The sequence below is a fragment of the Pseudomonas sp. FG-3G genome (assembly GCF_901007645.1).
Classification (GTDB): domain Bacteria; phylum Pseudomonadota; class Gammaproteobacteria; order Pseudomonadales; family Pseudomonadaceae; genus Aquipseudomonas; species Aquipseudomonas rhizophila.
In genome coordinates, this window is sequence record NZ_CAAKGZ010000011.1 from 1 (window position 1) to 48,440 (window position 48,440).

Sequence of the window (48,440 nt, forward strand, 5' to 3'; positions counted from 1 at the left end):
AGGCGACCAGGTCGTCGCCGAAAGCAGCCCGCGCCACCACCGCAGCTACGTCTACGAACCGGGCACCTTCCGCCCACTGGCCCTGCTCGACGGCAAAGGCCCGAACGCCTGCCCGTTCTACTACCACCTCGACCACCTGGGCACACCCCAGGAACTGACCAACTACGGCGGCACCATCGTCTGGTCGGCACGCTACAGCGGCTACGGCAAAACCACCGAACTGGTCCACGGCGGCGGCGAACAGCTGGAACAACCGCTGCGTTTCCAGGGCCAATACTTCGACCCCGAAAGCGGCCTGCACTACAACCGGCACCGCTACTACAATCCGGAAACCGGCCGCTACCTGACACCTGACCCGAGCAAGCTGGCGGGTGGCCTCAACGGGTATCGCTACACCCTGAACCCGACGGGGTGGGTGGATCCGTTGGGGTTGGCCTGTCGGTGCCCTGGCGATATCGAAGCTGATGGACCGTTCAGCGAGATTGTGCCGGGGGGAGGTTTGGCTGCGCATGAGGCTCGAGGCGGACATTTGATGAAAAAGCACATAGGTCGTTCTGAAGCTCAGTTAAGAGAGCGCCTTGATTCAGAGCCTTATGTGCCTACCGCATCGACATTCCCTGATAGAGCAACGGCTGAGTTATCGGTCTCCAGCGTGTTAAAAACAAAAAAAACAGAAATTGATGAGTTTTTGAAAAAACCTGAAAAGAAATTATTGTTGCAGCAATCTTTTCCTGCTCCAGTTGGAGTCGGTGTTATACGGAAAAGTGGAGAGCTGGAACCTCTATCTGTTGTGGTGTTGGTGCTTAAAAAATCCAAAGAATCACCTATTGGATATAATTTGCTTACGGGATATGTTGAAAAAAATGAAAAATAATTATCCGGAACTCTTTCAATTCTTTGGCTGTTACTTTCATCAAGACTGGATGTGCGAATCATCCGAGCCTGATGACGTAGTGAATTTGTTTGTATCGGAGTCGGTGCCGCAAACTATTGAGGCGGTAAAAAAAGAAATTCTGACATTGTTAATTATGAATTTTGGAGAGGAGGAGCTTCGAGAGTTTCTTATGGATGAAATGCCGTGCAATTATTGTTATTGGCTGGACTGGGAATCCGCTGAAGCTTGGCTGAACCACATTCTTGAAATTCTTAGCAGTAATAATGTCGATCTTGACGAATGCTAGTTTGTCGTCGCAGCAGTGCTTGGCTTAGCGGCTGTCATAAAGCATGACGTGTTAACTGTAGCACCAAGTTCAATAGTTTCAGAATGAAACATCAAGCTATAAATGAAGCTAACACACCACTGAACCGCTTTTGTGGCGAGGGAGCTTGCTCCCGCTGGGCTGCGAAGCGGCCCTAAAACAGCCTACTCGATCAACCAGGCACACCGAGGTGTGTGCAGAAGGGGGCTGCTGCGCAGCCCAGCGGGAGCAAGCTCCCTCGCCACAGGGGTTATCGCCAGGCGTTCAGGCCAATGCGGGACTCACTCACACCGACAACCCCAACCCCACCACAACCTCCCGCTCAGCCAAACCATCAACCAAGTACACGCTCCCCCCCAAAATCTCCTTGGCATGATGCTTGGCCTGCGAAGCCAGTTCCGCCAACTGGCTGGCATCCAGTTCCCCACAGGCTTCAGCCCGCAAATGCACCACCCCAATCGACAGCGACAGCAAGGCAAATTCCTGTCGAACGCCCTGCCGATTCAGCGCGGTGAAGCAGCCGGCTTCCAGATGCTCGGGGCGGTAGAAGCGGCGGCAGTGGGTCTGGAAGTCGCTCAGTAGTTGATTCAGGCGTTTGCGCCAGTCTTCCGGACCGAGGACCAGCAGGAAGTCGTCGCCGCCGATGTGACCGACGAAGTCGCGGCTGGGATCGATGCGTTCGTTCAGGCATTGGGCCAGGCACAGCAGGACTTCATCGCCGCGGCCGTAGCCGTAGATGTCGTTGAAGGGTTTGAAGCTGTCGATGTCCACGTAGCAGATCACTGATTCCTGTCGTTGTTGCAGCAGGCGTGTCAGGCATTGTTGGATCGGCACGTTACCCGGCAGCAGGGTCAGCGGGTTGGCGTAGCGGGCCTGTTGGATTTTCAGTTCGGTGATGAGCTTGAGCACGTCGATCACCCGGCCCAAGCCCAGGTAACTGCCGTTGAGGGTGATGATGAAGTCTTCTTCGATGCGTTGTCGGGCGCGGCTGGTGATGAGGCGGCTAACCTGTTGCAACGATTGGTTCAGTTCCACCGCCAGGAAGTCATCGCTCATCAGGCGGCTGATGGGTTTGCGGGCGAACAGGTCGGTGGCGAAGGGTTTGAGCAAGGCATCCGAAAGGGAGTGACGATGGACGATGCCGCAGGGCTGGTCCTGATCGTCCAGTACCGCCAGGGAGTTGAGGTTGGCCTGGCGTCGAAACGCCTCCAGCACGGTGGCCGTCGGCGTGTCGTGGGCCACCGCCGGTTGTTCGTTGAGCAGCGCCCCGAGGTCGTTGACTTCGTCGGTCAATGCCACCGCGCCGCCGGCGTCCTGCCGGGGCATCAGCGCCCTGGCGTCACGGGAGGGCTGCTCCTGTGGGCGAGCGAGCAGATAACCCTGAACCAGGTCGACGCCCATCTCTATCAATACCGCCAGTTCTTCCGGCAGTTCGATTCCCTCGGCAATCACCTGGGCGCGGGAAGCCCGGGCGATTTTCAGGATCGAGCCGACAAATTCGCGCTTGAGGGCGTCCTGGTGAATACCGTCGATGAAGTGCCGGTCGATCTTCACATAATCGGGGCGCAATTCGGACCACAGCCGCAGGCTCGAATACCCGGCGCCCAGATCGTCCAGGGCGATGGAGAAACCCATGGCCCGATAATGATGCAGGGCGGTTTGCAGGAGTTGAAAGTCATCGATCGGCGTTTGTTCGGTCAGTTCGATCACCACCTGGCTGGGCGGGATGCCGAAATCTTGCAACAGTTGCAAGGTGCGTCCGGTCTGGTGGGCGGCTTCGAGCAGGGATTCGGGCGAGACGTTGAGGAACAGCTTGCCCGGCAGTTTCTGCTCATTGAAACGTTGGCAGGCGCTGCGTCGGCAGGCCAGTTCCAGCTCACTGAGGCGTCCGGCCTGGCGGGCCACGGAAAGCAGGGCGATGGGCGAGTGCAGCGGGCTGTTGGACGGGCCCCGGGTCAGGGCTTCATAACCGACGATGCGCCGTTCGGAAAGGCAAATGATGGGTTGGAACAGGCTGTGTAAACCGCTTTGAGCCAGGATCGAACTCAAGGCACTCAGCTGTTCTGTCGTGGTCATGGCAATCTCTGGCGATAAAAAAAGGACTGGGCGCCACCCGTTCAAGGGGGCGCCCGGTCCTGTATTTCACGACAGAATGATGTCAGTTTGATGACGCTCCGGGGAGCGTCAGCATTAAATGGCCATCATGTCAGTGCTTGGCAATCGCCGTGTTGAGTTTCAGGTAATCGATGAGGATACGACCGGTCTCGCTCAGGTAGGCATCGTCTTCCGGTTTGGTTTTTTCCGGCTCGGCGATCAGGTCTTCATCCTCTTTCTTCAGTTCCTTGAGCGGCTCTTCACCCTTGGCCTTGCGTCGCAGGTTTTCCATGGTCAGTTGCTTGGCTTCGATGTCGGCATGCTGTGCGCGACGCTCGGCTTCGTTGAGGGTGACGGTTTTCTCCAGCATCAACTTCTGCGCCAAAGCCAGCTTGTCGCGAATGAAGACAAACTCCGCGTCCTGGGACGTGCGAGCGTCATGATCGGACTTGAGTTGCGCCAGGAATGGCTTGAACGGATCCACCGCCGGCTTGATCGCAGGCCGGATGGTGTCCCACGGCATGGCCTCGGGCAGGGCGCTTTCACCGATTTCCTTGGTGTCGATGATCGACGGGTAATCGATGTCCGGCAGTACACCCTGGTGCTGGGTGCTCTGGCCGGAAACCCGGTAGAACTTGGCCAGGGTCAGCTTCAGTTCGCCATGGTTGAGCGGCTGGATGGTCTGCACGGTGCCTTTGCCGAAGGTCTGGCCGCCGATGATCAGTGCCCGGTGATAGTCCTGCATGGCGCCGGCGAAAATCTCCGATGCCGATGCCGACAGACGGTTGACCAGCAAGGCCATTGGGCCTTTGTAGAACGCCCCCGGATTTTCATCCTCGAGCACATCCACGCGGCCATCGGCGTTACGCACGAGCACGGTCGGGCCCTTGTCGATGAACAGGCTGGTCAGTTCCGTAGCTTCCTGAAGGGAGCCGCCGCCGTTGTTGCGCAAGTCGATGACGACACCGTCGACTTTTTCCTTCTGCAACTCGGTCAGCAGCTTCTTCACATCGCGCGTGGTGCTCTTGTAGTTCGGATCACCGGCGCGGAAGGCCTTGAAGTCCAGATAGAAAGCCGGGATCTCGATCACACCGAGCTTGTAGTCCTTGCCGTCCTGTTTCAGTTTGAGGACGGATTTTTTTGCAGCCTGCTCTTCCAGCTTCACCGCTTCACGGGTGATGGCCACGACTTTGCTGGTCTGGTCGTTCGGCGCATTGCTGGCCGGGATGACTTCCAGGCGCACCACCGAGCCTTTCGGGCCGCGGATCAGCTTGACCACTTCGTCCAGGCGCCAGCCGACCACGTCGACCATTTCCTTGTTGCCCTGGGCGACACCAATGATCTTGTCCGCCGGGCCGACCTGTTTAGTCTTGTCGGCAGGTCCTGCCGGCACCAGGCGCACGATCTTCACTTGATCGTTGTCGCTCTGCAGCACCGCGCCGATGCCTTCCAGGGACAGGCTCATGTTGATGTCGAAGTTTTCCGCATTATCGGGCGACAGATAATTGGTGTGCGGGTCGTAGGACATGGCGAAGGTATTGATGTACGCCTGGAAGATATCTTCGGCGCGAGTCTGGTCCAGACGGGCCAGTTGGTTCTTGTAGCGTTTGGTCAGGGTTTCCTGGATCTGCTTGGAGTCCTTGCCGGCGATCTTCATGCGCAACACTTCGTCCTTGACGCGTTTGCGCCACAGGTCGTCAAGTTCAGCGGTGCTTCTGAGCCAGGCGGCGTCCTTGCGATCCACCTGCAAGGTTTCCTTGGTATTGAAGTCGATCTTGTCGACGCCTTTGTTCAACTCGGCAAGGGTGTAATCCAGACGCGCCTTCACGCGATCCAGGTAGCGCTTGTAGATGATGAACCCGGCGTTCAGGTCGCCGCTCTTGAGGAAATCGTCGAACTGGGTTTTCCACTTGTCGAATTCAGCGATGTCGCTGGCCAGGAAATAGCTGCGCGAGGGATCAAGCAGCTTCAGGTAGCTGTCGTAGATGATGACCGAGCGCGCGTCATCGAGCGGCGGCTTGCTGTAATGATGGCGCTTGAGCAATTCAACGACGTTGAGGCTGGCAATCACCTCGTCGCGATCGGGCTGAAGCTTGTCCCAGCTATTGGCTGCGAACGTATCGCTCGACAGCGGCAACAGACCGAGGCCAATGACAAGCGCGAGGGTGGTGCTGGGGAACAGGTGCTTCATGCTGATTCGACGCAGGGACAATTGATAACGCATATTAGGCCGTCTTTGAAGTCGCCGGTTCCATGTGGCCCGGGCGCATAATGCAAGAAAGCCCGGCGTTACAGCAGCGGGCCCAGTCGAGACTCACTATGGAGGCACCGTGAAAGCATTGCAAGGCGTTGAAGGCCAAGTGGTATGGGCAGATGAGCCAAGTCCGACGTGTGATGTAGGGCAAGTCCGCATCCGTGTGGCGGCCGCCGGTCTGAATCGAGCCGATTTGTTACAAAAGGCCGGACATTATCCGCCGCCGCCCGGTGCCAGCCAGGTGCTGGGCCTGGAGTGCTCCGGGGTGATCAGCGAGGTCGGAGCGGGCTCCTCGTGGCAGATTGGCGATCGCGTTTGCGCCCTGCTGGCCGGCGGCGGGATGGCCGAAGAGGTGGTGGTCGATGGCCGGCATGTCCTGCCGGTGCCCGAAGGGTTATCCCTGGCTGAGGCGGCCGCGCTGCCTGAGGTTTACAGCACCGCGTGGCTCAATCTGTTTCAGCTGGCTGCACTCAAGCCGGGGGAAAAAGTGCTGCTGCACGCCGGGGCCAGCGGTGTCGGTTCGGCCGCGATCCAGTTGTGCAAGGCCTTTGGCAACCCGTGCTGGGTCAGCGTCGGTTCGGCTGATCGTCTGAGTTATTGCGAGGCGCTGGGGGCCCAGGGCGGTGTGATACGCACCGATGGCCTCGAGAGCCTGAACGACTTCGCCCCCTTCGATGTGATCCTCGATCCGGTGGGCGCGAACTACGCTGCGTTGAACGTGAAACTTTTGTCAGTTGACGGCCGTTGGGTGTTGATCGGCCTGATGGGCGGGCGCTCGACCGAACTCGATCTGGCGCAGGTACTGGGCAAGCGTATCCAATTGCTCGGCTCGACCTTGCGCAGTCGTGATGATCAGTTCAAGGCCGACCTGATCAGTGAGCTGGGGCACCAGGTGTGGCCGCTGTTCACCGACAAACGCCTGAGCCCGCAACTGGCCAGGACCTTTGCGATCAAGGATGCCGAAGCGGCGTTTGCGGAGCTGGCGACCAATAAGGTGTCTGGGAAGTTGGTGTTGGTGATCGATGAGAGCCTGAGCTGACTCCCGGAGCCGGGTGCGGACCAGTGGGAGCGAGCCTGCTCGCGATGGCGGTGTGTGGCATTCAGCGTGGACACCGCCAGCCCAGTCCCGGTAGGCGCTTTGTCGCTTGCACCTGCATTGTCCGATAAACGGCCTCTGCTTACCCCTGCAAACTGTCATTCCTGACAGTAGACGCAACGCCCCATCCGCCCGTTAATAACCCCACGGTTGTAGGCCACGCCCCCTCTGCGGCGAGCACCCGACGCAAGGGTATTTCCATGAAAAAGTCTGCTGACCCTGCCGCATCAGGCAATGACAACTTATTGCGCCTTGATCCGCTGCACATCCCCAACATGGCCCCTGCGTTCGAAGACTACGCCGGCGGCATCGGGGTCGGGCTGGTCGAGGATGGGTTGAAATGCTACGTCGATATCTGGTTCCCCAACGGTGACGGTGACGCGATTGCCTTCTACTGGAACAACGCACAAACCCCGGTCTGGAACCACACCATCGATGATAATCCCCCTGATCGGCTGCCGATTCAGCTCAACAGGGGACTTGTCCGGGAAGGCGATGTCGACCCGGTGTTCTACAGCGTGACCCGTCCCTCGCAAACTCCCGTGGACTCGCCACGGCAGAAGTTTCTGGTCAAGCTTAATCGCCCCGGCGGCTATGACGATCAACCGTCAATCCCCGGCCATTCCGGGCTGCGCTATGAGGTGCCCCAGGAGATTATCGACAACGGTGTCGGCCCCAGCGAAGCCGACGCCGGGGTGGACATCACCATCTTTCACTATGAACACATGCGCAAGAACGACCGTATTCGCCTGGCCTGGGGGCGAGCGACGGTGGAGCACCTTGTCCAGCCGGACGAGGTGGACACGGATATCACCATTCATGTCGACAGAGCGACGATCGAGGCTGGTCGTGAGGGGCAGGTCACCATCGCTTATCAGGTGGTGGATGTCTGCAACAACTACCCTGATGAACGCGCGCCCTGGTCTGCCGATACCACCGTGGTGGTCGATCTGAACGGTAATCGCCTCGATGCACCGCAGGTGCTGGTCAATGGTATCCCCACCCAGACGATCGACCTCGAACAACTGGCGGGCGCCGATGTCATTTGCCGGGTGTACACCCACCCAACCGACTATCTGGTGGGCGATACCTTGCGCCTGACCTGGGTCGGCACGCCTGCACAGGGTGATTCCCAGGTCATCGTCGGGCCGCTCGACAAAACCGTCGAGTACGTGCCGTTTCCATACGACTTTTCGATCCCCAATGAAGACGTGGTCGCCATCGCCAAAGGCCGAGCGTCGGTGTCCTACGTTCGGATCAGAAATGGCGAAGCGGATCGTCCATCGAACAATGCTTCCGTGACGGTCGTCGGCGACATCCAGCAGCCGGCCAGACCCGACATTATCGAGGCGACGGGCAGTGCCCTGGACCCGGACCTGAATTTCTACACCGTCTCAATCCCCTATTACCCAGGTCGCCAGCCCGGCGACCATCTCTACATCCTGTTTGAAGGCCTTGATGCCAGTAACCGCCCGACCGACTTCGACATTAATACGTTCGTCGGCTCTGAGGCGGATGGCCAACCGGTCCTGCGTAATGTGAACAAGGCTGAAATCAAGAAACTCGATGGCGGCTCGCTCACGGTTTATTACTGGATCAACAGCCAACGTAAATCCTTGGAGCTGCAACTGGCCGTGGGCAGCGGGCAAGCGGAAATGTTAAAGCCCAACGTTATCGAGGCCGACAGTAACGATGTGCTGGACCCGGCCAAGGTGAATCCCAATGTGGGGGCCAATGTCATTGTTCCTTTCACCGACACCGTGCCCGATGACATTATCGGGCTGCGCTGGAGAGGCTCGCGCATCAGTGCGCCGGTTGACGAGCGGCCGCTCAATGCCAACTCAGCGGGAGCCCCAGTGCCGTTCACCGTGGCTTACCGTTATGTGCTCGACAACTTGAACGGCACGGTGGACGTCGACTACTACCTCAAGCGCGGCGCAGAAGTGCCGCGTTACTCGTGGGTGCGCACATTGACCATTGGCACAGCCATGAACCTGTCGGCGCCAAGCGTCAAGGAAGCCACCGGTACTGCACCGACTCAGCAATTAAACCCGGTGGCGGGCAAGGACAAGCTGACCGTGGTGATACCGGATTACGGGGTGCAGCCGGGCGATCAAGTCAGCGTGACCTGGGCGGGCACTGCTGGAGGCGGGTCCGACACCACTCCGGCGCAGGTGCTGCCGCCTGATCGGGAAATTGCGATGCCGGTTTCGGTGATTGCCTTCAACCTGGGCAAGCCAGTGACGGTGACCTATACCGTGACTCGCGACGGTGAATCGCCGCCGTCGGCTTCGCTTAATCTGGCGGTGCAGGCCATACCCGAGGCCAGTCTTGGCATGCCGCTGATTCCGCAGGCGGCACAAAATGGTATCGGTAGCGAGCTGAATCTGGGCAATTTCACGGGCGATGCCCGCGTTACCGTCGCGCCATGGCCGTTAATCGCGGCGGGACAACGTGTTTGGTTGCGTGTTGAAGGTACTGCGCAGAATGGTTCGGACTATACGATTACGCTTTACTCCAGTTCAGCGGTTATTTCGAGCGAAGTAACAGCCGGCCTCTCTAAAGCGCTGTTGCGCAGCGAGCTTGAAAAACTGCGCGACGGTTCTGAGCTCAAGGTGGTGCTGGAGGTTACTTTCGATCGCAGCACCAGCCAGAGCGAGGCTGTTGCCTTTCCGTTGCGGACCTATACCGTCAACGTAAGTCCCCCCATGACTCTGGATCCTTCAACCATGCTCTTGGACGGCATCAAGTTTTTTCAATCGTTCGGTTTGGTGGAGCGAGAGGTTCCCAACAATACAGGTATCCGTATTCCCACCGGCGGAGTTCCACCCTATACCTATACCTCGCTTAATCAACAAACTGCATCTGTATCTGAAGCGGGCAAGGTAACCGGTCTTCGGAACGGTGGGACTACGATTGTGGTTAGGGACTCCGTCGGTACAGAGGCGCGTTATGGGGTGGTCGTCCAGAATATACACCGACTGTTAAGACGTGAAGGGTTCACGACCGCTGCGGACGTGCACGCATGGGCACGCGAAGTTGGATGGGAACCGACAAAACCTATACAGGACCTCCTTGAGGCCTTTCCGCAGAATTTTGGAACTTTTGAAGGACTGATCGAAACAAGACCCTCGGGCCCACAGCCGAATGATCAATTCACGGGGGTCGCGCATATATGGTTCTACAGTAACGGCAGATCCGCTATTTCGGCATATGTGATGACAACAGAAAGGCCTGGCTCTCTGTCCTTTCATGACGATGGTACTAGGCTATTTCCCCGTATGCTGGCATTCGAACCGCTCAATAGCTGAGGAGTAGCATTGCCAATTTGGGGACGAAGAAGCGGATAAGGGAACGCATTTATCTATCAGAAGTCCTGTGAAAGCGAAGAAACTCGCTTTCACAGCCCCGAACTTGCCGAAACTGTGTCCCACCCCATCCTACCCCCTCGGACTGCCCGTCTTGCGCCGTTGCCTACAATTACGCAAGAGTCCGCCAGCTTGTGCACCTTACTCCCCGCTGGTGCGGACCGACGTCTCGGGGAAAATCCCGATCGATCACAGCATCTCGGCACAAAACTCGGTAGGCGTGACAATCCGCGTGCGTCCTATGTGCCCACGCTGCAGGAGACCGGCGCGGCGATCACCGGTTACCAGATAGTCCGCGTCACCTGCAAGGGCCATCGCCAGTAAAAATGAGTCATCCGGATCATCGGCTTCGACCTCGATGGCCAGACGCTCCAGTACGACTGCCCGTTGCAGGTTATTGATCATGGCGCCCACTTTAGCGGGCTGAAGGATGGCCTGGAGCTTGGGATAGCGGCTGGCCCGACGGATTTCATCGAGTTGCATCCGCGAGGTCACCACTTCGAAACGCGCCGCTCGCCAGGCGCGGTAAATAGCATCGGGCGCACCGTGTGGCGAAATCAGAGCGCTGAACAGGATGTTGGTATCCAACACAACCCGCATCAGCGCTTACGTGCCCAGTCGAGAGCTTCATCGACCATTGAGGTCAATTGCGTTTCGCTCAGATTGGCTGTTGCGGCCTTGGCTTGTTCGGCCGTCAGCTCCAGAATGTGTGCCTGTACCGCTTCTTCAATAAAGCGCGACAGGTCGCCTTTGCGGCCACCGCCCTGGCTGGCCAGAAACATCCGAAGCGACTGGTCGGTGTCGGCCGAGACGGCGACATTCCAACGGATGGTACTCATGGTGTTCCCCTTGATAGGTGTTTGTGTGTTTATACACCTATCTTTTGCAGCCACGCAACGCGAGCAAAGCCTTTACTAACCAATAAAGGTCGCGGCTTCCCTCTTCCGAAAACAGGTGACGCAAAAAATGTGATGGACTTATTTAAAGCGGAACGGGGAGCATCCCTGCCGATTTTCCCACGCAGGAACGTGGGAAATGGTCAAATTGTAAGCTCCGATGTAGGACGTTGCAGGAGCGACTACACCGCCTTGCGCCATTGCCTACAACTGCGCCAGAATCCGCCGGCTTGTGCGCCTATAGGCCGGACTTTATCGTTTCCAGGTCGCTGACAAATCAGCGATCGGGTTTGGTAGCCCGGGTTGTCGGTGCATAGCGTCACCTCCTGCGAGTGCAGCCATGCACTTTGCTTTCTGGTGGCCATGCGCAGGGTCTCTTCGGAGGCGCCGGCTCCGATGCCCGGTCTACCAACCTTCGTATGGCCGCCACCCTCCGTTTGGTAGCGAATGGGTGATGGCTCCTTGTCAAATGCATCGGAGCTTCAATCATGTTCAAAGCAACCCCCAACCCACCGGACACCGATCCAACATCCCCGCACAAAACCGCCGCCGCTAAAAAACTCGACGAAGCCGCCGAGCGCGCCCTCGACTTCTATCTGAAGCCAAAACCGGAAAAGGCGGAGGCCGATCCCGCACCCGCTAAGCTCTTCACCGTGATCAACGGCATCGACACCGAATGCCTGCTCGCCAACCTCAGTGAAACCCTGGCTTCGGCCGATGCCATGATCAGTGATCTGGCGTTCGAGCTGGAGGGTTCACGTCGGCATGTGGCGCTGGGTATTCAGCAGTTGATCGAGCTGGGAGGGTTGCTGGCGAATCGGGCGCTGGATAACGTCGATCCGCGTTAGCCGGCTCTCCACAAAACCCTGTGGCGGGGGAGCTCGCTCCCTCGCCACGGGAAAGATCTCGTCGGTCGCACCGCCCTGGCTGGCCAGAACCATCCGAAGCGGATGGTACTCATGGCGCTCTCTCTTGATAGATGCTGGTGTGTTTTTACACCCACAATTTGCAGCAACGCAACGCTACCAAAGCCTTTACTAACCGATAAACGGCCTCAGTCTCCCCCGTCTACTGTCATTCCTGACAGTAGACGCAACACCCCATCCGCCCGTTAATAACCCCACCGGTTGTAGGCCACGCCCCCTCTGCGGCGGAACACCCGATGCAAGGGTATTTTCATGAAAAAGTCATCCGACCCTGCCGAGCCAGACAACAACCAACCACTGAACCTTGATGAGCCGTACATCCCCAACATAGCGCTTCCCTTCGAAGACTACGACGGCGGTATCGGGGTCGGGCTGGTCGAGGGTGGGTTGAAATGCTACGTCGATATCTGGTTCCCCAACGGCGACGGCGACGCGATTGCCTTCTACTGGAACAACGCACAAACCCCGGTCTGGACCGCCACCATCGATGACAATCCCCCCGATCGGTTGCGGATTCCTCTCAGCGCGGGCCTTCTCATCGAGGGCGATGCCAACCCGGTGTTCTACAGCGTGACCCGCCCCTCGCAAACCCCCGTGGACTCGCCACCGAAGAAGTATCTGGTCAAGCTTAATCGCCCCGGCGGCTATGACGCTGACCCGACCACACCCGGGCATTCGGGCCTGCGCTACACCCTTCCCCAGGAGATTATCGACAACGGGGTCGGCCCCATCGAAGCCGACGCCGGGGTGGTGGTCACCATCCATCACTACGAAAACATGCGCAAGAACGACCGCATTTACCTGGCCTGGGGCAAGGCGACGGTGGAGCACACCGTCCTGCCGGGTGAGGTGGACACCGATATCCCGATTCATGTCGACAGAACGAAGATCGAGGAGGGAGAGGACGGCGAGGTCATCGTTGCCTATCAGGTGGTGGATGTCTGTAACAACTACCCCGACGAGCGTGCACCCTGGTCTGCCACTACCCCTGTGGTGGTCGATCTGAACGGTAACCGCCTTGATGCACCGCAAGTGTTGGTCAACGAGATCCCCACCCAAACGATCGACCTCGAACAACTGGCGGGCGCCGACGTCATTTGCCGGGTGTACACCAACCGAACCGACTATTTGGTGGGCGATACCCTGCGCCTGACCTGGGTCGGCACACCTGCACAAGGTGATTCCCAAGTCATCGTCGGGCCCCTCGACAAAACCGTCGAATACGTGCCGTTCCAATACGACTTTTCGATCCCCAATGAAGATGTGGTCGCCATCGCCAAGGGCCGAGCGTCGGTGTCTTACCTGCGAATCAGGAGCGGCGAAGCGGATCATCCATCGAACAATGCCTCCGTGACGGTTGTCGGCGAGATCCTCCGGCCCGCCGCCCCAAGTTTTGTCGGCGTGACGGGGAGTACCCTGGACCCGGATCTGAATTTCTACACCGTCTCAATCCCCTATTACCCAGGCCGCCAGCCCGGCGACCATCTCTACATCGTGTTTGAAGGCCTTGATGCCAATAATGGCTCGACCAGCTTCGACGATAACGCCTACGTCGGTTCTGAGGCGGATGGCCAACCGGTCCTGCGTAATGTGAACAAGGCCGAAATCAAGAAACTCGATGGCGGCTCGCTCACGGTTTATTACTGGATCAATCGCCAACGTAAATCCTTGGAGCTGCAACTGTCCGTGGGCAGCGGGCAACCGGAAATGGTAAAGCCCAACGTTATCGAGGCCGACAGCAACGATGTGCTGGACCCGGAGAAGGTGAATCCCGATGTGGGGCCCAATGTCATTGTTCCCTTCACTGACACCGTGCCCGGTGACATTATCGGCTTGCGCTGGAGAGGCTCGCGCGTCAGTGCGCCGGTTGACGAGCGGCCGCTCAATGCCAACTCAGCGGGAGCCCCGGTGCCGTTCACCGTGGCTTACCGTTATGTGCTCGACAACTTGAACGGCACGGTGGACGTCGACTATTACCTCAAGCGCGGCGCAGAAGTGCCGCGTTACTCGCGGGTGCGTTCGCTGACCATCGGGGCGATTGCCGCACCGACTCTGGAAAATGTGAAGGACGCAGACCAGGTCGAAATACCAGATAACACGATAACCCAATGGCCGAACGTGACCGTGTTCGGCAGGGCACAGGGTAACGAGCGAGTCGAGGTGTTTGATGGCAGCACGTCGTTGGGGACCGTCGATGTGCCCGATAATGGCCGCTGGCAATATTCGCTGAATAGACTGTTGTCAGGGCCACATAGTCTACGTGTCGAGGCGCTTTATGGCAGCGGTCTTCCCCCGTCCGTCACTCGCCGTTTCACGGTCCGGCTCAACCTGCTCAAACCCTTGATACCCAAAGCCTATAACCCGCCGGCGAATGATCGCATCCGGATGAGTGACATATACGCCGACTCGTATCTGGAAGTTGAAGTCCCGCACTACAAGGGCATGGACTCCATTCATTCGCTCAAGGTCCGCTGGGAAGGCCGGGTCGGCTATCACGACGGCCCGATAACCCCGGTAGGACCCAACCCGGGGTCCAGGCGGCTACGGGTTCCCAGGCTGGAAGTGATCGACAATATCGGCGGTTCCGTGACGGTGGGTTATAGCGTCAAGGAAGACGATGGCACCGATACGCTCGAGTCGCAACGCTTGACCTTGCACATCGATCCGCAAGCCCTGGATCTGCCGGCCCCTACGTATTCGCGCACCGCGAGGAGAGTCACCGTAGATCACGCCGATATCAGGACCGGCTACAAAATCAGAGTGAGATGGACGATCGATGATCTGGCGCTTGAGGGGCCGGAAGAGGATCTGCACACCGGGCAGCCTTATCACTATGAGGTTCCCGCCGAGTGGGTCGGGCTGGGCCAAGACAAGACCGTCCTGGTGAACTACTCGGTCAGGCGAACGGGCAGTAGCGAACTCACGATGTTCTCACGGGTACTGAGACTGACCTTCAATGAGCCGGCCATCAGCGATATCCGTGACTCCAAGGGCAGTATTGCTCCGGGGGGCAATACCGCTGAGACAAGTGTCATGGTCACCGGTACGGCGAGCAAGGGCGAGCGGGTCCAACTCTTTGATACGGGTAACCCCGTGCCCATCAGCGCACCCGCCCTGGCGGATGCCACGACTGGCATCTGGAGCGTGGCGCTCAGCGGGCTTGCCGACAAGCTTTATGTTCTCAAGGCCAAGGCCCTTTATGGCAGCGGCGTGGAATCCTCTGAACGACGTTTTACCGTCAGGGCAATTGTCGCTCCGACGCTGGAGAGCGTGAAGGGCGGTGACGGGCGGGAGATTGCGAACAATTCGACGACGCCATGGCCGAATGTGATCATGTCCGGTAGGGCTCAGGGCAACGAGAAAATAAGAGTATTCGATGGCAGCACGTTGTTGGGTACTGTCGATGTACCGGGTAGCGGCAGTTGGGAGTTTCCAGTGAACAGATTGTTGTCCGGGGGCCATCGTCTGCGCGTCGAGGCGCTTTATGGCAGTGGCTTGCCGCCCTCAGCCACGCGCAACTTCACGGTAAAACTCGATCTGCTCAAACCGTTGGTACCCAAGGCCTACAACCCGCCGGCGAATGATCGCCTGCGGATGAGCGATATCTACTATGACCCGTACCTGGAAGTTGAAGTGCCGCATTACAAGGGCATGGATTCTATTCACTCGCTCAAGGTCCGCTGGGAAGGTCGGGTCGGCTATCACGACGGTGCGATAACCCCGGTAGGACCCAACCCAGGGCCCAGGCGGCTACGGATTCCCCGACTGGAAGTGATCGACAATATCGGCTCCTCCGTGACGGTGGGTTATAGCGTCAAGGAAAACGCCAGCAGCGAGACGCTGGAGTCGCAGCGTCTGACCTTGCACATCGATCCTCAAGCCCTGAATCTGCATACCCCGACGTACTCCAGTGCCGCGAGAAGAATCACCGTGGATCACGCCGATATAAAGACCGGCTACAAAATCAGAGTGAGATGGACGATCGATGGGGTGGCCCTTGAAGGGCCGGAAGAGGATGTATTTACCGGCCAGGCCTATCAATACAATGTCCCCGCCGCGTGGATCACGCAAAGTCAGGGCAAGACCGTATTGGTGAACTACTCGGTCTGGCAGGCAGGCAGTAGCGGACTCACGATGTTCTCGCGGGTGCTGAGATTGACCTTTTGATGGGCTGAGCTGATGGGCGATGGAGGTGGGCGGTGAGCCAGGAATGGTTCACCGCAACCCTTGGATCTGTGTGTACCGTTGTCGGCCTTGCTCAGTTAAGTGGCGGACGTTACAAACCTGCACGGGCAACGTTAACTCTGAGGACTTGCGAGAACATCCGTTGCTCACTGCTGTTCTTGCGGACAATCGAGTAATTGATCAATACCGTTTTTCCGCTGTTTTCGCTTATCCAGGCACTGGGGATATTAAATACATTGGCCTGGCCAGTGGTCACATCCTGGGTTTCAGTGTCGCGCGTTGTCACACCCACCCATCGGACCCTGACGGTATAACCAGTCTGGCCTCCATAGTTCACGGTCACTTTGGAAGCCGTGTAACTGGGGGCGGGTAATGGATGAACTGCTTGCGGATCGATATGCAGTGTCAGCCTGTCTGACTCTATCGTCTCACCAACCCCTTTTTCCTTGACGGAATAGCCGACCTCGACAGAGCGACCGATATTGTCGACAACTTCCAGACGAGGAATTGAGATCAGTCTTTTTCCGGGGGGATCACCGACGGGGATAATTGGACTGTTGTAGTTGACCCGACCCTGCCAGCGCGCCCGGATGGTATCGGTTCCATGCATACCGGTGTAGTGAGGTATTTCAACATCCACATGAGCGTCGGTATAGATATCGCTCATTTTCAGGTGGTCGCCCGCTGCGTTATAAGCTTTGGGAACCTTGGGTTTGAGTTTCCCCGGGGTGATGGGAAGGACAGCCTGGTCCGCGGCGTTATAGACAAACGTGGCATCTGCAGACGCGGTGCTGGGTAAGGTCAAACGAATGATGGGGACCACCATGCCCCCGGTGCGGTCGTAATATTTCTGTTGGTCGATTCGGGCATTCGCCAGCCCTGTATCGATGTAGAAGAAGGCCTGAATCGGCAATACGCCGGGCTGATTTTCAGGCCAGGCTTTGATGCGCAGCTCGTTGTGATCGGCAAAAGCCTCAGTGGGGATCAATGAACGAACCCGAATGGCTTGGTTGAAGCCTTGGACCGCCTCTGCATCCAGGCTGCTCGTTACCATAAAGGCGCAGGAGTGCGCGGTTCTATATTGAGAGACCTTTCGATAATGAGCCACCCATTGTTCCGCGGTGGTAATGTTTTGCTCTCGACAAGGCGTGCTATCAGCAAATACTCGCGGAGGCACGATACTGTCTCTGCATCCATACTGCCCAGCGGCATCGCGATAAAACGTATCACCGTCGAGAGGGAAGAAGCAGATCACTTCGGGTTTTATTTTTCCGGAAGGGGCATTTAAATAAGGATAAAAAATCAAACCATTGAGCCCATACCATGGAGTGCGAACAAACTTTGTATCGGCTCTCAAATAAGAAAATGAGACTGCGTCGGTTTTTCTTGAGAAGTCGCTATGATCCCATGGATCGTAATTATTGCTGGTTTTAGTGATGCGTAGCGTTACCCCTGAGCAGAGAAAGGCTGGCGTGGTGGGCGTGCCGCAGTTGGCGGCGGTATTGTGATAAGCCGTGGTCAGTTTTTGAGCTGTTTCCTCACCGGAGCGCTCATAACTACTGGAAGACTGAATGTCGGGCGGTGGCGACGGCAGTTGAGTGGCGCAACCAAATAATACGGCGAGCGCGAGGGCCGTGAGTGCCTTTATGCTGGCGTGGGTAAAGTTCCACTGTTCAAAGTACTTGCTCATGAGGGCTCCCGTCGTGGGGTGACTGTCGAGTCAAAACAGAACGTGGAGTTATTAACCTGCGGATACAGCCATGCGTCTACTGTTAGAAATAACAGGTCAAAGGAAGAAATAGCGCCATCTGTCGGTTAGCTTGAGCGACCTGTAAAGTCTGACAGTAGACACCGCATCTAAAGGCGCCCTAGAGTGAATTTCGAGAGTAATAGATAAGTGTCCACTACCAGAAGAGGTGTTGTGATGGCTACGAAAGAACTCCGCCTGACCCTGGAGGATGTTGACGTTAATGTCAAAACCGACATTGATGGCGACGGCGATATGGACAGGCAAGACGAAAAAGTAATTCTGGATCTGGCAAACACCTTTTTCAGGTTTAAGTAGGGCGCTGCCATGTCAGATCAAATCGCCCTACACGTGCTGGTTTGTGCACTTTCGTTGATCGTCGTTGAGGCCGCCCGAGGGCAAGTGCCTTCAGACACATCAGAACAAGGACCATGGGGAGATTGGGGGACGGCGGCATACTGCCCCCAAGGGCAATATGTCTGGGGGTTTCGACTCAAAAGTGAACCCTATCAAGGCAGCGGCGACGACAGCGCACTGAATGCGGTTCAGCTTATATGCAAAAGTGGGGTCAACGGAACGAAAACTTACATCCGAAGCCTTGAGGGGAAGTGGGGCAGTTGGGGCGATGACTATATTTGTCGTGAGCATCCCGTCATCGCGTTTGCCATTCAGGTGGAGCGGCTTCAGGGGCGGGACAAGGAAAAGGGGTCGAAGGACGATACTGCCGCCGGCAATATCAAGATGAGTTGTGGGTCGCAAACCCTGGTAGGTGATCCGCCAGCGGCGTGGGGAGAATGGACCGGATTCTACAGTTGCCTCGATGGCCTCGGTGCCAAGAAGGTGAGGGGATTCCAGACCAAGGTGGAGCCCGATCAGGGCAGTGGGGATGATACGGCCCTGAATGCGATGCAGGTGTTTTGCGGCCTCTAGCTCTAGCCTACTGCCGTTTCGCAGCCTCACCAGCACAGAGCAGGTGCGGCCAATGGCAGGGATGAGGGGTAGGGAAAGGTCGAGTCGGCAATACCAGCAAGATTCACCTGGCGGCGAACCCAGGCAAACCGACCTTTGGTCGGCAGCCCATAGCCGATGCGCGCACCCTGCTAGCGTTAATTAATGGAGGGATGGGGGTAACCGCAGCTTTCATTTCACCCACCAGGTGAAGAGGTTGATCATGACCATCGCCGAATGGCGTATGCAGGGCGTCGAATTCATTGCCTGCAACTGCAATTGGGGCTGTCCCTGTCAATTCGATGCGCCACCGACCCATGGCCACTGCCACGCGGTGGCGTCGATGCGGGTGGAACACGGGTATTTCAATCAAGTGGCACTGGGAGGCTTGTGTTGGGCCGCCACCTTCGCTTGGCCGGGCGCCATCCATGAGGGCAACGGCAGTTGTCAGGTGTTCATCGATGAACGCGCCGACGAGGCGCAACGCCAGGCCCTGCTGACCATCCTCTCTGGCCTGGAGAGCGACCCCGGGGCCAATGTGTTTCAGGTGTTCAGCAGCACCATGAGTGAAATGTTCGAACCGCAGTTCGTGCCCATCACCCTGTCCATCGATGTCGATCAGCGTTTGGCGCACCTGGACATTCCCGGCGTATTGCAGGCCAGCGGCGAGCCGATCCGCAGCCCGATCGACGGTTCACCTCATCGAGTCCGCCTGTCCCTGCCCAACGGCTTCGAGTTCCTTGAGGCTGAAGTGGCCAGCGGCAGCTACCAGACGCATTCAGCGCTCAAGCTTCAATCCCAGGACAGCCATAGCCACCTCGCCCACGTGCATTTCACCGGTCATGGCATAGAGCCGTAAAGATGGCAGAACCCCAGGCGGCGGCGCAGAGCAAGCGACTGACAGGCGAGCAGTTGTTGTTCCTGCTCTGTCTGCTCGCGCTGACCGCCTTGGCCTGGCTGATACTGCTGCAGATGGCCCGTGACATGAGTGCGCCGGGCGGCATGGCCGATGCGGCAATGGCCGGTATGCTCATGCCCTGGAGCCTGGGCGATGCGCTGCTGATGTTCGCCATGTGGGCGGTGATGATGATCGGCATGATGTTACCCAGCGCCTTGCCCATGTTGCTGATCTACCAGCAGATGCTGCGCAAGCGCATGCCGGCACCGCAGCGACACCTGGCCCTGCTGCTGTTCTGCAGCGCCTATGGCCTGGTCTGGGTTGGTTTCGCCCTGGGCGCCACGGCGCTGCAATGGGCGCTCGAGCGGCTGGCCTTGCTCAGTCCGGGGATGCGCAGCAGCAGTACCGCGCTGGGCGCTGGCCTGCTGCTGGTCGCAGGCATCTATCAGTGGTCGCCAAGCAAGGCGGTCTGCCTTGAGCATTGTCGCGGGCCACTGCATTTTCTTCTGGGCTACTGGCGCCCCGGCGTGCTCGGCGGCTGGCGCATGGGACTGGCCCATGGCGCTTACTGCCTGGGCTGCTGCTGGGCCCTGATGGGCCTGCTGTTCGTGGTCGGCGTGATGAACCTGCTCTGGGTGGCAGTGATCGGTGCCTTCATCCTGCTGGAGAAGAACCTGCCGCAGGGACTCTGGCTCAGTCGTATCTGCGGTGTGTTGTTGCTCGGCTGGAGCCTGTGGCTGTTGCTGGGCTAGGCTAAACCTGTGTGGGAGCGAGCCTGCTCGCGATTGCGATGGATCAGCAGGCATTGATTTAACTGACACACCACAATCGCGAGCAGGCTCGCTCCCACAGGGGGGCTTATTTCCAGGTATGAATCGGCCACCCGGCCGATTCGGCATGGGCCTTCAACACCGCATCCGGGTTTACCACATGGGGGAAGTCCACCCGCTGTAGCAGCGGCAGGTCGTTGCGCGAGTCGGAATAGAAACTTGCGCCCTCAAGGTTTTCTTCCTCGGCATCCAGCCAGTCCAGCAGTCGTGCGATCTTGCCTTCGCGATAGGTCAGGGTGCCGACGGTCTTGCCGCTGTACACTCCATGACTCACCTCAAGCTCAATCGCCAGGATCTCATCGATGCCCAGGCGTTCGGCAATCGGCTTGACCAGGTGCGTGCCGGAGGCGGAGATCACCAGGATCCGGTCACCGGCCTTGCGGTGTTCGGCGATGGTTTTGGTGGCATCGCTGAAGATAATCGGTTCGATGAAGTCTTCCACCCACGGCGTCACCAGGTGTTCGATTTCTTCCGGGGTGCGGCCGATCATCGGTTCCAGGCTGAAGTCCATGTATTCTTCCATGCGCAGCTTGCCGTGGCTGTAGGCGTCCATCAGCTCATTGTTGCGACGCATGAACGACTCTGGATCGACCCAGCCCAGGCGCCCCATCTGCTCGCTCCAGAGGGTGGCGCAATCGCCGTGGATCAGGGTTTCGTCCAGATCAAAAATTGCCAGGGCCATCAGCGCGTTTCCCTTTTCAAAATCAACTTCAAAATCAATAAAGCCATCAGGCTACCTCACACAGCGCCGTCGAATCGATGGAAAGTGACAGTCGTGTGCCATCGGGGTGCAAATCGGCGGCGGAACGATTGAGCACGTCGACCACCAGCTCTACGCCGCGAGCCTCGACCCGGTAGCGGATCACGTTGCCCAGCAGGCTGTGGCTGCGGATCAGGGCATCGGGCTCGCCGCTGCGGCTCAGTTCAATGGCCTCCGGGCGAATGGCGATGCGACCGGTCACTGGCCGTTGCAGCAGTTTGCTGGCGCTGTCGGCGTCCAGCAGGTTGTAGTTGCCGATGAAGCCGGCGGCAAAGACATCGACCGGCGCAGTGTAAAGGGTTTCGGCATCGCCGCTTTGTACGATCTTTCCCTGGTTCATCAGGAAAATCCGGTCGGACATGGTCAGCGCTTCTTCCTGATCGTGTGTGACGAAGATCGTGGTCAGGCCCAGTTCGCGTTGTATCTGTCGGATCTGCTCGCGCAAATGTTTGCGAATCCGTGCATCCAGGGCCGACAGCGGCTCGTCCAGCAGCAACAGGCGCGGGCGGGTCACCAGGGAGCGGGCCAGGGCCACGCGCTGGCATTGGCCGCCGGAAAGTTGATGGGGGTAGCGAGCGGCGAAGTCGTGCAGCTCCACCAGCCGCAAAATCTCCAGTACCCGTTGGCGGCTGTCCTCGGTCGCAACCTTTTGCATGCGCAGGCCGAAGGCGACGTTCTGTTCCACGGTCATGTTGGGAAACAAGGCGTAGCTCTGGAACACCATGCCGATCCCGCGTTTCTGCGGGCTCAGCGGGACGATGTCCTGTCCGTCCAGAAGGATCTGTCCGGCATCCACCGCGGTCAGGCCGGCAATGCAGCGCAGCAGTGTGGACTTGCCGCAGCCGGAAGGGCCGAGGAGGGTGACGAACTCGCCCTTGTGGATTTCGCAATTGATGTCGCTGAACACCGGTGTGCCGGCATAGCTTTTTTGCAGGTGTTGGACGCTGACGTAGCTCATTGGCTTTTGTCCTTGTTCAAGATGTTGGCCGCCCAGGTCAGGACCAGTACGAAGAAGAAGTAGGAAATCACCAGCGCACTGGTGAAGTGGCCGCTGCTGTTGCGCATGTTGTTCAGGTACACCTGCAGGGTTTCATAGCGAGTGCCGACGAGAATGTTGGCAAACACGAACTCACCGAACAGAAACGAGAAAGACAGCAGCAACGCCACCATCAAGCCCTTGCGCAAGTTCGGCAGTACCACCAGCAAAGCCGCCTGGAACGTGCTGGCGCCTAGCAGTTGGGCGGCGTCCATGAGGTCGCGCAGGTTGATGGCTTGCAGGTTGTTGGTGATCGCCCGATACATGAATGGCAGGGCAACGGTGAAGTAGCAACCGATCAGGATCCACGGCGTGCCCACCATCGCCAGCGGCCCGGAACCGTAGAGTTGCAACAGCCCCACTGAAGACACTACCGGCGGCACCGCGAAGGGCAGCAGGATGAGGATGTTCATCAGTGCGTCGAGCTTTGGAAAGTGGTAATGCACCACAAACAGCAGGGGCAGGATCAGTACCACGGACAGCACCAGCGCCCCGACGCAGACGATCAGCGATTGACCGAAGGCGTTGAGAAAACGCGGATCGCTCCACAACTGCACGTACCACTTGAAGGTGAAACCGCTGGGCAGCACGGTGGCCGACCAACTGCTGGCGATGGAGTAGATCAGCGTGCCGGCCAGGGGCAACAGCAGGATGGCGAACAGCAAATACACCACCAGCCGATGATAGAGCCCGGTAGAGCTCGATTCAGCGCGAGACATGGTAGCTCCTCTTGAGCAGCAACTGATGGACGACGGTCACCAGGGTCATCAGCGCCACCAGCACCACGGCCAGGGCGCTGGCCATGTTCGGGTCGAGGGAAATGTCCCCGGAGACCATGGCGGCGATGCGAATCGGCAGGACGTTGAAGTTACCGGTGGTTAGCGCATACACCGTGGCGTAGGCACCGAGCGCATTGGCCAGCAGGATCACGAACGTGCCCAGCAGCGCCGGGGTCAGCACCGGCAAGCCGATGTGCCGCCAGAACTGCCAGCCGTTGGCGCCCAGCAGCGCAGCGGATTCGCGCCAGTCCTCGCGCAGCGCGTCGAAGGCCGGGTAGAGCAGCAGTACGCCCAGGGGAATCTGGAAGTAGGTGTAGAGGATGATCAGCCCGGTTTTCGAGTACAGGTTGAAATCTTCAATGATCCCCGCCTGTTTGAGCATGATCGTGATGCTGCCGTTGAACCCCAGCAAAATGATGAAGGCGAAGGCCAGGGGCACGCCGGCGAAGTTGCTGGTCATGTTGGCGAAGGCGTTGACGAAGTTGCGCAGGCGCGAATCGACCCGACGCAGGGAATAGCTGCCCAGCACGGCGATGATGATGCCGAACACGCTGGACCAGAAACTGATTTCCAGGCTGTGCTGGATCGCTTGGCGGTAGAACTTCGAACTGAAAATCTTGCTGAAATTGGCCAGGCCCCAGCCGAACTCTTCCGATTCCAGGCTGTTGACCAGCACCCAAAGCAGCGGCGCGATCTGGAACACGATGAAGAAAATCGCGAAGGGCACCAGGCACAACGCTGCCAGCCATTTGCCGCGCGTCATGGCATTCACTTGAGCAACTCCTGGCAATAGGGTTTGTCGTGGGCAACGCCGAGCAACTGGCAAATGGTGCCGCACAGTTCAGTCTGCCGGGGTGCGGCGTTGGGGTTGAGGCTGAAGCCGTTGCCCAGCACAAACAGTGGCACTTCCCGTTCTTCAGCCAGCAGGCCGTTGTGGGAGCGGTCGTTGTTCATGCCGTGGTCGGATGTCACCAGCACCTGGTATCCGGCGTCGAGCCAGGCTTGCAGGTAAACCGCCAGGTTGATGTCGGCCGAGCGGGCGCTGTTGCGGTATTGCGGGGTGTCGAGGCCGTGCTTGTGGCCGGCATCGTCGATGTTCATGGGATGCACCAGCAAAAAATTCGGCAGGTAGCGCTGACGCAGGTGTTCGGCGTCGGCAAACAGATGAGAGTCGGGGTAGTGGTCATTCCAGTAGAAATGCCCGTATTGAATCGGCAGCTCGGGGTTGTCGGTATGACGATCGCGACCGGCCACGAACGGCGAAGCGTTGTAGAGCTCGCTGACCCAGTGATAGGCCGCGGCTGCCGTACTCAAACCGCCTGCGGTAGCGTAGTGGAAGATGCTGCGCTGGTTCGACAGGCGCGAGACATTGTTGTGCACGATCCCGCTGTCGAGGGGCACGACGCCGGTCAGAATGCATTCATAGAGCGGACGGGACAGGGCGGGCAGTTCACATTCCAGTGTGTAGAGCGCCGCGCGTCCTGCGCCGACATAGGCCTGCAAATGCCCCATGGCATGCCGGGCGACCTCGTAGTTGAGGCCGTCGAGCACCACCAGGATGACGTTGTGCTTCATGGGTAGCGGGACTCCGGACAGATACCAGGAAACTCGGATTCACCAGGGACCTGATGTGGAAGCCAGCTTCTGTGGGAGCCGAGCTTGCTCGCGATGAAGGCGACACGGTTCAACTGCAAGACCGTTTCATCGTTCATCGCGAGCAAGCTTTGCTCCCACAGTGCTCGCTCCCACAATTGGATCTCCAGTGGATTTCCGAGCGGGAGCTATTGCCTCACTCCATATTGATGATCACTTCTTCCTGCCACTTCTGCGGCAGTGTCTTGGAGGTTTTTTCCCACGCATCCGCATCCTTGATCGGGGTCACGCCTTTGTACTGTTCGTTGGGCAGCAACTTGGCCTTGACCTCTTCAGGCAAGGTCAGGTGCTCGGCGCGGATCGGACGGGCGTTGCCCTTGGCCAGGTTGATCTGGCCGGCATCGCTGAAGATGTACTCGCGAGCCAGTTTGGCGGCGTTCGGGTGCTTGGCGTATTTGTTGATGATGGTGGTGTAGCCGGAGATGACCGAGCCGTCGGATGGAATCAGTACGACGTAATCATCCGGGTTGGCCATCTTGGCCTTGTAGCTCAGGCCGTTGAAGTCCCAGACCACGCCGACTTCGACTTCACCTTTTTCCATGGTGGCGATGGTCGGGTTGGCCATGGACAGACGCCCTTGCTTGGCGATCTCGGCGAACATCAACAAGGCCGGTTGAACGTTTTTCTCGTTGCCGCCATTGGCCAGGGCCGCTGCCAGCACACCGTTGGCGGCTTGGGCGGCGGTGCTCACGTCACCAATGGAAACCTTGTATTTGCCGGTTTTCAGGTCGGCCCATTTGGTTGGCACTTCGGAGCCGTGCAACAGCTTCTTGTTGACGATGAAAGCAATGGTGCCGGTGTAGGCCAGGGCCCAGTTGCCGTCCTTGTCCTTGGCCCAGTCTGGAACCTGTTCCCAGGTGCTCGGTTTGTAGGGTTGAACCACGCCTTGCTTGACCGCGATCGGGCCGAAAGCTGCGCCGACGTCACCGATATCGGCGCTGGCGTTGTCTTTCTCGGCGGCGAACTTGGCGATTTCCTGGGCCGAGCTCATGTCGGTGTCGATGTGTTTCAAGCCATAGATTTTGGCCAGGTCATCCCAGGTGGCTTTCCAGTTCGCCCAGTCATCGGGCATGCCGACGCTGTTCACGGTGCCTTCCGCTTTCGCAGCGGCTTCCAGTGTTTTCAAATCGGTGTCAGCGGCCATGGCAACAGTGCACATGGCAATGGTCGAGCCTAACAGTGATGCCAGGAAAAACTGTTTCATCCGAAGCTCCTATGGGCGTTTTCAACGCTGCGATTGCGGTTGTGTTGGTCTAGGTCAGCAATACCTGAGCCAATGTAGGCGAGCCCTGTGACATTTTGATGTCGGTGCAGGAGATGCCGGCATGTGCCAGGCGGGGGCAAAGTGGCTGCCAACTAAGCGTAGACCATGGTTAAGCGGCTGATCTGCAAGGAGTTGGCCGCTAACTTGCAGGGATGGCAATGAACCGTTCGGCGGTTCTGTCATCTACCAGTCATGTGCAGTGCCTAGGCTTGCAAGCATGAGAAACGGATGGATGTTCCATCGATTTCGCCCCGAAAGAGTGCTGGTCTAGTCCAGATAGGTAACGTTGATGCGCATCGAGACAACCAAAGCGGTGACAACCATCGGGCAAGTCCTGCAGGAGCAGCTCGACCATGGCTTGCTGGCGCCCGGTAGCAAGTTGCCGGCCGAGCGCAAGCTCAGTGAGTTGTTCGGCACTACACGCATCACTGTGCGCGAAGCGCTGTTACAGCTCGAAGCCCAGGGGCAGATCTATCGCGAGGAGCGCCGTGGTTGGTTTGTCTCGCCGCCACGCTTGGCCTATAACCTGATGCAGCGCAGCCATTTCCACGCCATGGTGACTGCCCAGGGGCGAGTGCCTTCCACTCAGGTGATCTCGGCCCGTCTGCAGCCGGCTTCGGCAGCAGTGTGTGCCTGGTTGCAATTGCCGGCACTGTCCAGTGTGATCCAGATCTGCCGCGTGCGGCGTATCGATGAGCGGCTGGTGCTGTATGTCGAGCACTACCTGAACCCGCAGTACTTCCCGGACATCCTCGAATTCGACCTCAATCAGTCCATCACCGAGTTGTACGCCCGTCATTACGACTTGCACTACGGCCGGGTGAAGTTCGAGATTGTGCCGACCTCGCTACAGCCTGAAGCGGCGGCGGCGTTGAAAGTCTCGGTTGGCAGCCCTGGCTTGCGGATTGCCCGGGTCAATTATGACCAGTATCAGCGGTTGATCGATTGTGACCTGGAGTTCTGGCGTCACGATGCGATTCACGTGGGGGTGGACGTGCCGGAACAACCGTCGGCTGCCTGAGGTGAGGTCAGATCGACTCGTTGAGTTTGGCCAGGATCCTGAACACCACCGTGGCGAGGATCAACAACATGCCGATCCACATGGCAAACACCCCGACGTTCTTGTCTCGGAAGTTGAAGCCGATGGCCAGCAGAATCATGCCGGCGATGATGGGCACCAGCATGGCATTGAACGCAGACATCGGAATCATGGCGACGGCCTTGTCGGAGGGGATAAGGTCAGTCTAGTTGGGGTTTTGCCGGGGTGTGATGATGTATGTCATGGCCACCTCGAATCTTGAGGCGGACATCATTGTGGCGAGGGTGCTTGCTCCCGCTCCAGTGCGCAGCACTGGCAAACCTGCATGCAGGGGGCTGCTGCGCAGCCCAGCGGGAGCAAGCTCCCTCGCCACAGGGGTTAGCTGCAACGGCAGCTATGGCAACTCACGACAGGCATAAAACGCGCTCAACACCTTCACCAGGTGCGCCAGGTCATGACTGCCGCACAGCTCGCGGATCGAGTGCATGGCGAAGGTCGGCAAACCGATGTCCACCGTGCGTACACCCAACTGACTGGCGGTGATCGGGCCGATGGTCGAGCCGCAGCCCATGTCGCTGCGCACCACGAAGCTCTGCACCGGTACTTCCTCGGCCATGCACAGGTGACGGAAGAACCCGGCGGTTTCGCTGTTGGTGGCGTAGCGCTGGTTGGTGTTGACCTTGATCACGGGCCCGGCATTGAGTTTCGGGCCGTGGTTGGCGTCGTGTTTGTCGGCGTAGTTGGGGTGCACGCCGTGGGCGTTGTCTGCGGAAACCAGCAGGGATTTCTGGATGGTCCGTACGAACTCTTCACCTTCAGGCAGCAAACGACGCAGGGTTTGTTCCAGCATCGGACCATCGGCGCCACAGGCCGAGCAAGAGCCGACTTCCTCGTGGTCGTTGCACACCAGCACGCAGGTCTCTTCGGTGTCGGCGTTCAACAAGGCTTGCAGGCCGGCGTAGCACGACAGCAGATTGTCCAGGCGCGCGCCGGCAATGAAATCACCATGCAGGCCGATGAGCGCGGCGCTTTGGGTGTCGTAGAAACTCAGCTCGTAATCGAGCACCACGTCCGCATTCAGGCCGTGTTCGCGGGCCAGTTGATCGGTGAGCACGGCGCGGAAGTCGACGCGCTCATCACCGGCGAACTGGGCGAGAATCGGTGGCAGCTCATTCTGTGGGTTGATCGCCCAGCCCTGGTTGGCTTCGCGATTGAGGTGGATGGCCAGGTTCGGAATCGTGGCGATCGGCGCCTTGAAATCGATCAGCTGGCTTTCGACCTTGCCATCGCGGCGGAAGGTCACGCGCCCGGCCAGGGACAAGTCGCGGTCAAACCACGGCGCCAGCAGCGCGCCGCCATAAACTTCCACGCCCAGTTGCCAGAACCCGTGGCGTTGTAGTTCCGGCTGGGGCTTGACCCGCAGGCAGGGGCTGTCGGTGTGGGCGCCAACCAGGCGGATGCCGTCGTGCAGCGGTGAGTTGCGCCCCAGTTTGAAAGCGATGATTGAAGAGTCGTTGCGCGTGACGTAGTAACGACCGTTGGCCTCGGTGGCCCAGGTCTCGCGTTCGTCAAGACGCTGATAACCCTCTGCCTCCAGACGTTGGGCAAGGCTGGCGGTGGCGTGGAACGGGGTGGGGGAGGCCTTGAGAAAGTCGATCAGGCCTTGGTTCAACTCTTCGCGCATAAATAACTCCAGACAGCAATGCGCGGGAGTTTACCGTATTGGGGGGCGATGGGGAGGGGAGAGGGGTAGGTATATGGGGAACTTGGGTTGTTGAACCCGTGGCGAGGGAGCTTGCTCCCGCTGGGCTGCGTAGCAGCCCCAACAGTGGTAACCCAATCAAGCAGGCATGCCGAGGTGTCAGCCTTTAGGGCCGCTTCGCGCCCCAGCGGGAGCAAGCTCCCTCGCCACAGTGTCGGTGGCGTCTCTCAGAACGGCGCCGGGCACTCGAAGCGCAGGCGTTCGCCGCTTTGCGGGTGGGTGAAGCTGAGCATGCTGGCGTGCAGGCACAGCCGTGGCCACGCAGCGAGGGCCTGGGGGTGGGCGTAGAGGCCGTCGCCCAGCAGCGGATGACCAATGGACAGCATGTGCACGCGCAACTGGTGCGAGCGTCCGGTGATCGGCGTCAGTTCGACCCGGCACCAGTCGCCGCAACGCTCCAGCACGCGCCAGAAGGTCAGGGCGTGCTTGCCCTGCTCATGATCCACCACGTGGCGCGGTTTGGTCGGCGGGTCGTAGCGCAGGGGCAGGTCGATGCTGCCGCTGTCCAGCTCCGGTTGGCCCCAGCACAATGCTGTGTAGGCCTTTTCGGTTTCCCGATCATGAAACTGCCGAGACAGTTCGCGATGGGTATCCGGATCCCGGGCCAGCAGGATGATGCCAGAGGTTTCCCAGTCCAGCCGGTGCACGATTCGCGCTTCCGGATAGCCGTTTTCCTGCAGGCGGGTGATCAGGCAGTCTTTGTTGTCGTCGGCCCGGCCGGGCACGGACAGCAGCAGGGTCGGCTTGTCGACCACCAGGACGGCGGCGTCCTGATGGATGATGCGGATGTTGGACAGGGGCATTCAAACAGTCTCGTAACAAACGCCAACGGCGGCTCGGGCCCTTTTTCCTAACCCTGTGGGAAGGACTTTGGGACCCGGAGCCGCCGTGGGCACCTGCAGGATCGATCAGCGATCCGGCAGGGTGATATTGAGTTCCAGAATCGAGCAACTGCCCTGGCTTTCCAGCGCCACATGCACATCATCGGACCCGATGTTGACGTACTTGCGGATCACTTCCACCAGTTCTTTCTGCAAGGCTGGCAGATAATCAGGGGTACTGCGCTGGCCGCGCTCGTGCGCCACGATGATCTGTAGACGCTCTTTCGCGACCGAGGCGGTACTTGGCTTTTTGTTGGCACGAAAGAAGTCAAAAAGATTCATTACCTACCTCCAAACAGGCGCTCGAAGAAACCTTTCTTCGTTACATCGAGGAATCGATGCTCTACGGTTTTGCCCAGCAGGCGATCGACCGCATCGCTGTACGCCTGACCGGCGTCGCTCTGATCGTCGAGAATCACCGGCACACCCGAGTTGGAGGCCTTGAGTACCGCTTGGGATTCAGGAATCACACCCAGCAGGGTAACAGCGAGGATTTCCTTGACGTCTTCGACGCCCAGCATTTCGCCATCGCTGACCCGTTGCGGGTTGTAGCGGGTCAGCAGCAGGTGTTCCTTGATCGGCTCTTCGCCGTTCTCGGCGCGACGGGATTTGCTCGCCAGCAGGCCGAGCATGCGATCGGAGTCGCGTACCGACGAGACTTCCGGGTTGGTCACGACGATCGCTTCGTCAGCGAAGTACATCGCCAGGTGGGCACCTTTCTCGATACCGGCCGGGGAGTCGCACACCACGAACTCAAAGTCTTCCTTGAGCTGCATCAGCACTTTTTCCACGCCTTCCTGGGTCAGCGCGTCTTTGTCGCGGGTCTGGCTGGCGGCCAGCACGTACAGATTCTCAAGGCGCTTGTCCTTGATCAGGGCTTGCTGCAGGTTCGCTTCACCGTTGACCACGTTGACGAAGTCATAGACCACACGACGCTCGCAACCCATGATCAGGTCCAGGTTACGCAGGCCGACGTCGAAGTCGACGATGACTGTTTTGTGGCCGCGCAGAGCGAGGCCGGTACCGATAGCGGCGCTGGTGGTGGTCTTACCCACACCACCCTTGCCGGATGTAACCACGAGAATCTTGGCCAAGGTGTTTCACCCCTAAGGAAAAAGGACTTTTTCAGCCCCTGAAAAACATCTCTTGAAACTGCTGCAATTGGACAGGCTTGGCTGGAATCGGATGCGGGACGGGGTCTACCTCCGGTAAACACTGCCTTATCCTTTTTCCTACGTCGTTTAAGCCGTTTTCGCTACGTTTTAGAGATGCTTGGAAAATGCGGCAGTATCCGTTAAAGCCGAATGATGTTCAACACGTCGCCCGACAGGCTGACCTGGACACCGGCCCCCCACAGCGGGTCGCGACGCAGATCCTCGGAAACCTTGTACTGCCCGGCGATAGAGACCAGTTCAGCGCTCAACTGCTGACAGAAAATCCTGGCTTTCGTATCGCCCTTGACACCGGCCAGGGCACGGCCACGCATCGGGCCGTATACATGGATGTTGCCATCGGCCAGAAGTTCCGCGCCCGGGCTGACCGAGGACACCACGACCAGATCGCCACCCTGGGCATAGATCTGCTGCCCGCCACGTACCGGAGACGTGATGACTCGGGTCGGCTTGATGGTCGGTTCTGGTGGTTTTTCCGGCTTTTTCCTGGTCTCGACCGGGCTCAGTTCCAGCACCCGTTCCCGGGCGCCGGAGGGCGGCAGCACCGGAATGTCCACGGCGATGGCGGCGGCGATGTCTTCGATACGGCTGGCCCGGATCGCCAGGGTGCGCAGGCCGTGCTGGCGACAAACCCGCATCAGGCCCGGCAGATCCACGGCACCTTCGCCGGCCGGCAGTTTGTCCAGCGCCAGCACCAACGGGGCATTGCTGAAAAAATTCGGGGCCTGGGCGACTTTTGCCGCCAACTGCCGGTCAAGGCTCTCCAGGTCGTTGCGGGCCAGCTCCAGCACCGTAATGGCGAGCATGCTGCCCTTCAGCTGGAACACGGGATCTTGGTCTAGCGGTTCGGTTTGGCTCATGGTCGGCGTACAACGGCTTGTCACTAAAAGTGCCGAGACTTATAACGAGATCGTCCCCGGGCCGCAAGCCGGGTCGAACGATGTAGAATGCGCGGCCCATGTCTTTATGGAAGCTGTAATGGATCGCCCGCGTTTTCGAGCTGCATTTTTTCATCCGCGTTTCTGGCTGCTGTGGTGCGGTCTGGGGCTGTTGTGGCTGATCGTTCAGCTGCCCTATCCGCTGCTGCTGCGCGCCGGTCGTGTATTGGGTGCGCTGATGTATCGTGTGGCCGGCGACAGACGGCGCATCGCCCAGCGCAATCTGGAACTGTGTTTTCCTGAAAAGTCCGCTGCCGAGCGCAAGCGCCTGCTCAAGGAAAATTTTGCCTCCACCGGTATCGCCTTCTTCGAAATGGCCATGAGCTGGTGGTGGTCGCGCTCGCGCCTGGCGAAGCTGGCCCATGTCGAAGGGCTGGAGCATCTCAAGCAGGCCCAGCGCGAGGGCAAAGGGGTGATCCTGATGGCGCTGCACTTCACCACGCTGGAAATCGGCGCGGCATTGCTCGGCCAGCAGCACACCATCGACGGCATGTACCGCGAGCACAAGAACCCGCTGTTTGACTACATCCAGCGTCGCGGGCGCGAGCGGCACAATCTTGATTCCCTGGCGGTGGAACGCGACGACGTGCGTGGCATGCTCAAGCTGCTACGGGCGGGACGGGCGATCTGGTATGCGCCGGACCAGGACTACGGCGCCAAGCAAAGCGTCTTCGTGCCACTGTTCGGCATCCAGGCCGCGACGGTCACAGCCACCAGCAAGTTCGCTCGCCTGGGCAAGGCACGGGTGGTGCCATTCATCCAGGAACGCCTGGCTGATGGCAGGGGTTACCGTTTGGTGATCCAGACGCCACTGGAAGATTTTCCAGGGGAGAGCGAAGAGGCCGATTGCATCCGTATCAATCGATGGGTGGAGCAGTCGGTCAGCAGATGCCCCGAGCAATACCTCTGGGCTCACCGGCGCTTCAAGAGTCGTCCGCCGGGCGAGCCGAAGCTGTATGACAAACGCGGTTAAGCCTGTAGTCCACTTAATGAACACGGAGCGTTGCGATGACCCCACTTGAACCGGTGACAGGTTTGATTCTTTCCGGCGGCGGGGCTCGGGCAGCGTATCAAGTGGGGGTATTGGCCGCGATTGCCGAACTGTTGCCGGACGGGGCGGATAACCCGTTCCCGGTGATTGTCGGCACCTCGGCCGGGGCAATCAACGCGGTCAGCCTGGCCAGCGGGGCGATGGACTTCAAAACCGCCATCGAGCGCCTGACTGCCTTCTGGCAAGCCGTGCGCAGCCATCAGGTGATGCGCAGCGACTGGTGGGGCGTGATTGCCCAGGCGACACGTTTTATCAGCCACAGCCTGCTGGGCCTGGGCGCCCGGTTACCAGTGGCGCTGATCGACAGTTCGCCGTTGCGTGAACTTCTCCAGTCTCAATTCCACGCCTCGGGCATCGAACAGGCGATCGCGCAGCAGCAACTGCGGGCCGTGGCGGTGACAGCGTTCGGTTATGAGTCCGGCCAGGCCGTGACCTTCTATCAGGGCCGCGGCACCATCGAATCCTGGCTGCGGCACCGGCGCATCGGCGTGCCGGCCCAGTTGTCGGTGGAACACCTGCTCGCCAGTTCGGCGATCCCCCTGCTGTTCGCGCCGGTCAGGATCGGCCCGGAATATTTCGGCGACGGCGCGGTGCGTCAATCGGCTCCCATCAGCCCGGCCCTGCACCTGGGGGCCAATCGCGTGCTGGTCATCGGCGTCAGCGGCAATCCGCGCGGCCTTGGTTCGCCAGAGCCGTTGCAGCGCAGTTACACCGGCCAGCAACCGACCCTGGCGCAGATCGGTGGCCACATGCTCAACAGCACGTTCATTGACAGCCTGGAAAGCGACATCGAGCTGCTGGAGCGTCTGAATGGCTTCAGTCATCTGCTGCCCGATGACGTGCCGGCTCATGCGCTGGGCGCGGCGCCGGTGGAGGTGTTGGTGATTTCGCCGAGCCAGCCGATCGACGAAATCGCCGCCCGCCATCGCCTGGAATTGCCCCGCGCGCTGCGTATGTTCCTGCGCGGGCCGGGCGCGACCAAGACCAGCGGCGCCGGGGTGCTGAGTTATCTGCTGTTCGAAGCGGGCTATTGCAGTGAACTGATCGAGCTGGGACGCCAGGATGCGTTGGCCCAGCGCGAGGAGTTAAGCCGGTTCTTGCGGGTGACGGCGGGGTGATGCAGTAGCATCCACCGCCATCGCGAGCAGGCTCGCTCCCACAAGATTTCCTGAGCATCGAGGATCGATGTGGATCAGAAATGATACTTCAGCAAGAAGCTGGTATTGCTCTGATTGGTCTTGAAGCCTTCGCTGTCTTTGATCGCGTACTTGTTCTTCCAGTAGTCGTATTCCACGCCCACGTACAATTGCTTGGCGCCCAGCTTCAATGCCTTGCCCAGGTCATATTTGATCTGCGGGACGATGTGCAGGTTGGCGTGGTAGGTGCCCTTGGCGTTGCTGTCGTTATCCACCACCCAGTCGATGAAACCGTCGAACAGGATATCGGATGAGCCCACCGGGATGGTGTAGGCCCAGACCGGGGTGATCTGCCAGACATTGTCGCCAGCGCGCGGACCTTCGGTCTGGCGGTTGTAGAAATTCAACTGGAAGTAATCGAAACCGGGAATCGCCAGGTCGAAGCCCGGACCGATCAGGTACGACTCGTTGTCGCCCTCCCCGAACTCGTAGGTCATGGCCAGCAATACATCTTTGATCGGACCCAGTTCCAGCTTCTGGTCGAAGATTTTGCCGAACGACAGGCGTGGGCTGAACTCACCGTAGTAGGTGTTCGGGCCGGAATTGCTGTCGTCCTGGCCGTTGTAGAAGATCCGGTCGAGGAAGAAGAAGTTGTCGCCGTATTTCCAGGCATCGGCGTGCTCGAAGGTCACGGTTTGCTGGATGCGCGGGTTGATCTGGAAATCCTTGCCGTACAGGTAGCTCAGACTGTTGTTCTGCCACTGCAGCAGGTCATCGGCCATCGCCTGGCCCCCGGCCAGCAAAGAGCCTGCAAGTATCAGCTGGGTAGACGTACGTTTCATTCAGTTTGCTCCCAAAGGTAAGTGGTACTGCATTTTTTTAAGATCAGCGCTCTGGTGTGGCGCTTTTTTTCTACGGAAAAAACATCCGTTCGGTCAGCTTTTTGTTTGTGACAAGCGCTGACAGCAAGAGCTGAGCCAAGACCGGGATAAATCGGAAAAATGGCTTGTTCAGTGGTTTGAAGCGATCGAAAAAGTGTCTTCAGCGGGAACCGATATCTGCCAACACTGCAATAGTTGGCGTATCGGTCAGGATCCGCTGGTTTTACGCGGCACCGGATTCAAACGGCCGCGCAGGATACGGCCCTGCATTCATGGGCTCAAGTGCCCTGCAACGGCGCATTCGTGGCGAATTTGGGGCGTGATGGCGGGGCTGGTTCATCTGACGCTTTCCTCTTGTTTTTATTGTTGAGGCGCAGGCAGGCGCTGACGGGCGACCGGTCGTGTGCCGGTCTGCCTGTCAGCGGTATTACGTGTAGCGGGTGATGTCAGGTTTGATGTCGGCGGGACTCAGTTGGTCCGCGCCCCCTGGCTGATCCACGCGCCGATCAGGTCGCGTTCCTGTTGGGTCATCTGGGTGATATTGCCCAGGGGCATGATCTGCGTGGCCACGGCCTGGGCCTGGATGCGCGCGGCTTGTTGCTGGATCTGCTGCGGGGTATCGAACATCACCCCGCCCGGCGCGGCGCTGAACAACGGGCTGGTGGGTTTTGCCGAATGGCAGACCGAGCAGCGCTCCTGAATCACGCTGTGGACCTTCTCGAACGAGGGGCCCTGGGCATTGGCGGTCTGGGCCGGCGTCGATGCCGGTGCGGCCGCTGCCGTCGCCGGTTTTGCGCCGCCGCCCACTGCCGTTTCCGGCAACGGTTGGTACTCGATCACACCAGGGGCCTTGGCCACTTCCGGCGCTGTGGCCATGGGCTTGGGACCCGTGACATAAGCCAGGCAGATCATCGCCAGAGCGCCGACCGGCAGCGTCCAGGCATACTTGTTGCTGTCGTGGCGGGTATTGAAATAGTGCCGCACCAACACCGCAGCCACGGCGATCCCGGCCAGGATCAACCAGTTGTACTGGCTGCCATAGGTGCTCGGGAAATGGTTGCTGATCATGATGAACAGCACCGGCAGGGTGAAGTAGTTGTTGTGGCGCGAGCGCAACAGGCCCTTGGCCGGCAGCGCCGGATCCGGCGTGCGGTTCTCGGCAATGGCCGCCACCAGCGCGCGTTGGGCCGGCATGATGATGCGGAACACGTTGCCGACCATGATCGTCCCGATGACCGCCCCGACATGCAGGTAGGCACCGCGACCGCTGAACACCTTGCTGAACCCGTAGGCCGCGGCGATCAGCAGCACGAACAGGATCAGGCCGAGCAGGGCAGGACGTTTGCCCAGGGCCGAGTCGCAGAGAAAGGAATACACGAACCAGCCGACGAACAACGAGCCGATGCCCAGGGCGACGCCTTCGGGCCCGCTCAGGCTGCTGCCCGGTGCCAGCAGGTACAGGCTCGGGTTCCAATAGAACACCAGGCACAGCAGGGCGACGCCCGACATCCAGGTGAAGTAGGCTTCCCATTTGAACCAGTGCAGGTTGTCCGGCATGGACGGCGGCGCGAGTTTGTATTTTTCCAGGTGGTAGATGCCGCCACCGTGGATGGCCCACAAATCACCGGCCAGACCGCTTTTGGGGTTGACGCGATTGAGGTTGTTTTCCAGCCAGACGAAGTAGAACGACGCGCCGATCCAGGCCACGCCAGTGATCATATGAACCCAGCGCACGCTCAGGTTCAGCCATTCCAGCATATGTGCTTCCACAGTCTTTACCTCTCGCCCGTCACGCTTGTTTTCGCGTGATCGGACGCTTCTCTTATTGGTGGGGGGCGAGGATCAACAACTCATCCTCTTTGAAAAAATGCTCATCGCAGTTATTGCCTGTGCCACTGCGATCAACCACCAGGAAGTCATCCCGCTTTTCGATCGTCAGCACCGGGTGGTGCCAGACGCCGCGATGGTAATTAATGCCCTGCCTGCCGTTGGTGACGAAGGCGCGGACCAAGCCTGATACAGGTACATCGCCAAGTGGCGCGACCACGATCAGAAAGGGGTTGCCGAGCAGCCCGATGAAAGCCTGGCTGCCCAGCGGATGGCGCTCCAGCATGCGTACGGTCAACGGCATCTCCAGCGCCTCGGCGCGGAAGATGCTGATGATCGCCTTGTCGTCCGGCTCGGCGGTTTCAACCGTCGCCAGGCGATGGAAGCGCATGGTCGAACCATTGTTGATCATGAAGTGATCGCTGCCGTCGGTTTCGATCACGTCACCGAACGGGGCGAAGGCTTCTTTGGTCAACGGTTCGATCTGGAGTGTGCGCATGCTGGTCTTCTTACCTTGAATTCTGTGTTGTTTGTTGTGCCGCCATCGCGAGCAAGCTCGCTCCCACAGGGGAATGCATTTCAAATGTGGGAGCGAGCTTGCTCGCGATTCGGGTTCACTCTTATTTCGACACCTTGCCAAGCACCCGCAGGCGACTCACGCCACCGTCCGGGAACACATTCAGGCGGATGTGGGTGATCGGCCCCAACGCCTTGATCTGCTCGGCGAAGGTGTGTTCGGCGTGCATCTCCAGTTTCTGACTCGGCAGCAGCTCGCGCCAGAACAGCGACTGGGTTTCGATCTGGCTGTCGGTGCCGCCCTTGACGAACGCGCCCTGGATCGAGCAGCTGTCCGGGTAGTTGCCCTTGAAGTGCAGGGTGTCGACGATGACTTTCTCGACCTCACCGGCATGGCCCAGGGCGACAATCACCCAGTCATTGCCCGGGGTGCGACGACGGGCGGTTTCCCAGCCGTCGCCCATGTTCACCCCGCGACCTGGGTTGAGGATGTTGCTCATGCGACCGAAGTGTTCGTCGGAACAGGCCAGGGCGCGACCGCCATTGAGGGCCGCGGCGAGATCGATCTGTTCGTTGTCGCCCACGGCCGACCAGTCGCGGTACGGAATGCCGTAGACCCGCAGGCGGGCCACGCCACCATCGGGGTAGATGTTGAAGCGCAGGTGGCTGAAGGCCTGGTCATTGCTGATTTCATGGTAGTGGTGGCTGTTGCCTTGCAGTTCCACGGCCGACAGCACTTCAGTCCATTGGGTATGTTCGTCTGGTTCGCCCGAGGCCAGGAAGCAGGCTTCCAGGGACGCCGACGGCGGGTAGTTACCGGTGAAGAATGAAGTGTCGATGTCCACGCCTTTGATCGAACCCGGCACGCCCAGGCGGATCACCGCGCTGTCGTAGCCTTCGAAGCGCTTGCGGCGCGACTCCCAGCCGTCCATCCACTTGCCGTTGTCATCGAACACGCCCTCCTTCCATACGGCCGGAGTCGGCTGGAACAGACGGTTGGCGTCAGCGAACCAGTCATCGGTGACCGAAATGATCTTGGTGCCCAGGCGGGCGTCGGCCAGGTTGACGAACTTCTCGAAGGGTACGGCGTAAGCTTTCATTCTTCTTGTCTGCCTTTAATAAGTTGGCTGGGGATGCTTGCAGGGGCCTGGGCCTCAGGGCTGCTTGCTAAAGAGTCAGTAATCGGAACAACGCGATCTTGTTGATCTCTGCCAGCGCGCATTTGAACTCGGTATCTGCCGAGTGGTGAATGCGCGTTTCGAACGCCGCGAGGATCTGATGCCGGTTGCTGCCTTTTACCGCCATGATGAAGGGAAACTTGAACTTGGCTTTGTACGCCTCGTTCAGCTCGGTGAAGCGTTGGAACTCATCGCTCGAGCATTGGTGAATACCGGCGCCAGCCTGTTCGTTGGTGCTGGCCTCGGTCAGTTGGCCCTGGACGGCGGCTTTACCGGCCAGGTCCGGGTGTGCGTTGATCAGCGCCAGTTGGCTGGCGTGATCGGCGCACAGCAGGATGTCGCTCATGCGCTGGTGCAGGGTTTCGATCTGGTCGATCGATGGGTCCTGGCCCAGGTCGAAAGCCTTTTCGGCCACCCACGGCGAATGTTCGTAGATGTCGGCGAAGGCTTTGACGAACGCTTCGCGGCTCAAGGTCGAAGGCTTGAGGGTCTGGAATGCGGTCATTTCGAAGCCCCTGATTTCAAAGCGCCCGGATGTGGGTGGGTCTGCTGCCAGTGGCGGGCGATGTCGACGCGACGGCTGAACCAGACCTGCTCATGACCCTTGGCGTATTCAAGAAACCGCTTGAGGGCCGCGAGACGGGCAGGCCGGCCGATCAGGCGGCAGTGCAGGCCGATGGAAAGCATCTTCGGCGCCTCGCTGCCTTCGGCATACAGCACGTCAAAGGCATCCTTGAGGTATTGGAAAAAATCGTCGCCCTTGTTGAAACCCTGGACCTGGGTGAAGCGCATGTCGTTGGTGTCCAGGGTGTACGGAATCACCAGGTGCGGCTTGCCGGTGGGGGTGTTCGGTTCCCAGTAGGGCAGGTCGTCGTCGTAGGTGTCGCTGTCATAGAGAAAACCGCCTTCTTCCATGACCAGCCGGCGGGTGTTGGGGCCTGTGCGGCCGGTGTACCAGCCCAACGGACGTTCGCCGGTGATTTCGGTGAGGATACGGATCGCTTCGAGCATGTGCTCGCGTTCCTGGGCTTCATCCATGTATTGATAGTCGATCCAGCGATAGCCATGGCTGCAGATCTCGTGACCGGCGGCGACCATGGCACGGATCACATCCGGGTGGCGCTGGGCAGCCATGGCCACCGCGAAGATCGTCAGCGGAATATCGAATTCCTTGAACAGCTTGAGGATCCGCCAGACACCGGCGCGGCTGCCATATTCGTAGAGCGATTCCATGCTCATGTTGCGCTCGCCCTGCAGCGGTTGCGCCGAAACCATTTCCGAGAGAAACGCTTCGGACTCCTTGTCGCCATGCAGCACGTTGCGCTCGCCGCCTTCCTCGTAGTTGAGCACGAAGGACAGGGCGATACGGGCGTTGCCCGGCCACTGAGGGTGGGGAGGGTTACTGCCGTAACCGATCAGGTCGCGTGGGTAGTCAGCGCTCACTGCAGTTTTCCTTCTTGTTCGAACCATGTAGGTGGCGCCTGGGCGATGAATCACAGGCTGGCGTCACAGCGATGGGTTGATTGTATACAACTTTATGCGCACTTTGTAAGCCTGATTTTTTGCATTTTTCACTGCTGCCTCTGGCGTGTCTACACTGCAAGAAACCTGCCCATTTGGTCAGCTAAGGTATGACAATCCTGTGTGTCTGTTGGTTTTATTACTGATCGGGTCTGAACCCTTCTCGAATATGGCAGGCGATAAATTTCTGTTTTTTATTGTGTACAATTTTCATTTAAAGTGTCTTAATTCGCTCATCGCCGCAGCGTTTCGTGCTCCGAAACGGTGCGGCCTGTCTTTCAACTGATTCAGGAGGCGTCGGGCCGAACTGCTTGCAGCGAGGCGCGCACAATCAATGGGACGTTTGACTACTCACGTTTTGGATGCCGCGCACGGCTGCCCGGGCAGCTCGATCAAGGTCGAGCTGTACCGCGTCGAAGGTACGCAACTGCAATTGGTCGCCAGCGCGCTGACCAACAGCGACGGCCGTTGCGATGCACCGTTGTTGCAAGGGGATGACTACCGTAGCGGCGTCTATCAGATTCAATTCCATGCCGGCGATTACTACCGTGCCCGTGGCGTCCAGCTGTCCGAGCCGGCGTTCTTGGATGTGGTGGTGCTGCGCTTCGGCATTTCGGCCGAGCAGGAGCATTACCACGTGCCCCTGCTGATTTCGCCCTACGCCTACTCAACGTATCGAGGCAGCTGATCCCCCAAGCAGTTGCCTTGTCCTGGAAGCGACTGCGCATGTAGCTTCTTTGGTTTTTCGCCCGCTCACACTGCGGGCTTTTTTTTGAGCCGTGTATTTACAGCCTGGAATTGTCATCCCGGATGATAAAAATCGTGTCTGCAACGCCGGGACGGATTTCAGTACCGCCCTTGAGCCAGATGATTTTATTGGCACTGTGGGCATCGTTGACGGCTTTCGCAGCGACTCCGCCAACCTGGGTTTCCAGGCGCAGCTCGGCTGTCTTGGGATCCATATACATGGGTAGGGAAATCTTCGGAATTCTGGTGCGGTGCAGGCTCATGAAAAATACATAGTCATGCCCTGTGCGGCGAAATACCAAAGCGGGAAAACTGTTGAAAGAGTTGGGCTCAATGACTGTATAGCCATTACGTGTCAGAAGGGCGGCCATAAAGCGTTTGAATTCCACTGGCGAGTACGACGTCAGATAAAGAAGCCACTGTCGCTGGAACCGCAGGGGATCAAAATCCAACCGATTCAATATTCCTGTAGAGGAGGGGTTAGGCAAGGCTATCGAGCGGGCAGCGCCTCGGGACGCCGAAGAGGTTGGAAGAATCGGAAGCATCAACAGTGGATCGGACCATTGCGGATGTGGCGAGAAGGTCGCGTTTTCCCAACTGCTGTAAATCTGCCGGAGTGCGGTCAAACCCGCAGAGTCGGCGAACGGCGAGTCATTGCTGAGTTCAAATTGCCTTCTTGCGATATTTTCCAGGGTGATGGTCGTGACTTCTGGAAAAAAATCCCTGACGTAAGCGGTCAGTGGTTTTTCAAAGGGTAACCTGGCGTCAATTTCCCAATGGTTGTCCGGCGGAACTTGTATTGCGCCTCGGGGTTGCTCGTCAGGCATATGCCTGAGGGTGGCTTCCAACAGGTCAAAATCATAGATGGGATGAGCGGGTGACTGAATGTAGGTGATCGGGGATTCTCGCGCGTCGGTACGTGTCACCACCTTATAGTGAACATTGTTTATGGTGATCAATTCGGACAGCGTGAATCTTGGGTCAACCCCCCAGTTTTTCCTGAATGCCCGTGTAGGCGGGAGATTGGAATCACTGTGGTGCGTCACGTCGCGGTGCGCAGTTGGACGCCATAGAAGGCTGCCCTCCACTTGTTCCAGGCGTGGTCCGGAGGCAACAAGTTCAGTGCCTGATCGGGCTCTGTAGTTCTGTTCGGAATCGCGTCCAAGCAGCACCGTCCCTCCCTCTGCAAGCTCAACGTAGGTGCGTGTCTTGAACGTGCGGATTCCAGAGGTTGCGTCCGGCTCCGATAACAGGGGCACCAGCTCAGGGGAAAGGTAATAATTGTCCAGCGATACCGACAGGGAGCCATCACTGATGGCTGTCGCGGATGCGATTTCGGATACCTGGACGGTCGGGCGCTGCGATTCAGTCGCTTCAGTTTGGCGTCCGGTTGGCGAGCCGGACGCCTGATCCATCTCTGCGCCTCTCAGGGGATTGCCGAGCATTGTGTCCAGTGACGTATCGCGACTGGAGTGAGGCGTATCAGGGGACGACTTGGTTAGCGTGGGTCGGGTGTTTCGTCTTGGACTCATTGAAAATGTCTGCTCTTGAGTTTGAATATTGATGATTCAAGTAGGTATCAAGCTAATGGCCTGTCGTAGAGCCGGAGGCTGACAGGCCCTGGGTTCCAGGATGTTCGTGGAAAACCAGCAGACAGGTGCACTACATATGTATGGCGTGTGAAAGAAACCGTCGAAGACGTTCTTCAAGGTCAGGTAGGTTCGGGAGATGCCTCAGCCAATGAGAGGAACCAGCTCAATTGCGAGAGCCTTATGCCGAAGACTGCGCTCAGCGCTAACGCCCGCGCAAACATCACTGAGTTGTCCAAAGTGAAGTTTTCTATCAGCTCCACGCATTTTTCCCGCAACAGACGAAGTGTGTCATCACCCAGGGGCGGCGTCTGATTGAGCCCCTCGCGGGCCAGATCCTGATAGATCTTGAGGGCGTGGTCACACAGGTCTGTTTTTCTCAGGTTCGCCGCCTCAATGACTCGGGACTTATCGGTGTCAAGGATCCATTTACGGGTTCTGAGGTTGTAGCTCAGTGTGCCGGGAGACCCATCTTTGACAGCAACGTGAAGAACCTTCAGTTCTTCGGATGTCAGGCTCGACAGTTCGCTGGGCAATGGGATGTTGGGGTCGGTGAGCGGGGCAAAATACCGGCCATCAAGCGCTTCTACATAAACCCGCTCAAACAGGCTGTCGACAGCATGAACAACGCCTTGTGCAGTGATGACTCGTATCGGGTCGACAAGGTCTTCAGCTTCATAGACGGGAAGATGGATGGTCGTTCCACCTATTTGCAGCAGGTTGGAGGACAGTTTTATCTCGACTTGGCCCAGGCGCGTGGCATCCAACTCCCATAGGGAGGCACGGGGTAACCGAGGATTGGCGCCGGCCAATGCACCTGGCGTGGACAGGCGTAGCGTCATGTTCGGGCTCAGGTGAACAAGGTAGGTGGCGCCTTCGCCAATCAGGACTTCGATACCCGTTTGTTCCGTGGGCGATGTCAGCAGGGCGCAGGTTGCCCAGCTGCGCATGTAATAAGGTTTTTTGTCCAAGGGTCGTAGATAGGCGTATTTCTTTTTGGTAGGCGTCAATGGCAATGGAACGTCTGTTTTCCATGCCACCGGATCTTTACCTATGAATGTTTCGTCCAGCAACAGGCCATAGTCGGGCGAGGGTTGGACCATACGGTACGACGAGCCGTCGTTCAGGGTGAGGATAAAAGTATGATGCGAACCGAGGGCGGAAAATGCACGCCGACCGGTCTTCGCGTTTTGCGCGCTATAGCGCTCATCGGAACTTGCCAGATTTTTCAATACGACTTGGCGAACACCAAAGTGCAAGGTCAGGCCACATTCGCCATATTTGATGCTGTCCCCTTCATCTTTCTGAGTGACATGAGCCTTGTAGTAGGCCTCGATACGGGTCAGCTCGGCGTTGGCGTAGTTAAGATGAAGGGTGGTGGAAAATTCGCTTTTTTGTTTGACCTTGAGTGTGGTCAGTTCATTGAGATGTGAAACATAGTAGCTGGTGTCTTTGTCATGGCTGATCGGCTGCTCGCTTCGATCAGGCAGGATAGCCGGGTTGCGGGGTGTGCCTGGCTGCACCACAACTGTTTCAATGTCGAGCGGGCTGCTGGATTCGATCGTATCGGGCAGGTCGGGTACCAAATGGTAGCCATCCTGGGTGATGAACGTCAGTCTGTTGTTTTGTAAGGCTCTTGGAAAAGCAGAGTCTTCATAGACTTCCCTGATGGTGACTTTGCGAAACTCCCGGTCGCTTGCATCAAAGCATGAAGTAATGACCAGATGACCGTCTTCAATTCGCCAGCTTTCAATCAGGTCAGCTCTCCAGTCCAGCGCGATGACGCTGTTGTCCACACCATCTTCGGTGATGGAAACGTGGCCGGGTTTATGAGCGATGGCATAGATATCCTCACCCGGTCCTCCGTCTGCGTTGCGGTTATTTCCATTGAGAATGAAAATTCGGTCATCTCCCGCGCCGGCGTCGATTGAATCGTTGCCGCGGGACCTGATGATGTTTGGGCCGGCTGTCCCCTTGATGATGTTGGCACCGCCCTCGGGAATTTCTACGTTTTCAATGCTTTCAAGGTCCGCGTGGCGATGACGCTTGCTCTGCGTGTCATGACTTTTTTGAGTGATGATGGACACTTGCCCGGCGTCCAGGTCGACCTGGTAACCCAGACGCGGCTCCTGATGACTGCTGCTACGGCCCGACAACACCAGGGTGTCGTTGCCCAAGCCACCTACCAGGTTATTTGCTGACGTTTCACTGAGGGTTTCCGTGGAGCCTTCAAAGATAAACACGTCGTCTTTTGTGCCCCCGGTCAGTTTTTTAACGCCCGCCCCGTAGTGAAAGACGTTTGGCTTGTTTTCGACGCCTTCCACGGTGTCGTTGCCGCCGCCGATGTACCAGTGGATAGCTTTATGTTCGGCCGACGTTTCAATGACTGCGCCGGGCGTCTGAGCCGTAACGCCTTTACGCGCATCGATCCGGTCGTCGTTGTCTTTGATCTTCGGACGGACTGTCGTCGCCCGGTACCTGGCACCGGTCCACCAGTTCCAGGTGTTGTAAGGCACCGGTTCGAGTTCCACGCTGAATGTGCCGTTTACGATTGCCTCAGTGCTGTCTTTCAGTGGGCCTTTGAGCAAGTGCGAGGCATTGGCCTGCAGCAGCTTTGTATGTTCGGCGGTAGCCTTGGCGATGGTGTAGCGATCCTGGATATCTTTGTCAGGGCCCATCGCCCAGAAGGCCAACCAACCGGTGCGCAGACGCTCGTGCACGGTGAGTTCTATATAGTCGTCGATGTCATCGACTTGACGAACCGCGCCCCAGATTTGTGAGCCAACCACCAGGATAAGTCCGGCGGCAAGGCCCACTGGACCGGCTGAACCAAATCCCGCCAGCGCCGCTATGCCAATGGTTAAGGTCATCGCGGCGCTGGTGACGCTCAAGGCTGCGCTGACATAGTGGTCGGTGGCTTCTTTGCCAGTGGCGTGGGCAGCCGCCTTGAAAGAATCAACCGCAGCAATGATATCGAAAGGAAGTGTCAGGACGCTGGCAATCAGCCCACTTCCACGGGCGAGGCGCGTGGCAAAGGTCGTTTTGGCAAAGCCCTCGAGGGAGCGTTGGCCGGCCCTGATCATCTGAGAGGCTTGTCTGGTCACCGCAGCTTCGACACCGATTGAAGCGACTTCGGCGGCCACGCTGGTCCCATTGAAAATGGTCTGGTAGGAGTCCTTGTTACGGATGGCGTCTTGCAGGCCGCGCAGACCGCTATAGATTCCGAAGGCCTGAAGTCCAAGTCCTGTAGGGATGAGGATATTGCTCTTGGTTGTATTTGCCCAACTGAATGCTCCATGGCTAAGCCCTTGTATATCGAGCCTTTGGGCCGATTTCAGGAGTTTTTCCAGCGTGCTCCGATGGCTGGCGGGTTCGGCCTGTGTTTCAGGCGTTTGCCTCAATAATGGGGGCGCGGCGGGTGAGCGCTGGCTCGCCATTTCAAACAGCAACGTGGGCAGCCGATAGTCGTTTGCGTCGGCGGTCAGTTTGAGCCGTGTTTCAATATTGTTTGCGTTGAACTGTAACGAGTTCACGAAAAAACGATTGGGGCTGCGGGAAAAAGTATTGTCGCCGTTCAGCGGCTGTCCATCGGTGGTTGCGCCTAACGCATCCAGGGCTGAACGGGTGACAGTCACGGAACCGATGTGCAGCGGGCCGTAAAGTTTATCGACGATTTCGAGTTGGGCTTGTCTATGTTTGTGCTCCGAACTCAGCTGCGTCCCATCGGCAGTCTTGAAATCGAGTGTTTCGATGGTGTGCTTATTTGTAGGCACGCCTAAGTCGGTAATGACTACGGCATAGTCGTCGGGCACCGGGCCGGGCTGGAAAATCTGGGCCATTGTGAACGTCCTTGTTCAACGATGATTGAGTGGCCCTATATGTAAGATGCTTCCTGGCGGGGTGTATATCGATGGGTTGTTTCTACGTTTTGCGAAAGCCTCGAGTAAAAGATGAGGCTGTTTCGCAAAGTCAGGGACTCAGTGAGTGGACATCAAAGAGGCCGCGCCCGCACCGCCAAAGAGTCCTGCGCTGATGCGGTTGAACCAACTCTGGCCTTTACCCGTTCGCAGATACCGCGCCGCGCCGTGGGCGCCGAGGCCGTAAGCCAGCTTGCAGAGCAGGTCAAGAACGGTCCAGGTGGCGATCATGATCAGCAGTTGCGGCAGGAACGGTTGTTCGGCGCTCAAGAACTGCGGCAGGAAAGCGGCGAAGAACAGAATGTCCTTGGGGTTGCTGGCACCCAGCACGAATGCCCGGCCGAACAGGGCGCGAAAGCGCGGGATGGCGGCGGCTTGGGGCACTTCGGCACCCTGGGACGGCTGGCGCGATTGCTGCCAGCTCTGCCAGGCCAGGTAAAACAGATACAACGCGCCGACCATCTTCAGGGCGCTGAACAGTTGCTCTGACGCCAACAACAGTGCGCCGAGGCCCAGCGCCGATGCGCTCAGCAGGCAAATCGAGGCGATCACGCCACCCAGAAACGCCGGATACGAACGGCGCAGGCCATAGTTCAGGCTGTTGCCGATCATCAGCAACGACAGTGGGCCGGGGATGAGGATCACCACCAGAGCGGCGCCGCTGAACAACAGCCAGGTTTCCAGATTCATTGCTTTGCTCCTGATGCAAGAACGCCTCACCCGACGGGGTGAGGCTGATGAATAATCCCGTGCCTACAAGAAGATGAACTTGGCGATGAAGATCGCGCAGAGCACCCACAGACTGACAGAAATTTCTTTGTGTTTACCCGTGCCGGCCTTAAGCACCACATAGGTGATGAAGCCCAGCGCAATACCGTCGGCGACCGAAAAGGTCAGGGGCATCATGATGGCCGTGACGATGGCCGGGATGCTGTCGGTCGCTTCGTCCCATTCGATGTGGGCCATGCCCCCCATCATCAGCATGGCGACATAGATCAAAGCCCCCGCGGTAGCGTAGGCGGGGATCATCCCGGCCAGGGGTGCGAAGAACATCGCGGCAATAAATAGCACACCAACCGTCACGGCGGTAAGCCCTGTGCGGCCACCCGCCGCGACACCGGCGGCGCTTTCCACATAGCTGGTCACCGGCGGCACGCCGACCATGGCGCCGAACACGCTGGAGGCGCTGTCGGCTTTCAGGGCCTTGGACAGGTTCTCGATCTTGCCATCAGGTTTGACCAGCCCGGCACGCTGGGCAACGCCCATCAGGGTGCCGGCGGTGTCGAACATGTGCACGAACAGGAACGCCAGCACTACGCTGATCATGCTGACGTTGAATACGCCGACCACATCCATCGCCATCCAGGTGGGCGCCAGGCTCGGAGGCGTCGACATGACCCCGTTGTATTGCACCAGTCCCAGGCCCCAACCGGCCAGGGTCACGGCGATGATGCTGATCAGGATCGCGCCGAACACGCGGTGATAGCTGAGCACGGCGATCATCAGGAAACACACCGCAGCCAGTAACGGGCCGGGCTCGTGCAGGGAGCCGAGCTTGATCAGGGTAGCGGGGCTGTCCACGACGATGCCGGCGGTCTTCAGGCCGATCAGTCCGAGGAACAACCCGACTCCCGCACCCATGGCGTAACGCAGACTTACCGGAATGCTGTTGAGCAGCCACTCACGCACCCGCGACAGGGTCAGGAACATGAACAGCACCCCGGAAACAAACACCGCGCCCAATGCGGTTTCCCAGTTGTAGCCCATGGTGCCGACCACGGTGTAGGTGAAAAACGCGTTCAGGCCCATGCCCGGTGCCAGGCCCACCGGCCAGTTGGCGTACAGGCCCATCAACAGGCAACCCAGGGCGGCGGCGATGCAGGTCGCGACGAATGCGGCGCCGTGATCGATGCCGGCGTCGGCCATGATGTTGGGGTTGACGAAAATGATGTAGGCCATGGTGATGAAGGTCGTCAGACCGGCAATCAGCTCGGTCTTCACCGTGGTGCCATGCAAGCTGAGTTTGAAGATGCGCTCCAGCCAACCAGCGCGTAGTGGCGGCGAGAGGTCCAGCGTCCGGGCTTCGGGTTTGCGGCTTTCCACAGCGAGTACTCCTCAAGAGTTTTATTGTTATTTCCAGCACGCCCGCCCCCTGAGGGTGGCGGCGTTGCTTTGAGGCAGGTAAGGCTGGCGAGGTTTTTTGACCTTATGGTCAAGAACTCGCACGAAGCGAATTATGCTTTTGTATACAAATAAAGCAAATAATGTTTTCTATGTTGTCGACGAAAAGTCTGGGAGGTAGGGATATATCGACTGTGAGGACGCCATCGCGAGAAGGCTCGCTCACACAGG

41 protein-coding genes are annotated in these 48,440 nt (G+C 58.6%); 14 read left to right on the plus strand and 27 right to left on the minus strand.

Annotated features, from left to right (window positions below; all coding sequences use genetic code 11):
- On the plus strand, positions 1–874 hold an 874-nt coding region (locus PSEUDOMOFG3G_RS05330), incomplete at its 5' end, for an RHS repeat-associated core domain-containing protein (RefSeq protein ID WP_177500504.1).
- Complete coding sequence (locus tag PSEUDOMOFG3G_RS05335; protein WP_139049393.1) at positions 864–1,181, plus strand: contact-dependent growth inhibition system immunity protein; 318 nt, start codon at positions 864–866, stop codon at positions 1,179–1,181. The genes PSEUDOMOFG3G_RS05330 and PSEUDOMOFG3G_RS05335, both read left to right, overlap by 11 nt.
- Before the next feature lie 303 nt (positions 1,182–1,484).
- Here PSEUDOMOFG3G_RS05335 and PSEUDOMOFG3G_RS05340 read toward each other — a convergent pair whose 3' ends face one another.
- Both PSEUDOMOFG3G_RS05340 and PSEUDOMOFG3G_RS05345 read right to left on the minus strand, forming a co-directional pair.
- Positions 1,485–3,275: a bifunctional diguanylate cyclase/phosphodiesterase gene (locus PSEUDOMOFG3G_RS05340; protein ID WP_139049394.1), complete on the minus strand. Its 1,791-nt coding sequence runs from the start codon at positions 3,273–3,275 to the stop codon at positions 1,485–1,487.
- Positions 3,276–3,405: 130 nt separating this feature from the next.
- The gene (locus PSEUDOMOFG3G_RS05345) at positions 3,406–5,484 is read right to left on the minus strand and encodes a carboxy terminal-processing peptidase (RefSeq protein ID WP_171061335.1); all 2,079 of its coding nucleotides are present in this window, start codon (positions 5,482–5,484) and stop codon (positions 3,406–3,408) included.
- Positions 5,485–5,623: 139 nt separating this feature from the next.
- Between PSEUDOMOFG3G_RS05345 and PSEUDOMOFG3G_RS05350 the strand changes: the two genes are divergently transcribed.
- Both PSEUDOMOFG3G_RS05350 and PSEUDOMOFG3G_RS05355 read left to right on the plus strand, forming a co-directional pair.
- On the plus strand, positions 5,624–6,586 hold the full coding sequence (locus PSEUDOMOFG3G_RS05350; RefSeq protein ID WP_139049396.1) for a zinc-binding dehydrogenase: 963 nt from the start codon (positions 5,624–5,626) through the stop codon (positions 6,584–6,586).
- A gap of 257 nt (positions 6,587–6,843) precedes the next feature.
- Positions 6,844–9,954, plus strand: a complete 3,111-nt coding sequence (locus PSEUDOMOFG3G_RS05355) for an Ig-like domain-containing protein (protein ID WP_139049397.1) — start codon at positions 6,844–6,846, stop codon at positions 9,952–9,954.
- Between the two features lie 246 nt (positions 9,955–10,200).
- Here the strand turns inward: PSEUDOMOFG3G_RS05355 and PSEUDOMOFG3G_RS05360 are convergent, their stop codons facing one another.
- The gene (locus tag PSEUDOMOFG3G_RS05360) at positions 10,201–10,611 is read right to left on the minus strand and encodes a putative toxin-antitoxin system toxin component, PIN family (protein ID WP_139049398.1); all 411 of its coding nucleotides are present in this window, start codon (positions 10,609–10,611) and stop codon (positions 10,201–10,203) included.
- Positions 10,611–10,850, minus strand: coding sequence for a ribbon-helix-helix domain-containing protein (locus PSEUDOMOFG3G_RS05365; RefSeq protein ID WP_092459033.1), 240 nt, complete (start codon positions 10,848–10,850; stop codon positions 10,611–10,613). Before PSEUDOMOFG3G_RS05365 ends, PSEUDOMOFG3G_RS05360 begins: the two co-directional genes overlap by 1 nt.
- Before the next feature lie 545 nt (positions 10,851–11,395).
- Here PSEUDOMOFG3G_RS05365 and PSEUDOMOFG3G_RS05370 point away from each other — a divergent pair.
- Both PSEUDOMOFG3G_RS05370 and PSEUDOMOFG3G_RS05375 read left to right on the plus strand, forming a co-directional pair.
- Complete coding sequence (locus PSEUDOMOFG3G_RS05370) at positions 11,396–11,755, plus strand: DUF6124 family protein (RefSeq protein ID WP_139049399.1); 360 nt, start codon at positions 11,396–11,398, stop codon at positions 11,753–11,755.
- A 330-nt stretch (positions 11,756–12,085) separates the two neighbouring features.
- The gene (locus PSEUDOMOFG3G_RS05375) at positions 12,086–16,000 is read left to right on the plus strand and encodes a hypothetical protein (protein ID WP_139049400.1); all 3,915 of its coding nucleotides are present in this window, start codon (positions 12,086–12,088) and stop codon (positions 15,998–16,000) included.
- 109 nt (positions 16,001–16,109) lie between these two features.
- On the opposite strand, the gene PSEUDOMOFG3G_RS05380 is transcribed toward PSEUDOMOFG3G_RS05375, so the two are convergent.
- Positions 16,110–17,708, minus strand: coding sequence for a hypothetical protein (locus PSEUDOMOFG3G_RS05380; RefSeq protein WP_139049401.1), 1,599 nt, complete (start codon positions 17,706–17,708; stop codon positions 16,110–16,112).
- 234 nt (positions 17,709–17,942) lie between these two features.
- Here PSEUDOMOFG3G_RS05380 and PSEUDOMOFG3G_RS05385 point away from each other — a divergent pair, with 234 nt between their 5' ends.
- The 4 genes from PSEUDOMOFG3G_RS05385 (at position 17,943) to PSEUDOMOFG3G_RS05400 (ending at position 20,363) form a co-directional block, all read left to right on the plus strand.
- A complete protein-coding gene (locus PSEUDOMOFG3G_RS05385) occupies positions 17,943–18,083 on the plus strand; it encodes a hypothetical protein (protein WP_171061334.1) in 141 nt (46 codons plus the stop codon).
- Positions 18,084–18,092: 9 nt separating this feature from the next.
- Positions 18,093–18,695, plus strand: a complete 603-nt coding sequence (locus PSEUDOMOFG3G_RS05390; protein ID WP_139049402.1) for a hypothetical protein — start codon at positions 18,093–18,095, stop codon at positions 18,693–18,695.
- Between the two features lie 241 nt (positions 18,696–18,936).
- Positions 18,937–19,572 carry a DUF1326 domain-containing protein gene (locus PSEUDOMOFG3G_RS05395; RefSeq protein ID WP_139049403.1) on the plus strand — a complete coding sequence of 212 codons (636 nt, stop codon included), beginning with the start codon at positions 18,937–18,939 and terminating at the stop codon, positions 19,570–19,572.
- A 2-nt stretch (positions 19,573–19,574) separates the two neighbouring features.
- On the plus strand, positions 19,575–20,363 hold the full coding sequence (locus tag PSEUDOMOFG3G_RS05400; RefSeq protein WP_139049404.1) for a DUF2182 domain-containing protein: 789 nt from the start codon (positions 19,575–19,577) through the stop codon (positions 20,361–20,363).
- Positions 20,364–20,469: 106 nt separating this feature from the next.
- Here the strand turns inward: PSEUDOMOFG3G_RS05400 and PSEUDOMOFG3G_RS05405 are convergent, their stop codons facing one another.
- From PSEUDOMOFG3G_RS05405 to PSEUDOMOFG3G_RS05430, 6 genes are all read right to left on the minus strand, one after another.
- On the minus strand, positions 20,470–21,123 hold the full coding sequence (locus PSEUDOMOFG3G_RS05405; protein WP_047229651.1) for an HAD family phosphatase: 654 nt from the start codon (positions 21,121–21,123) through the stop codon (positions 20,470–20,472).
- A gap of 46 nt (positions 21,124–21,169) precedes the next feature.
- The gene (locus PSEUDOMOFG3G_RS05410) at positions 21,170–22,159 is read right to left on the minus strand and encodes an ABC transporter ATP-binding protein (protein ID WP_047229650.1); all 990 of its coding nucleotides are present in this window, start codon (positions 22,157–22,159) and stop codon (positions 21,170–21,172) included.
- Positions 22,156–22,956: an ABC transporter permease gene (locus PSEUDOMOFG3G_RS05415; protein WP_139049405.1), complete on the minus strand. Its 801-nt coding sequence runs from the start codon at positions 22,954–22,956 to the stop codon at positions 22,156–22,158. Before PSEUDOMOFG3G_RS05415 ends, PSEUDOMOFG3G_RS05410 begins: the two co-directional genes overlap by 4 nt.
- Entirely contained in the window at positions 22,943–23,779 is an 837-nt protein-coding gene (locus PSEUDOMOFG3G_RS05420) for an ABC transporter permease subunit (protein ID WP_160893164.1), read from the minus strand. The genes PSEUDOMOFG3G_RS05415 and PSEUDOMOFG3G_RS05420 overlap by 14 nt, the downstream gene beginning before the upstream one ends.
- A gap of 5 nt (positions 23,780–23,784) precedes the next feature.
- Entirely contained in the window at positions 23,785–24,591 is an 807-nt protein-coding gene (locus PSEUDOMOFG3G_RS05425; RefSeq protein WP_107321756.1) for an alkaline phosphatase family protein, read from the minus strand.
- A gap of 214 nt (positions 24,592–24,805) precedes the next feature.
- The gene (locus tag PSEUDOMOFG3G_RS05430; protein WP_047229646.1) at positions 24,806–25,873 is read right to left on the minus strand and encodes an ABC transporter substrate-binding protein; all 1,068 of its coding nucleotides are present in this window, start codon (positions 25,871–25,873) and stop codon (positions 24,806–24,808) included.
- 349 nt (positions 25,874–26,222) lie between these two features.
- Here PSEUDOMOFG3G_RS05430 and PSEUDOMOFG3G_RS05435 point away from each other — a divergent pair, with 349 nt between their 5' ends.
- Positions 26,223–26,954 (plus strand): UTRA domain-containing protein, encoded by a 732-nt coding sequence (locus PSEUDOMOFG3G_RS05435; RefSeq protein WP_139049406.1) that lies wholly within the window; start codon positions 26,223–26,225, stop codon positions 26,952–26,954.
- 7 nt (positions 26,955–26,961) lie between these two features.
- Here PSEUDOMOFG3G_RS05435 and PSEUDOMOFG3G_RS05440 read toward each other — a convergent pair whose 3' ends face one another.
- The 6 genes from PSEUDOMOFG3G_RS05440 to minC form a co-directional block, all read right to left on the minus strand.
- On the minus strand, positions 26,962–27,144 hold the full coding sequence (locus PSEUDOMOFG3G_RS05440; protein WP_047229644.1) for a hypothetical protein: 183 nt from the start codon (positions 27,142–27,144) through the stop codon (positions 26,962–26,964).
- 222 nt (positions 27,145–27,366) lie between these two features.
- Positions 27,367–28,656 (minus strand): M18 family aminopeptidase, encoded by a 1,290-nt coding sequence (locus PSEUDOMOFG3G_RS05445; protein WP_047229643.1) that lies wholly within the window; start codon positions 28,654–28,656, stop codon positions 27,367–27,369.
- Between the two features lie 245 nt (positions 28,657–28,901).
- Positions 28,902–29,537, minus strand: coding sequence for an RluA family pseudouridine synthase (locus PSEUDOMOFG3G_RS05450; protein WP_018612476.1), 636 nt, complete (start codon positions 29,535–29,537; stop codon positions 28,902–28,904).
- Positions 29,538–29,642: 105 nt separating this feature from the next.
- A complete protein-coding gene (minE, locus tag PSEUDOMOFG3G_RS05455) occupies positions 29,643–29,897 on the minus strand; it encodes a cell division topological specificity factor MinE (protein WP_003179111.1) in 255 nt (84 codons plus the stop codon).
- Entirely contained in the window at positions 29,897–30,709 is an 813-nt protein-coding gene (minD, locus tag PSEUDOMOFG3G_RS05460) for a septum site-determining protein MinD (protein ID WP_042728954.1), read from the minus strand. Before minD ends, minE begins: the two co-directional genes overlap by 1 nt.
- 200 nt (positions 30,710–30,909) lie before the next feature.
- Positions 30,910–31,647: a septum site-determining protein MinC gene (gene minC, locus PSEUDOMOFG3G_RS05465; RefSeq protein ID WP_139049407.1), complete on the minus strand. Its 738-nt coding sequence runs from the start codon at positions 31,645–31,647 to the stop codon at positions 30,910–30,912.
- A gap of 118 nt (positions 31,648–31,765) precedes the next feature.
- On the opposite strand from minC, the gene PSEUDOMOFG3G_RS05470 reads away from it, so the two are divergent.
- A complete protein-coding gene (locus PSEUDOMOFG3G_RS05470) occupies positions 31,766–32,698 on the plus strand; it encodes a lipid A biosynthesis lauroyl acyltransferase (RefSeq protein ID WP_139049408.1) in 933 nt (310 codons plus the stop codon).
- Between the two features lie 35 nt (positions 32,699–32,733).
- Positions 32,734–33,894 (plus strand): patatin-like phospholipase family protein, encoded by a 1,161-nt coding sequence (locus PSEUDOMOFG3G_RS05475; protein WP_139049409.1) that lies wholly within the window; start codon positions 32,734–32,736, stop codon positions 33,892–33,894.
- 74 nt (positions 33,895–33,968) lie between these two features.
- Here PSEUDOMOFG3G_RS05475 and PSEUDOMOFG3G_RS05480 read toward each other — a convergent pair whose 3' ends face one another.
- From PSEUDOMOFG3G_RS05480 to puuE, 6 genes are all read right to left on the minus strand, one after another.
- Positions 33,969–34,754 (minus strand): outer membrane protein OmpK, encoded by a 786-nt coding sequence (locus tag PSEUDOMOFG3G_RS05480; protein WP_139049410.1) that lies wholly within the window; start codon positions 34,752–34,754, stop codon positions 33,969–33,971.
- A 507-nt stretch (positions 34,755–35,261) separates the two neighbouring features.
- Complete coding sequence (locus tag PSEUDOMOFG3G_RS05485) at positions 35,262–36,563, minus strand: urate hydroxylase PuuD (RefSeq protein ID WP_139049411.1); 1,302 nt, start codon at positions 36,561–36,563, stop codon at positions 35,262–35,264.
- A gap of 52 nt (positions 36,564–36,615) precedes the next feature.
- A complete protein-coding gene (locus PSEUDOMOFG3G_RS05490) occupies positions 36,616–37,119 on the minus strand; it encodes an ureidoglycolate lyase (RefSeq protein WP_139049412.1) in 504 nt (167 codons plus the stop codon).
- A 121-nt stretch (positions 37,120–37,240) separates the two neighbouring features.
- Positions 37,241–38,236: an allantoicase gene (alc, locus tag PSEUDOMOFG3G_RS05495; protein ID WP_139049413.1), complete on the minus strand. Its 996-nt coding sequence runs from the start codon at positions 38,234–38,236 to the stop codon at positions 37,241–37,243.
- 67 nt (positions 38,237–38,303) lie between these two features.
- Positions 38,304–38,819, minus strand: coding sequence for a 2-oxo-4-hydroxy-4-carboxy-5-ureidoimidazoline decarboxylase (gene uraD, locus PSEUDOMOFG3G_RS05500; protein WP_047229635.1), 516 nt, complete (start codon positions 38,817–38,819; stop codon positions 38,304–38,306).
- A complete protein-coding gene (puuE, locus tag PSEUDOMOFG3G_RS05505) occupies positions 38,816–39,757 on the minus strand; it encodes an allantoinase PuuE (protein WP_076383794.1) in 942 nt (313 codons plus the stop codon). Before puuE ends, uraD begins: the two co-directional genes overlap by 4 nt.
- Before the next feature lie 412 nt (positions 39,758–40,169).
- On the opposite strand from puuE, the gene uraH reads away from it, so the two are divergent.
- On the plus strand, positions 40,170–40,523 hold the full coding sequence (gene uraH / locus PSEUDOMOFG3G_RS05510; RefSeq protein WP_139049414.1) for a hydroxyisourate hydrolase: 354 nt from the start codon (positions 40,170–40,172) through the stop codon (positions 40,521–40,523).
- Between the two features lie 97 nt (positions 40,524–40,620).
- Here uraH and PSEUDOMOFG3G_RS05515 read toward each other — a convergent pair whose 3' ends face one another.
- The 4 genes from PSEUDOMOFG3G_RS05515 to PSEUDOMOFG3G_RS05530 form a co-directional block, all read right to left on the minus strand.
- Positions 40,621–41,997, minus strand: coding sequence for a hypothetical protein (locus PSEUDOMOFG3G_RS05515; RefSeq protein WP_139049415.1), 1,377 nt, complete (start codon positions 41,995–41,997; stop codon positions 40,621–40,623).
- A gap of 296 nt (positions 41,998–42,293) precedes the next feature.
- A complete protein-coding gene (locus PSEUDOMOFG3G_RS05520; protein WP_177500505.1) occupies positions 42,294–46,010 on the minus strand; it encodes a calcium-binding protein in 3,717 nt (1,238 codons plus the stop codon).
- Positions 46,011–46,148: 138 nt separating this feature from the next.
- Complete coding sequence (locus tag PSEUDOMOFG3G_RS05525) at positions 46,149–46,778, minus strand: LysE family translocator (RefSeq protein WP_047229631.1); 630 nt, start codon at positions 46,776–46,778, stop codon at positions 46,149–46,151.
- A 63-nt stretch (positions 46,779–46,841) separates the two neighbouring features.
- Positions 46,842–48,191, minus strand: coding sequence for an NCS2 family permease (locus PSEUDOMOFG3G_RS05530; protein ID WP_139049416.1), 1,350 nt, complete (start codon positions 48,189–48,191; stop codon positions 46,842–46,844).
- Positions 48,192–48,440 lie beyond the last annotated feature (249 nt).

Excerpts from the sequence above, each read along its gene's own strand:
- PSEUDOMOFG3G_RS05470 (WP_139049408.1), top strand. The coding sequence starts at position 31,766 with ATGGATCGCCCGCGTTTTCGAGCTGCATTTTTTCATCCGCGTTTCTGG.
- PSEUDOMOFG3G_RS05345 (WP_171061335.1), bottom strand. The coding sequence starts at position 5,484 with ATGAAGCACCTGTTCCCCAGCACCACCCTCGCGCTTGTCATTGGCCTC.
- PSEUDOMOFG3G_RS05355 (WP_139049397.1), top strand. The coding sequence starts at position 6,844 with ATGAAAAAGTCTGCTGACCCTGCCGCATCAGGCAATGACAACTTATTG.
- PSEUDOMOFG3G_RS05440 (WP_047229644.1), bottom strand. The coding sequence starts at position 27,144 with ATGATTCCGATGTCTGCGTTCAATGCCATGCTGGTGCCCATCATCGCC.
- PSEUDOMOFG3G_RS05420 (WP_160893164.1), bottom strand. The coding sequence starts at position 23,779 with ATGACGCGCGGCAAATGGCTGGCAGCGTTGTGCCTGGTGCCCTTCGCG.
- PSEUDOMOFG3G_RS05405 (WP_047229651.1), bottom strand. The coding sequence starts at position 21,123 with ATGGCCCTGGCAATTTTTGATCTGGACGAAACCCTGATCCACGGCGAT.
- PSEUDOMOFG3G_RS05490 (WP_139049412.1), bottom strand. The coding sequence starts at position 37,119 with ATGCGCACACTCCAGATCGAACCGTTGACCAAAGAAGCCTTCGCCCCG.
- minE (WP_003179111.1), bottom strand. The coding sequence starts at position 29,897 with ATGAATCTTTTTGACTTCTTTCGTGCCAACAAAAAGCCAAGTACCGCC.
- PSEUDOMOFG3G_RS05390 (WP_139049402.1), top strand. The coding sequence starts at position 18,093 with ATGTCAGATCAAATCGCCCTACACGTGCTGGTTTGTGCACTTTCGTTG.
- PSEUDOMOFG3G_RS05415 (WP_139049405.1), bottom strand. The coding sequence starts at position 22,956 with ATGTCTCGCGCTGAATCGAGCTCTACCGGGCTCTATCATCGGCTGGTG.
- minC (WP_139049407.1), bottom strand. The coding sequence starts at position 31,647 with ATGAGCCAAACCGAACCGCTAGACCAAGATCCCGTGTTCCAGCTGAAG.
- uraD (WP_047229635.1), bottom strand. The coding sequence starts at position 38,819 with ATGACCGCATTCCAGACCCTCAAGCCTTCGACCTTGAGCCGCGAAGCG.
- PSEUDOMOFG3G_RS05385 (WP_171061334.1), top strand. The coding sequence starts at position 17,943 with ATGGCTACGAAAGAACTCCGCCTGACCCTGGAGGATGTTGACGTTAAT.
- PSEUDOMOFG3G_RS05445 (WP_047229643.1), bottom strand. The coding sequence starts at position 28,656 with ATGCGCGAAGAGTTGAACCAAGGCCTGATCGACTTTCTCAAGGCCTCC.
- PSEUDOMOFG3G_RS05515 (WP_139049415.1), bottom strand. The coding sequence starts at position 41,997 with ATGGATCAGGCGTCCGGCTCGCCAACCGGACGCCAAACTGAAGCGACT.
- PSEUDOMOFG3G_RS05365 (WP_092459033.1), bottom strand. The coding sequence starts at position 10,850 with ATGAGTACCATCCGTTGGAATGTCGCCGTCTCGGCCGACACCGACCAG.
- alc (WP_139049413.1), bottom strand. The coding sequence starts at position 38,236 with ATGAAAGCTTACGCCGTACCCTTCGAGAAGTTCGTCAACCTGGCCGAC.
- PSEUDOMOFG3G_RS05410 (WP_047229650.1), bottom strand. The coding sequence starts at position 22,159 with ATGAGCTACGTCAGCGTCCAACACCTGCAAAAAAGCTATGCCGGCACA.
- PSEUDOMOFG3G_RS05425 (WP_107321756.1), bottom strand. The coding sequence starts at position 24,591 with ATGAAGCACAACGTCATCCTGGTGGTGCTCGACGGCCTCAACTACGAG.
- PSEUDOMOFG3G_RS05450 (WP_018612476.1), bottom strand. The coding sequence starts at position 29,537 with ATGCCCCTGTCCAACATCCGCATCATCCATCAGGACGCCGCCGTCCTG.
- PSEUDOMOFG3G_RS05430 (WP_047229646.1), bottom strand. The coding sequence starts at position 25,873 with ATGAAACAGTTTTTCCTGGCATCACTGTTAGGCTCGACCATTGCCATG.
- PSEUDOMOFG3G_RS05395 (WP_139049403.1), top strand. The coding sequence starts at position 18,937 with ATGACCATCGCCGAATGGCGTATGCAGGGCGTCGAATTCATTGCCTGC.
- PSEUDOMOFG3G_RS05360 (WP_139049398.1), bottom strand. The coding sequence starts at position 10,611 with ATGCGGGTTGTGTTGGATACCAACATCCTGTTCAGCGCTCTGATTTCG.
- PSEUDOMOFG3G_RS05370 (WP_139049399.1), top strand. The coding sequence starts at position 11,396 with ATGTTCAAAGCAACCCCCAACCCACCGGACACCGATCCAACATCCCCG.
- uraH (WP_139049414.1), top strand. The coding sequence starts at position 40,170 with ATGGGACGTTTGACTACTCACGTTTTGGATGCCGCGCACGGCTGCCCG.
- PSEUDOMOFG3G_RS05340 (WP_139049394.1), bottom strand. The coding sequence starts at position 3,275 with ATGACCACGACAGAACAGCTGAGTGCCTTGAGTTCGATCCTGGCTCAA.
- PSEUDOMOFG3G_RS05480 (WP_139049410.1), bottom strand. The coding sequence starts at position 34,754 with ATGAAACGTACGTCTACCCAGCTGATACTTGCAGGCTCTTTGCTGGCC.
- PSEUDOMOFG3G_RS05475 (WP_139049409.1), top strand. The coding sequence starts at position 32,734 with ATGACCCCACTTGAACCGGTGACAGGTTTGATTCTTTCCGGCGGCGGG.
- PSEUDOMOFG3G_RS05400 (WP_139049404.1), top strand. The coding sequence starts at position 19,575 with ATGGCAGAACCCCAGGCGGCGGCGCAGAGCAAGCGACTGACAGGCGAG.
- PSEUDOMOFG3G_RS05520 (WP_177500505.1), bottom strand. The coding sequence starts at position 46,010 with ATGGCCCAGATTTTCCAGCCCGGCCCGGTGCCCGACGACTATGCCGTA.
- PSEUDOMOFG3G_RS05375 (WP_139049400.1), top strand. The coding sequence starts at position 12,086 with ATGAAAAAGTCATCCGACCCTGCCGAGCCAGACAACAACCAACCACTG.
- PSEUDOMOFG3G_RS05525 (WP_047229631.1), bottom strand. The coding sequence starts at position 46,778 with ATGAATCTGGAAACCTGGCTGTTGTTCAGCGGCGCCGCTCTGGTGGTG.
- PSEUDOMOFG3G_RS05335 (WP_139049393.1), top strand. The coding sequence starts at position 864 with ATGAAAAATAATTATCCGGAACTCTTTCAATTCTTTGGCTGTTACTTT.
- PSEUDOMOFG3G_RS05380 (WP_139049401.1), bottom strand. The coding sequence starts at position 17,708 with ATGAGCAAGTACTTTGAACAGTGGAACTTTACCCACGCCAGCATAAAG.
- PSEUDOMOFG3G_RS05435 (WP_139049406.1), top strand. The coding sequence starts at position 26,223 with ATGCGCATCGAGACAACCAAAGCGGTGACAACCATCGGGCAAGTCCTG.